Raw genomic sequence first — 57,420 nt, 5'->3', positions numbered from 1 at the left:
AGATGCCGACCGCAGCGATCAGGGCGATGATGAAAATGCCCGAGCCCTTGGCCAGGCCGGAGAAGATCCTGTCACCGGGACGGGTGACCGTCCCCGATGTTTTCGAGTCTGACAATTGTGGTTCTTCCGGTTCGTGGGCGGCACCTGTGGTAGGCACGGTAGCCGCTGAGGGGATGCCGGTGATCGAGTGGGTGTCGCTCATACCGCTCACTGTCTCGTGTCGATGCAGGGTGGTCCGCCTTCGGCCCGCGTCACCGCGAGCCGAAGGCGAAACCGGGTTTATCGAGGATCAGGCGATCGCTTCGATGGCGGTGACCAGGCGTTCCTTGAATGCGTCGGGCAGCGGCACGTAACCGGCTTCTTCGAGGCCCTGCTGGCCCTCGTTGGCTGCACTGAGCAGGAAGGACTTGACTGCTGCCGTGGTGTCGGCGTCGTAGCCCTTCGAGCAGACGATCTCGTAGGTCGCGAGGACCAGCGGGTAGGTGTCCGTTGCGTCGCTGGCGTAGAGGCCGTCGATGTCGATGACGAGGTCGTTGCCCTCGCCCTTGAACTTCGCGGCGTCGATTGCCTTGCCTGCGGTCTCGCTGCTCAGCTCGACCGGTCCGTTACCGAAGTCGACAGCGGCCTTGCCCAGCGACTCCTGGTCGGCGAAGCCCTTCTCGACGTAGGTGATGGCACCGGGGGTGGCGGCCACGGCCTGGGCGACGCCCGAGGATCCGTTGGCACCTTCGCCGACGCCGCCGGCCCAATCGGAGCTGTGGTTCAGCGTCCATGCCTCGGGAGCGGATGCGGCGAGGAAGCGCTGGAAGTTGTCGCTGGTGCCCGACGAGTCGGAGCGGTAGACCGGGGTGATCGCGGTCGACGGGAGCGTTGCGCCCTCGTTGAGTGCGGCGATGGCCGGGTCGTTCCAGGTGGTGATCTTGCCGGTGAAGATCTGCGCGATGACGTCGGGGTTCAGCACCAGGTTGTCGACACCGTCGACGTTGTAGGCCACTGCGACCGGGCCGAAGACCAACGGCAGGTTCCACGCCGGGTTGTTGGCGCAGCGCACGGCGGCCTGTGCGGCCTGGTCGTCCTTGATGGACGAGTCGGAGCCGGCGAAGTCGACGAGGCCCGCGACGAACTGCGTGCGGCCGTTACCCGAACCACTGGTGGTGTACTCGACGGCCTTGCCCGCGCAGACGCCGGAGTAGATCGAGGTGAAGTTGGACATGGCGTTCTGCTGTGCGGACGAGCCTTCACCGGTCAACGGGGACTTGCCTTCGCACGAAGCCGAGGACTGCGATGCACCGTCCGTGGTGGCGACGTTCGCGTCGCTACCGCATGCGGCCAGCAACATGGCACTGACTGCCACTGCACTCATGAGAGCACCGTTGCGCTTGAGGTTCACCTGTTTCCTCCGAGGAATCTTGGGCCGTGATCGCGGCGCGAACTCGAGGTTCGCGCTGCGACTGTGAAGGTGCCGGCTCAGAAGAACCCTCGCACCAGGCAGCGTAGGTTGCCGCCCAGAGAGAAAGGTAAAGGCAGGTGGTAGACGTTTACCCCCGCGTGGGTAAACGGAAGATGAACACCGTGCTGGAAATGTCCGATTACGCGGTCCGCGCGTACGCGGCGTCGACGTGGTAATTCGCGAACCCGAGCTTGGTGTACGTGTGCACCGCCGCGGTGTTGTCGGCCTCGACGTACAGCATGATCTGGTCCAGTTCGCGACCGCGCAGATAATGCAGCCCGGCCAAGGTCAGTACCCGTCCGAGACCGCGACCCTGCGACTGCGGATCGATACCGACCACGTACACCTCACCGATGGCCGGGTCGTTGCCCCCAGGGAGTGGAGCCTGCGGAACGACCCGATCCTCGGCCGCGTGAACTTTCGTCCAGTGGAATCCGAGCAGGTGGTCGCTGCCTTCCTCGAAGGCCAGGAAAAGACCCGCGGGATCGAACCACGGCTCGTCTCGCCGCGACGCGATGTCGCGGTCGGTCCAGCCGCCCTGCTCGGGATGCCAGGAGAATGCCGCGTTGTTCACCCTCAACAATTCGGCATCGTCCTGGTGCCCGCGATAGGTTCGCAGCGAAACACCTTGTGGTACAACCACATCGGGCAGTTCGGGCTCCGCCGCGGCCCGTCGCATCTGCAGCAGTTCCCGGGCCACCGTCAGCCCGAGCGCCCGCGCGACCGACTGTGCTGCGGGCAGGTTTCCGTGCGCCCAGATCCGCGTGCCGGAGCCGAGATCGAGTGCGCTGCTGACCAATCGCCGACCTATGCCGCGACCGCGATACTCCGGATCGACCACTGCCTCGGCCATACCGTCGGCGGCGCCGACGTACCCGACGACTCGATCTCCGTCGGTGGCAACGAATCGAACGACGCCCTCACCCGCGTCGACGGCCTTGACGGCCTGCTCCGAGAGCGGCGCAGTACCGTCGACTTCGGTTGCACGCGAAAGGATCCGGTGAATCTCGTCGCTGACGCGCGAGGACGGTGCGTCGCCGTCGAGGGGGTGGACGTCGAACGCAGTATCCGAATTCATCTACGAGAGCGTACTCTCTTGCTCGAACTCGAAATCCGCATCGTCGGAATCGCCGGCCATGGCGTCCGGAGCCGTACCGCCCTTGGAGTTACGCGACGGACGCACAGCCTTGTAGCCCACGTTCCGCACCGTTCCGATCAGCGACTCGTACTCGGTGCCGAGCTTGGCGCGGAGGCGTCGAACATGGACGTCGACGGTGCGAGTGCCACCGAAGAAGTCGTAGCCCCATACTTCCTGCAGCAACTGGGCGCGGGTGAAGACGCGGCCCGCATGTTGAGCCAGGTACTTCAGCAGCTCGAATTCCTTGTAGGTCAGATCGAGTGGGCGACCGCGCAACCGGGCGGTGTACGTGCCCTCGTCGATGACCAACTCACCGAGCGTGATCTTGCCCGACGTCTCAGGACTCGCAACCCCGCCGCTCCGCCCGACCAACAGACGTAGCCGAGCGTCCAGTTCCGCGGGACCCGTGCCGGGCAGCAGGATGTCGTCGAGCCCCCAGTCGGAATTGACTGCGACCAGGCCGCCTTCGGTCAGGACCGCGACCACGGGGATGGCCGAGCCGGTACTACCGAGCAGCCGACACAGACCGCGAGCAGCAGCCAGATCGGTACGTGCATCCACCAGCGCGATGTCGGCAGAACCTGCTTCGAGGAGAGAAGACACCTCGGTCGGTACCGGCCGGATGTGGTGAGCCAGCAACGCAAGAGACGGGAGTACGCCCTCCGGATTGGGATCGGAGGTCAGTAACAGGAGCTCCACTGCGTCTCCGTTCTTACCGCTGGCCGGTCCAGCCGACGCTGGAATCGAGTGATCGTCAAGGACACAGACTAGCTTGTCCGTACAACCGGTCGAAGCGGGCAGTACGCGATGCTTCGGTCACAATGGACCGGTGCGCACACTTCTCATCGGACTCGTCAGCCTGTTGGCCCTCGCGCTCGTCGTCGATTTCGGGGCCGCGGCCTACTCCGAATATCGCGTCTCGCGCGCCATCCGCGACGGCGGCGAACTCACCTCGGACCCCCAGGTGATCGTGCACGGTTTTCCGTTCCTCACCCAGGCCGCCGACGGCCGCTATCAGAACATCGAGATCCGGGCCCAGGACGTCCCGACCGAATACGTCGGCTCGACGACCATCGAAGCCAATCTGCGCGGCGTCCACATCGCCCTGTCCGACCTGATCGACAACAACGTCCGCGACATCCCGGTGGACGAGCTCGACGGCCGCGTCCGCATCGAGGCAACCGATCTCGGACGGTTCCTCGGCATCGTCGACCTGCAGGTTTCCGCACCTCCGGCCGACAAGTCCGACGGCACGGGCGGCTCCGGCGGGTCGGGCAAGACCACCGCCGGTGGCGTCGTACTGACGGGAACGGTTCCGGTGGGACCGCTGCAGACCACCGTCAGCGTGCAGGCCGACCTTCTGCTCGAAGGTGACAGTGTCGCCATCGTGGCATCGGACTTCTACTTCGGACCGGAGGGGCAGGCCGACTTCACGATTCCCGATTTCGCCAAGCCCACAGTTCTCGGCCTGTTCACCAAGACCATCGAACGCCAGAGCCTGCCGTTCGGGCTGCTGCCGACGGACGTCTACGCGGAGGGTTCACAGATCGTCGTCGAAGGGTCGGGAGAGAACGTGAACATCGACCTCAACGAGATCGAAAAGCCGTGACAGGGATCACAGTTCTGGTTGTCGTGGCGGTCCTTGCCGTTGCTGTCGGACTGATTCTGCGTCGTCGTTCCGGTGCCGTACGCACCATCGCGTCCACCGATTCCGACGACCTTCTTCCGCTGCTCGTCGATGCGGGCGTCACCTCGGGAACTCCGACGATTTTGCACTTCTCGGCGGACTGGTGTGGTCCGTGCGCTGCCGTGCGTCGTGTGGTGCATCAGGTTCTTGCCGACCGCACCGACGCACGCGAAGTCGAACTCGACATCGATGCTCATCCTGTTCTCGCCCGTGAACTCGGAGTGCTCTCGCTGCCGACGACCTTCGTCCTCGACGGAGAACTGCGTCGGCGTTCGAGAATTGCCGGCGTGCCGTCGGCCGCAGCCCTGCGCGAGGCTCTCGACGCGCTGTAAGGCAAGAGCTACTCAGGTGGGCGGTACGACGCGCCCCTGGTAACGGGTAGGATGCACTTCGTGTTCTCCCGCCGCGAGCTCATGCTCACCAGTCGACGCACGGTTGATCTGTGCCGACTGGGCGGTTGTTGCTGTCGCTGCTGCTGATTTCCGTCTGCCGCCACGCCCATGCGTGATGCCGGCCCGATGATCGAAATCCACATCCGAGCACCGGCGACAAGCCGTGCCCCGGCCTCGCACAGGAGTACCTCTCGATGTCGACATCCGACACCCACACCACCACGATCGACCAGGTCGACGTCCGTGGTCCGCGCTTCGCCGCGTGGATCACCACCGCAGTTCTGGTCGTCGTCCTCCTCGCGAGCACGGTCTCGGTTCCCGCAGCGGCAATCCTGCTGGGGCTCCAGGCGATCGTGTTCGGAATCGGAGCCGTCCGCGGACCCAAGCACAGTCCGTACGGCACGATCTACGCGACATTCGTCGCGCCGCGGCGCTCACCGACCACAGAACGTGAGCCGGTGGCCCCGTTGAAGTTCGCCCAACTGGTGGGCTTCGTGTTCGCCGCCGTCGGAGTCCTCGGATTCGCTCTCGGCGCTCCCGTCGTCGGCACCGTAGCGACAGGCTTCGCGCTCTTCGCGGCGTTTCTCAACGCAGCGTTCGCAGTGTGCCTGGGCTGCATGATCTACCCCCTCGCAGCTCGATTGCGCGGCAACTCGCGTACCGCAGCGTGACAATTACCCCCTGATCCGACAAGAAAGACCGAAAGGAACACCATGGCTCGCTCCGACGTCCTGGTCTCTGCCGACTGGGCCGAGCAGAACCTGAACGCACCGAAGATCGTCTTCGTCGAGGTCGACGAAGACGCCAGCGCCTACGACGGCGGACACATCGAAGGTGCGGTCAAGCTCGACTGGCGCAAGGACCTGCAGGACCCGGTTCGCCGCGACTTCCTCGATCAGGAGCAGTTCTCCGGCTTGCTCTCGGCCAAGGGCATCAGCAACGACGACACTGTTGTGCTCTACGGCGGAAACAACAACTGGTTCGCCGCCTACGCCTACTGGTACTTCAAGCTGTACGGCCACAAGGACGTCAAGCTGATCGACGGCGGCCGCAAGAAGTGGGAGCTCGACGGCCGCCCGCTGTCGAAGGACGTCGTCAGCCGGGAGAACACCCAGTACCGCGCCGAGGCACCGGATCTGTCGATCCGCGCGTTCCGCGACGAGGTCATCGACGCCATCGGCAACAAGAACCTGATCGACGTGCGCTCCCCCGACGAGTTCTCCGGCAAGATCCTCGCGCCGGCACACCTCCCGCAGGAGCAGGCTCAGCAGCGTGGCCACGTCCCGTCCGCGATCAACATCCCGTGGAGCACCACCGCCAACGAGGACGGCACGTTCAAGTCCGACGAGGCACTCGAAGAGCTGTACAAGACCAAGGGCTACGACGACAGCAAGGCCACCATCGCCTACTGCCGCATCGGTGAGCGCTCGAGCCACACCTGGTTCGTGCTCAAGGAGCTCCTCGGCAAGGAAGACGTCAAGAACTACGACGGCAGCTGGGTCGAATACGGCTCCCTCGTCGGAGCACCCATCGAATTGGAGGTTCACTGATATGTGTGGAGCACCCGTGCAGGGTCAGACCATCCCCGCAGGCGTCGACGTCGAGAAGGAAACGGTCATCACCGGCCGTGTCCTCGCCGGCGACGGCGAGCCGGTAGCGGGCGCATTCGTCCGTCTCCTCGACGGCACCGGCGAATTCACCGCCGAGGTCGTCGCGTCGGGAACCGGCGATTTCCGTTTCTTCGCTGCCCCCGGACAGTGGACGCTGCGGGCGTTGTCCGCATCGGGCAACGGCGACACCGTCATCACGCCCGAGGGCGCGGGCGTGCACTCGGCCGACGTCACCGTCGGAGTCTGAGTCACCGAACCGAACACATAGAAGAACCCCGCACCTGGCAACCAGGTGCGGGGTTCTTTTCGTTGCTCTAGCCGACCGCTCGCGCCGGCTCGGGGACCGTGGAGTACTGCGGCGGGAGCATGCCGGGAGGTACCGGGATGCCCTGGGATTCGAGGAAGGCACCGAGGTCGCTGACGCGAGTCTGCGTCCCCGGCTCCGGCAGCACCCGGGATTCCTGGGCGGGCGCGGGCGTCTCGGGTGCTTGGGTCTGGGGTGCCTGGGTCTCGGGTGCCTGGGTAACAGGAGTGGCCGGGTCGACCGCGGGAGGCGCGTTCTTCTTCTCGCGTTCGGTTCGGGCGAGATCGGTCACCCACGCGACCATCTTTTCGCTTTCCCACTCGACCCCGTCGTTGGGGTCGTTGTACCAGTAGGACAGGTGCTGCAGAAAGCCGATCGCCAAGTAGGGGCCGAGGACGACGTCGACGATGCCCTTGTTGTTCTCCACCAGGCCCTCGCCCTCGGCACGCAACTTCGCCTTCACCGTTTCGGCACCCGGACCGAGGGCCCAGTTGAGATCGGCAAGTAGTTGATCGGGCGACAGCGCTGCTGCAGCCTTCGCGTCGTCCACCTGATACTGCCGGTCGGAGACTTTGACGAGAACCTGCAGGAGCGTCTCGTCCGACTCGAGCCACGACTTGTTCGTGGCGATATCGATGATCGCGCGGGTGGCAATGGAGGCAACCGTCCGACCGAAGTCGGAGACGGTCTGCACCGGGTTGAGCAGCGTCAACCGCATCTGACCGAGTACACCGAGCGCCAGCTGCAGCAGTTCGATCTTGTCCGGCGAGTCGCAGGCGAGATCGTAGGGCCGACACGACCAGGTGACCTTGTCCGTCATCGACCCGTAGTCCCGCGGCGCCTGGTCCATGAAGCCGCCGAGCGACTGGCCCACCTCGTCACCGAAGTTCGGCACGCCGGCCGGGCGGTAGGGCGACCCCACCATGACGACACCGACGACGTCGTCGGACGTGACGAGAGCGTTGGGGTCACGGTGGCCGAGTTCCATCGTCACGCGATCGAGAATTTCGCCGCCGACGCTGTACCCGAGCAGCGCGAACTTGGTCTTCTCACCGCACTTGGTCTTGTACTCGTCCATCAACCGATTGGTCGACGCGATGCCGTCGGCGATCGACTCCTGGTAGGTCGGCACGTTGTCGAGTACGTCGAAGCCGTAGGTGGAGGAATACGGGACGTAGAGCCAGCCGACGGTGCCGGGGCTGTCCGCGTTCGCCTCACCGACCGGAACGGTGACGTTGCCGACCCAGTTCGACGCGATCGTCTGCGCTTCTTCGTTGAGCGGATTGCGATCGGAGTCCGAGTCGGTGGCTCCGGACACCGCCAACAGCAGTACGTCCGGGCAGTCCTGCGCGTAGTTGTTCGGATCGATATTCGGGCCCTGAGACGAACCGAAGTCGGCCGAACCCGACTCTGCCGAACCCGAATCGGACGATCCCGAGTCGGGCGCGGCCAGCGCAGCAGCGGGAGCTGCAAGGGCCAACGCCACTGTGACAACCGCCGATCGAACCAATACGGAACCGAACGACGATGTCAGAACACGCTTACGACGCAGCATTTCTGCAGAGACCTCCCCAGCCTTACAAGACAACAGCCTTTTCGACACACAAAGTGAATTCGTCGGCGCTCTCGAAGTCGAGAGCCCGACGCCCCCGGGAAGAAGGTACCTGCTCGAGTCGATTTCGCCATCACTACGAGTGATCCAGGGCACTGCGGGCCGCAAAAATGGTGGTGTGTCACCAATGCCACATCGCGGAAACGGACCGTTGTCATCGACCGGTCTCGCCGCGGGTTAAACTCGGTTCCGTGGTCATCTTCTTCGAGGTATTGCTGGCGCTTGCGGCAGTAGCCATCATCGCGTTCTCGCTCTATGTCGTCTACCGACTGGTCAACGACGAGTCGTGACGGAACCGGGCGCGGGCAACCCCGACAGCATCGACGACGGACTGGGCACCCCTATCACCAGCGGTGACCAAGCCATTTCGGCTGCCGAGCAGAAGTTCGCCGAGGCGTCGGCGCGCAACATCCCGGTGCTACCCGACATCCCCCATCCAGACGACACCGCAAACCTGCGGCTCGGCCCCGATCTGCACCCGTCGATGCTGGCGCTGCTGCCACTCGTCGGCGTGTGGCGCGGTCAGGGCGAGGGGCACGATCCCGAAACGGACACCGACTATCCCTTCGGTCAGCAGATCGTCGTCTCCCATGACGGCGGCAGCTACCTCAGCTGGGAATCGCGCTCCTGGAGACTCGATTCCGACGGTAATTACGCGCACCCCGACCTTCGGGAGACCGGGTTCTGGCGCATCAGCGGCGGCGACGGAGTCAAGGGGTCCAAGGACGAAGAAGTCGTCGAGCTGCTGCTGACGCACAGCACCGGCGTCGTCGAACTGTATTACGGTCACGCCCTGACCCAGTCGTCCTGGGAACTTGCCACCGACGTCGTCATCCGCAGCACCTCGGGTGCACTGGTGGGCGGAGCTCGCCGCCTGTACGGAATCGTCGAGGGCGGGGATCTGGCGTACGTCGAGGAACGTGTCGTCGCCGACGGCCCGCTCGCACCGCGTCTGTCGGCCCGCCTCACCCGCTACATCGGCTGACGCAGAATCTTTTTCGGATCTCGGGGGCCGTTCGCATGCGAACGGCCCCCGAGCCATACCTGTTGTCAGGTCCCGACCGGACAGGTCGGGGGCTCGGGGGCCGGGTAGCTGCCTGGGATTCGCCTGCCGCTCGCGCGGTCTTCGCAGTGAATCCGTCAGCGATTGCGGCTAGCTGACAGCCACCTCACGCGTCCTAGAGTTCATCAACTTCAGACCACCTCCTCTCTCGTGTACTCCCAACGTACGCCCGCGATCGGAAGTCGGCAAAGGGTTTTTTCGCAGTCCGGTCTCCGAGGTCGATCACCTGGTCGGCGTCGGTGTTCTCGGGCAATTGGTGAGTGACGACGACCACCGTTCGCTCGGCACCGAACAGCCCGTCGTCGGTGGTGAGCAGCTCGCGCAGAATCCGTTCGCCGGAGATTCTGTCGAGATGTTCGGTCGGCTCGTCCAACAGCACGACGGGCGCGGTGCTCAGCAGGGCGCGTGCGAGAAGGAGTCGACGACGCTCGCCACCCGAGACCGCCTGCGCCCCACCGATCAGTGTCGTGTGAACGCCCTGGGGCAACGCGTCGAGCCACGGTCCGAGACCCACTCGTCGCAATGCCTGCGTTGCCTGGTCTTCGTCCACGTCGCCCCGCACCACTCGCAGGTTCTCCAGAATCGAGGTGTCGAACAGGTGCGCGTCTTCGGCGAACAGCGCTGCATCCGAGCCGAATTCGACGGCGAGTGCCCGAAGCATCGTCGTCTTTCCCGATCCGCTGGGCCCGATGATTGCGCTCCGCGCATGTGCGCGAAAGTTCGTAGCAGGGGTCGGGCAGGAGTGGAGCCCGCGGAACGACCCGTCCAGGCAGGAGTGGAGCCCGCGGAACGACCCGTTCAGGCTGCCACTCACATGGGGAGCCGCATCGAGCATGGTCATGATTCGGGTGGCCGCGATTCGGCCGCGCATCAGTGCGATTGCCGCTGCGGGCAGCGCTGCGGTCGCCTCGAACGCGGCTAGTGGAACCAACACGATGATCGCGAGCGCCATCGGCGTCATGCCGCCCGCGGTGCCTCCGTCCGGGCCGTACAGCCCGATGCCGATCAGCAACGACCCGATCACCGACGCTCCGATCGCCAAGGGCTGTGCGGCATCGGCGAGTGCCGACGGACGCGCCGCGCGATCTCGCGCAACCACCGAGTCGTGTGCTGCGACCTCGGCTTCGGCGAGTGTCGCGTCCAGACGACGTGCGACTCGCAGTTCCGCCGCATGGTCGAGTGCGCGGACCGCTGTCTCGGCGAAGCGCACGTCGGCTTCGGCACCGGCTTCCTCGGCGATCCTCGCCGACCGGGCCGCGAGTATCGGTGCACCCACGCCGGCGATCAGCAATGCCACCGCCAGAATCGATGCGGCGGCAGGTGCGATTCCCGCGAGCAGGCCCACGGCCGCGAGCATCATCAGCACGCTCACACAGATGGGAACGACGGCCCGGATGACGACGTCACCGAGAACGTCCACGTCCGCACCGGTGCGCGCCAGAACGTCACCCCGTCGCAGTGCGACCGCGCCGTTCCCGTTCGCCAGTCTCTCGTAGATCCTCGTGCGGGCCGCCGTCGTTCCGCGCAGCGCCACATCATGGGTGGTCAAGCGTTCGAGATACCGAAACACCCCGCGCGAGATACCCAGTGCCCGAACGGCTACGACGGCAACCGACAGGTCCAGGACCGGTGGCATCTGCCACGCCCGGGTGATCAACCACGCCGACAGTGCCGCCAGGGCGAGTGCACTGCCCAGCGTCGCCACTCCGGCCAACACGGCCAGTACGACTCTGCGCGGAGACAGCTCCAACAGCGCCAGCGCTCGTCGCAGATCAGACATGCTCGAACTCCCGCTTCGTGGTCGAGTCGCTGCGCACCTCGACGATGCGGTCGGCGGCGTGCAGCACCGAACGCCGATGACCGACCATCACCACGGTGACGCCGCGGTCGGCGGCATCTCGAACCGCCTGCAGCACAGTCCCTTCACTCAGCGCATCCAGGTGTGCCGTCGGCTCGTCCAACAGCATCACCGGAGCATCGGACACGAAGGTACGCGTCAGTGCGAGGCGCTGTAGCTCGCCGAGCGACAGCCCCACCCCACCCTGCCCGACGCGGGTGTCCCAGCCCTCGGGGTGTTCTCGAAGCACCTCGTCGAATCCGGCTGAGCGGCAGGCGAGTTCCAGTGCAGCCGAGTCGGGGATTCCGTGCAGGGTCACGTTGTCGTAGAGCGTGCCCGGCACCAACACCGGCCGCTGCGGGAGCCAGGCCACCTGCGCCCACCACTGTTCGAGATCGAGTTCGGCGATCGGCACTCCCCCGACGCTCACCGCGCCGGTCGACGGCGGAGCCAGGCCCAGGATCGCGTGCAGCGCAGTCGTTTTACCTGCGCCGTTCGGTCCGGTCAGGACCGTGACGGTGCCTGCCCGGCACAGCGCACTCAGCTCCGCTGGTGCCGCTCCGTCCCGACTCGCAACGCCGAGCCCGTCCAGCTCGATGTCGACGGCTGTCGTGTCGACGGTGCGGCCACCGGTCGGCCGCGCTGTTCGCCGGTCCAACACCCGGAATGCACGATCGGCTGCCTCGACGCCGTCCTCGGCCGCATGAAACTGGGTGCCGACCGCGCGCAGTGGAAAGTACACCTCGGGCGCGAGGACGAGCGCGATGATGCCGGCTTCGAGTGTCATCTCGCCGAACACCAGCCGCAGCCCGATGCCGACGGCAACCAGCGCTACACACAGCGTCGCGAGCAACTCGAGCACCATCGACGACAGGAACGCAATCTTCAGTGCGCGCATGGTCGTTCGACGATGGGCGTCGCCCAATGCACGAACACGAGCGGCCGGTCCGTGCTCGCGCCCGAGCGCGCGCAGAGTCGGCAAGCCTGCCAACAGATCGAGCAGTTGCGCAGACAACCTGGTCATCGTGGTGAGCGTGGCGGCCGCCCGGCCCTTGGTCAGCAAGCCGATCAAGATCATGAAGACGGGGATGAGCGGCAGGGTCACGGCGATGATGGCGGCCGACGTCAGATCCTGTGTGAGGATGACGATCAGGACCAACGGGGTGACGATGACGGCCAGCACCAGCGCCGGCAGATAGCCGGTGAGGTACGCCCGTAGTCCGCCGATGGCGCGGGTCACGACGACGGCCAGTTCCTCGCGCTCGGCGTCGAGCTCGCGAGGCTCGAAACGCGTTGCTGTCGTGAGTACTTCGATCTCCAGCTCGGCGACGACCCGCGACGCCGACCGGTGTGCGTAACGAGACTGGGCTCCGGTCGCGAGCACCCGAACCACTGTTGCACCGGCCAGAACGACCAGTTCCGTCGTCCATGCGGACAACGATCTGGCCGACGGGTCGGTGATGACGCCGGCCAGCACGCGTCCGATCGCCAGTGCACTCACGATGATGCACAGGGTGACCACGGTCGACAGCGCGACCGTGACGAGCACGTAGCCACGGGCGGAGCGCGAGTACTTCCACAGTCGCGGATCGACCGGTCCCTTCGGCCGTGTCCGCGCGGTGGTGGGTGCGGTCACGACTTCACCGACAGCCCGATCGAGTCGGGGATCTGGGCGCTCGAAATACGTTGCCGGAAAACCCAGTACGTCCACGCCTGGTAGCCGAGGACGACGGGCGCAGCGAAGGCCGCAGCCCACGTCATCACCGTCAACGTGTACGGGCTGGACGACGCGTTGGCGATGGTGAGATCGAAGGCGGCGTCGGTGCTGGACGGCATCACGTTGGGGAAAAGGGACGCGAACAGCAGCACGACGACGGCGACGATGGCAATGCAGGTGAAGACGAAGGCCCAGCCTTCACGTACTTTCGCCGTCAGCGCGACGACGAGCAGCAGGGCCACTGCTGCCACCGCGACCAGTACCCACGTCCAGGTTTTCCCGTACGCGAGTTGGGTCCACAGCGCGAAGGCACCACCGACGAGCACTGCCGGAACCGACAGCCACGCTGCCATTTTCACCGAGTCCTCGTGGACGTCACCGGAGGTCTTGAGCGCGATGAACACGGCACCGTGCAGTGCGAACACCACGGCCATCGTTACTCCGCCGAGCAGTGCGTACGGGTTGAGGAGGTCGAAGAACCCTGCGGTGACCTTCTTGTTCTCGTCGATCGCGACTCCGCGGACGATGTTGGCGAACGCGACGCCCCACAGCACAGCCGGAACCCACGAGCCGATGCCGATGCCGATGTCGCAGCGTCGACGCCACACCGGGTCGTCGATCTTGCCGCGCCATTCGATGGCGCAGATGCGCAGGATGAGCGCCACGAGGATCAACAGCAACGGCAGGTAGAAGCCCGAGAACAACGTGGCGTACCACTCGGGAAACGCCGCGAACAGGGCACCGCCTGCAGTGATGAGCCAGACTTCGTTGCCGTCCCAGACCGGGCCGATGGTGTTGAGAACTGCGCGACGACGCTTCTCCCCCGTCACGAGGTCGTGGTGCCTACCCAGAATGGGCATGAGCATGCCGACGCCGAAGTCGAAGCCTTCGAGCACGAAGTAGCCGACGAAGAAGAATGCGATGATGAAAAACCAGAATTCGGGCAGTGACATTGCTATCCCCTAGTACGCGAACGAGAGCTGCTTGGGCTCATCGTCTTCCGATTCCGGTGGGTCGACGTGCGGGTGCGCGTCGTGGTCGAGAGGTCCTTCGATGACGTAGCGCCGGAGCAGGTAGAACCAGACGCCTCCGAGAGCGGCGTACAGCAGTGTGAACGTCACCAGGGAGGCGACGACGAGGCCGACGGGATGGTCGGAGACGCCTTGGTCGACGGTGAGCCGGATCTGATCGACTCCCGAGAGGTTGGGCGCGACAACCCATGGCTGACGCCCCATTTCGGTGAAGATCCAGCCGGCGCTGTTGGCCAGGAACGGCGTCGGAATGGCCAGCAGTGACAGCCAGGAGAACCACTTCTGGTCGGGAATCCGGCCACCTCGGGTGACCCACAGTCCGGCGACAGCGAGCAGCGCGGAGCCTGCGGCCAGACCGATCATCATCCGGAACGCCCAGTAGGTGACGAACAGGTTGGGCTTGTAGTTGCCCGGTCCGAACTGCTGCTCGTACTGATCCTGTAGTTGGTTGACGCCCTGCACGGTGGCACCGAAGTCGTTCTCCGCCAGGAACGACGTGAGGCCGGGGATCGCAATGAGGTGCACCACGGATTCGCAGTTGTTGTGGGTACCCACGGTCAGGAGCGAGAAGCTGGCTCCGGTTTCGGTGTCGCACAACGATTCTGCGGAGGCCATCTTCATCGGCTGCTGCTCGAACATGAGCTTGCCCTGAATGTCTCCGGTGATGGCAAGCGCCCCACCCGCAACGATCATGACGATGAACGACATGCGCGCTGCCGATCGGAACATCGAGCGCGAGTCGGTGGCCGGGAGTGTGCCGAGCTCGTTCTCGGTCTTCTTCTTTCGCGCCTCGCGCACCATCCACCATCCGGAGATGCCTGCGACGAAGGTTGCGGCGGTGAGGAATGCGCCTGCGACCGCGTGCGGAAATGCTGCCAGCGCAGTGTTGTTGGTGAGCAGCGCCCAGATATCGGTCAGCTCGGCGCGGCCGGTTTCTTCGTTGTAGATCGCGCCGACGGGATGCTGCATCCAGGAGTTGGCCGCGATGATGAAGAAGGCCGAGGCGTTGACGCCGATGGCGACGAGCCAAATGGTCGCCAGGTGAACGAGTTTGGGTAGTCTGCTCCATCCGAAGATCCACAGACCGAGGAACGTGGACTCGAGGAAGAACGCGACCAGCCCTTCGAGTGCGAGGGGCGCACCGAACACGTCACCGACGAATCGTGAGTATTCGCTCCAGTTCATTCCGAACTGGAACTCCTGCACGATTCCCGTTGCGACGCCGAGTGCGAAGTTGATGAGGAACAGCTTGCCGAAGAACTTGGTCAGTCGATACCAGGAATCCTTGCCGGTGATCACCCACATGGTCTGCATGGCCGCCACCATCGGCGCGAGGCCGATGGTGAGGGGTACGAGAATGAAGTGATAAACGGTGGTGATACCGAACTGCCACCGCGAGACATCCAACGCGTCCATCGATACTCCGAACTCTTCCACCCGAGCTGTGACGGGCAACACCGCAGGTCAGGGCATTGGCCCGCGACTGATTCGAATGTACTACTACGAGTAGTAGTAGGGAAGAGTCTTTCGACAGGGCCATTGGGCCCTCAGAGCATCCGGACGGTCTCCACCGCGAGATCGACCATCTCGGGCACCTCGTCCGCGCGGCTGGGCCGCCCCAGAACGACGCCGTTCATCGATGTCACCCGCGCCGCGAGCGTGACGCTCGAAACGAGCCAAACACCGTCCGCTGCAATGAGATCCGCTGGATACAGATGTCCGTGCTCGCACGTCCACCCGGCCGCCTCGGCCACCGAGAACAGGGCGGCAACAGTGGTGCCCGCCAGGATGCCCTGCTCGACCGACGGTGTGACGAGAGTCTTACCGCGCGCCACCACCACCGTCGACCGGGGTCCCTCGAGCACTCTGCCCTCGCTGCTGAGGTAGATCACGTCGTCCACGCCCTGGCGGGCAGCGTGGCGCAGCGCGGCCATGTTGGTCGCGTACGACAACGTCTTCGCGCCTGCCAGCTGCCACGGCGCACCGGCGGAGAAGTCGACCGAGTAGCCCCGATCGAGCGTCATCACCGACACCCCGTTCTCCCGGGCGTTGCGCACTCGACCCGGCAGTGGCCCCAGCGTCACGAACGCCGTCGGATCGCCGCCGCCCTCACGACCACGGCTCAGCACCAACCGCAGAACGCCCTCGTCGGTGGATTTCTCCGTCCACAGGCCGACCGACTGCTCGATCACTGCGCGCCAGGCATCCGAATCGGGGACGGGAAGATCCAGGGCCGCCGCCGACACGGCCAGACGCGCCAGGTGCAGCTCGACGCCGCAAGCCGAGCCGTGACGCACCAGCAGCGTCTCGAACGCGCCGTCACCACGCACGGCAGCCAGATCGTCGGCGAACAGCAACGGCCGATCCGCGTCGTGCACTCGGCCGTCCAACGTCACCACTACCGACTCCGACATGCCGCCACCCTAAAGGCTGTGGCCGGGTGCTCCTACTATGGAGTGGTGTCCGATCCTGTGACGATCACCCCGAGTCCTCTTCTCACTCTCCCCGGCGCAGTGCCCTCTCCCGACGACAGCGTCGATGCCGGCGTCGCCTGGCACTACGGCAATCCGTTCGGCGAACAACGCAGTGCCGTCAGCGCAGCCGCCGTCATCGATCGATCCCACCGATTCGTGCTTGCCATCAGCGGCGACGAGCGCTCGAGCTGGCTGAACACGATCTCGAGCCAACTCGTGTCGGATCTGCCCGACGGCAGCTCGGCCGAAAACCTCAGCCTGGACGTCAACGGCCGCATCGAGCATCACTTCGTTCAGACCGATCTGGGCGGGGTCACCTACATCGACACCGAACGCGCACAGGGACCGGATCTGCTGTCGTTCCTGAAGAAGATGGTCTTCTGGGCCAAGGCCGAACCCAGAGAGGCCGACGAACTCGTCGTTCTCTCCGTCCTCGGATCCGACGCAGCGTCGATCCTCGACAAGGCAGGCCTCCCGGTTCCGAGCGAGATCTACGGCGCGTCGGCAGTGGACGGCGGCGGCTTCGTCCGGCGAATGCCCTGGCCGGGCCCCAACTCGTACGACGTCGTCGTCCCCCGAGCAGGCCTGAGCGACTGGTTCCTTCGCCTCCGCGACGCCGGTGCTGCCCCGGCCGGAACCTGGGCGTACGAGGCGTTGCGGGTGGAATCGGTGCGACCGCGGGTGGGCGTGGACACCGACGAGAAGACCATTCCGCACGAGGTCCGATGGATCGGCAGCGCAGCCGAGTTCGGCGCGGTTCACCTGGAGAAGGGGTGCTATCGCGGGCAGGAGACCGTCTCGCGGGTGCACAATCTCGGTCGACCGCCGCGTCACCTGGTACTCCTGCATCTCGACGGTTCCGCAGATGGACGGCCCGTGACCGGCGACCCCGTCACCGCCGGTGGCCGCGCGGTGGGGCGTCTGGGAACCGTTGTCGACCACTTCGAGCTCGGGCCCGTTGCCCTCGCGCTGGTCAAGAGAACAATTCCGGTGGACACCGCCCTGGAGGCAGGTCCGTGTGCGGCGTCGATCGACCCCGATTCCATCCCCTCGTACGACGACGTGCAGGCCGGCCGCGCGGCCGTCGATCGCCTTCGCGGCCGGTGACCGGGACCGTCTCGGCGGTCTGCGTGGTGCATGCCGACGTCCCGTTCGGGCGGCGCGGCGTCGTCGACAGCGGCATCGACAAGCGCCCCGTGCTCGGCCCGGTGGATGTGCACGAGCTCGGCATCGGCGGGGACCACTGTTCCGACTCCAAATTCCACGGTGGTCTCGATCAAGCCGTGTACGCCTACGACGAAGCAGAAGCCCGGTACTGGGCCGATCAGCTGGGTGCGCCCGTCGAGCCAGGACGGTTCGGCGAGAATCTGCGAACCAGCGGCGTCCCGGTGACCGACGCGGTGATCGGGACGCGGTGGCGCATCGGCACGGTGACACTGGAGGCAACCATCGCACGCAAGCCCTGCGGCACGTTCGCGCGGTGGATGGGCGAGCCGGGGTGGGTTCGCCGGTTCACGGCCCAGGGAGATGTAGGCGCTTACTTCCGAGTGCTCGAGCCCGGGGTCTTCGCCGCCGGTGATTCGGTGACGGTCGAATCGGTTCCTGGGCACGCGGTGACGGTGCGGATGCTCTTCGAGGGGCGGGACGCCGCGGCGATGCAGACTCTTCTGGACGAGCCCGGATTGGCACCGAAGGTGTACCGCGACGCGGCGGCGGCGCTGAAATCGTCGCGGAGGCCATGACGCGCAGCACTACTGTTTTCGTGTCGTAGCGCGAATATAGTTCGCCTGAGCACGGATATGCCCAGGTACAGGCAGCGCGGACCCCTGCCCCGGGCGTGTCGCGCCGCGGGGCCCGGCATCGACACGTGGTGCCGTATGCGCATCGCGGCGATTCGCGCGCTAGAGTGTGTGCCAGGAAGAAATACCAACTCTAACGGGGCCGCCAAATTTCCCCAGGCCGCCCCGCAAGTCCGCGAGGGGGCACCGCCATGGGCCGAGGCAGGGCTAAGGCAAAGCAGACAAAGGTCGCTCGTGAGCTCAAGTACAGCTCGCCGACAACGGACTTGGAGAGTCTGCAAAGAGAGCTCTCCGGTGGTTCGTCCAACTCCCATCGTGGCGGCATCCACTCTGACTCGGATGTGCATTCCCGAGTCGAGGAAGACGAGTACGAGGACTGGCGACGCTAGAAACTGTGCATTGAACGACTGAGGGGGAGCCGCACCGCGGCTCCCCCTCACTTGTTCGTCGTGTGACCGGCCGGTCAGAACCTCGGGTGATTACCCAGCAGCAGCGCGCGCTCGTCGGCGACGTCCTTGCCCGCAGCCTTCTTGACCGTGCCGAGAGTCCAGCAGTCGATGTGCCGTGCAGTCAGTACTGCCAGAGCACGATCGACGTCCTCGGGGGCGACGATCGCGACCATGCCGACACCCATGTTGAACGTCTGCTCCATCTCGGCCCGCTCGACGCGTCCGCGCTGCGCGATGAGGGAGAAGATCGGGGCCGGGCTCCACGTGGTCCGATCGAGTTCGGCCACGAGACCCTCGGGCATGACGCGCGAGAGGTTGTTGGCGAGTCCGCCGCCCGTCACGTGGCAGAACGTACGCACGTCGGTCTCGGCCGCGAGTGCGAGGCAGTCCTTGGCGTAGATCTTCGTCGGCTCGAGCAGTTCTTCGCCGAGTGTGCGGCCGAACTCCTCGACGTGTCCGCCGAGATCCATGTGGTTGATCTCGAGCAGCACCTTGCGAGCGAGCGAGTAGCCGTTGGAATGCAGACCGGACGATCCCATGCCGATGACGACGTCGCCGGGACGAACGCGCTCGGGTCCGAGGATCGAGTCCGCCTCCACGACGCCGATGCCGGTGGCAGAAAGGTCGTAGTCACCGTCGGCCATCAGCCCCGGGTGTTCGGCCGTCTCGCCGCCGAGCAACGCACAACCGGCGATGATGCAGCCCTCGGCGATGCCCTTGACCAGTTCCGCGACCTGCTCGGGTACGACACGGCCGACGGCGATGTAGTCCTGCAGGAACAGCGGCTCGGCTCCGCACACGACCAGATCGTCGACGACCATGGCCACGAGGTCGAGACCCAGGGTGTCGTGCTTGCCGAGGGCCTGGGCGACGGCGACCTTCGTGCCGACTCCGTCGGTCGAGGCAGCCAGGACCGGCTCGCGGTAGTCGCCCTTGAGCGCGAACAGACCGGCGAAACCACCGAGACCGCCCATGACCTCGGGCCTGCTGGCCTTCTTGGCGAGTGGCGCGAACAGTTGAACTGCTCGGTCTCCTGCGGCGATATCGACCCCGGCCGCCGCGTAGGAGGCACCGCCCGAGTGAGTTGCGCTCGTGGGTTGGGATTCCTCGGTCATTCGGCTCCAGCCTGTGTACTCGTTCATGTCAGCGCCCGTAGCGGCGCAGATAGCGCCCTAACGGTACCGGAGTGCCCGCTGGCGGGAAGAATTCACGTGTGCAGCCGCTTGCCCGGGATGGCGGCCAACAGCTTCTTCGTGTACTCCTCCTCCGGCGAGCGCAGAATCTTCCACGGCGTGCCCTGCTCGACGACCTGGCCGCCCCGCAGCACCACTACTCGATGTGCGACGCGATCGACCACCGCCAGATCGTGGCTGATGAACAGGCAGGCGAAACCGAACTCCTGCTGCAGCGCCTCGAACAGGTCGAGCACGGCCGCCTGGACCGAGACGTCGAGCGCACTGGTCGGCTCGTCCGCGACCACCAGATCCGGTCCCAGCACCAGTGCCCGCGCCAGGCTGACGCGTTGCCGTTGCCCACCGGACAGCTCGTGCGGGTAACGCTTGTCGGTGCCGGACGGAAGTTGCACGGCGTCGAGCAGCTCGGTGGTCCTGGCCGCGATCGCATCCTTGGAGCCGTACTTGTGCACGATCATCGGCTCGGCGATGCACTGTCCGACGGTGAGCCGCGGATTCAGCGACGCCGACGGGTCCTGGAAGACGAAGCCGAATCGCTTGCGCAAGGGCTTGAGCTTGCGCTCGCTCACGCCGGCAATGTTCTGTCCCATCACCGTCACGCTGCCGCTGGTCGGCTTCTGGAGCGCTGCAACGCACCTGCCGATCGTCGACTTACCCGAGCCCGATTCGCCCACCAGACCGAGGGTTTCGCCGCGGTGGATGGTCAGCGAGACGTCGTCGACCGCTCGGAATGCCGAGGAGCCGACCCCACCGGAGAACTGCACCACCAGCTGCGAGACCTCGAGTACCGGCTCGCCCGACGTGTCGACGGTCTTGTCCGACTCCACTGCAGCAAGGGTCGGCACCGCGGCCAGCAGCTTTTTGGTGTACTCGTCTTCGGGGGCGTCGAACAGCTGTGCCACCGGCGCTTCCTCGACGACTCGGCCGTTCTGCATGACGACGACGCGGTCCGCCAGATCGGACACGACGCCCATGCTGTGGGTGATCAGCACGATGGCGCACCCGAGCCGGTCTTTGAGATCGCGCAGCAGCTCGAGGATCTCGGCCTGCACAGTGACGTCGAGGGCGGTGGTCGGCTCGTCGGCGATGATGACTTTCGCCTCACACGAGATGGCGATCGCGATCATGACGCGTTGCTTCTGCCCACCCGAGAGCTCGTGCGGATAATACGAGAAGCGCTGCTCGGGATTGGGCAGACCCACCATCGTCAGCAACTCGACGGCCCGGGCCTTGGCATCCTTTGCCGACATCCGTCTACCGTCGTCAGGAGTGTGGGCCCGGAGTGCTTCGACGATCTGATACCCGATGGTGAACAGCGGATCGAGAGCACTGCCCGGTTCCTGGAACACCATCGAGATCTTGTTGCCCCGCAGCCTCGCCCACGCCTTGTCGTTCAGCGTGGTGACGTCCTGCCCGCCGAGAACCACGTGCCCGTCGACCCGCGCGGTATCGGGCAGCAACCCGATGGCGGAGCGCACACTGACGGACTTACCCGACCCCGACTCCCCCACCACAGCGAGAACTTCACCGGGAAAGATCTCGAACGAGACCTCGGTGACGGCATCGACTTCGCCGGCATCGGTGACGAACGAAACGGACAACGACTGCACCGACAATGCGGACTCGCGTGGAGTCACGACACTCGATGTCATACCTTCACCGCCTTCTTGAACTTCTTGCGGGTCCGCAGCAGCGGATTGAGTGTCTCGCTTGCACTTTCACCGACCATGGTCAGACCGAGGACCACCAGCACGATGCCCAGGCCCGGGAACACCGACGTCCACCAGATGCCGTTGGAGATGTCCGGTAGGGCCTTGTTGATGTCGTATCCCCACTCCGAGGCGGAGGTCGGCTCGATCCCGAACCCGAGGAAGCCGAGCCCGGCGAGGGTGAGGATGGCCTCGGCTCCGTTGAGCGTGATGATGACCGGCAGTGTCTGCACCACGTTGGCGAGTATGTGCCGGAACAGAATTCGCGGCGTGCCGGCTCCGGTCACCCGCGCGGCGTCGACGTACGGTTCGGTCTTGACGGCCACCGTCGCGTTGCGGACCACCCGAAAGTACTGAGGCACGAAGATCGCCGTGATGGCAATGGCCGCGGAGGCGATACCGCCGAAACTCGACGACTGACCGCCTGCCACGACGATCGAGATGACCACGGCGAGAAGCAGAGACGGGAATGCGTACATCGCGTCCATGAACAGCACGAGCACCCGGTCGAACCAGCGGCCGATGTAACCCGAGGCCAGACCGAGGGGAACGCCGATGATCAGGGACAGCACCAGCGACGAGGCGATGACCATCAATGCGGTTCTGGCACCGTAGATCACCCGCGAGAACACGTCCTCACCGCGAACCGAGGTACCGAACCAGTGATCCGCGGACGGCGCGGCTTGGCGGGCGAAATCCGCACCGGCGTCACTGGTCTGCGAGAAACCGTACGGCGCGAGAATCGGCGCGAACAGCGCCGCGATCACGAACCCCACCATCAGCGCCAACCCGACGATGAGCGTGACCCGCTGCAATCCCGAGGTGGACTTCACGAACGCGACGCCGGGGAACCCTCTGCGGTGCGGACGGGTGGGAGGAACGTCGGACAGCACGACTTCGGTGCTCATCAGAACCTCACTCTCGGGTCGATGAGGGCGACGATCGCGTCGGTGACGAAGCTGACGACGGCGACCACCACGGCCAGGAACGTCACGATGCCTTGCACGGCAACGAAATCGCGGGCCTGCAGATAACGGGCGAGTTCGTAGCCCAGTCCTTGCCACTCGAAGGTCGTCTCGGTGAGTACGGCACCGCCGAGGAGGACGGCGATCTGCAGTCCGATGACGGTGACGATGGGAATCATGGCGTTGCGGAACGCATATCGCCTCGTCACCGTGCCCTCGCTTAACCCGCGCGCGCGGGCGGCGTCGACGAACGGCGCCTGCAACGTCTGAATCAGGTTGACTCGCACCAATCGCAGGAACACACCGGCCGTCAGCAGGCCGAGCGCAAGAGCGGGCAGAACCGCGTGCTCGAGCACGTCGACGGTGTAACCGGTGTCGCCGTACAGGAACGAGTCGATGATCAGAATGTTCGTCTTCGGGGAGACGTTCTGCAGTGCCAGTTCAACATTGGTACTGGCCCGCCCGGCGACCGGCAGCCAGCCGAGCTTGACGGCGAACAGCAGCTTGAGCAGCATGCCGACGAAGAATACCGGGGCCGCGTACGCCAGGATCGCGAAGATTCGCAGCGACGCATCACCGAACCGGTCGCGATGGGTGGCGGCGTAGAACCCGAGCGGGATGCCGACCGCGAACGCGACGAGCAGCGCCCAGAACGCCAATTCCAGTGTGGCAGCACCGTTGACGAGCAGGACGTCACTGATCGCGCGATTGTCGGTGGCGGAGCGGCCGAAGTCGCCGCGCAACAACCCGGTCAGGTACTCCCAGTACTGCGTCAGGATCGGCCGGTCGTATCCGGCCTCGGCCTTGCGCTGGGCGATCTGTTCGGCGGGTAGTCGACCGCCGAGGGCGGCGGTGATCGGGTCACCGATCACACGCATGAGAAAGAAGACGACGGTGACGAGAATCCAGGCAGTCGGGATGATCAACAGAAACCTGATCCCGAGATAGCGGGCGAGCGCGCCGTATCGTGACGGCGCGCTCGCCTGCTGCGCTTTCTTCTCCCCTACCGGCGTCTGTGCGGTAGCGGGCACCGGTCAGCTCTTGGCGAGAGTGACGAAGCGGAACTTGAACGAGGCGTCGAGGGTCTCGTCCACACCGCTGATCTCATCGGTGGCGACGGCGATCTGCTTGCCCTCCAACAGCGGAAGGGTCGGCAGGTAGTTGGTCGCGAGCTCGGTCTGAATCTGTCCGATGATCTGCATCCGTGCGTTCTCGTCGGCCGTCGTGCGCTCGAGGTCGAGCAGTGACGTGATCTCCGGGTTCTCGAAATGCGACTGGAGGAAGTTGTCCGGCCCGAAGAACGGCGTCAGGTAGTTGTCTGCATCGGGGTAGTCCGGGAACCAGCCGAGCTGGTAGACCGGGTACGCGTCGGCGACGCGTTCCTTGGTGTAGGTGCTCCACTCGGTGGACTGCAGGTTCACATTGAACAAGCCCGTCGCGTCGAGCTGACTCTTGATCGCGGCGTACTCCTCGCTCGAGCTCGAGCCGTAGTGATCCGGGTTGTACTGCAGGTTGAGCTGGATCGGAGTGGCCACGCCTGCGGCCGAGAGGAACCCGGCAGCCTCGTCTTTGTTGGGGGTCTCACCGTAGACGTCGGAGAAGGCCTTGTTCGAACCCTCCAGACCGGTCGGCACCACGGAGTACAGCGGGGTGTAGGTGCCCTTGTAGACGCCGTCGGAGAGCGCCTGGCGATCGACCGAGGCAGCAATCGCCTTGCGTACGGCCAACTTCTGCTCGGGGGTGTTGCCGGGCATCGTGTTCATGTTGAAGACCATGTAGCGGGACTCGCCGCCGGGGCCCTCGTGCACCGTCAGGCCGTCGACGGCTCCCAGCGATTCGACGTCGGTCGGGGTGAGGGAGCGCCATGCCACATCGATGGCCTTGTTCTGCACATCGAGCTTGAGGTTGTCGGAGCTGGTGTAGTACTTCACGTTGACCGACGACGTCTTCGGGGTGCCGAGAATGCCGTTGTAGTCCCCGTTGGCCACGAAGCTGACGAGTGAGTTCTTGCCATAGCTGGAGATGGAGTACGGGCCGGCGAACGGCTTGCCCGCAACCACTGCGTCGTCGTCGAGCACCTTGTCGGCCGGGAATACTGTCTGGTCGACGATCGGGCCCGCGGGTGTCGCGAGGATCTGCGGGAACGTCTGATCGTTGGCCGCTTTGAGGGTGAACTCGACGGTCTTCTCGTCCGGTGTCGCGATGCTGTCGAGATTGGTCAGCAGCGACGCAGGTCCGTTCGGATCGTTGATCGCGACGATGCGGTCGAACGAGAACTTGACGCTCTCGCTCGTCAGCGGATTGCCGTTGGCGAACTTCAGGTCGTCCTTGAGCGTGCACTTGTAGACGGTCGGCTCCGCGAAATCGCAGCTCTCGGCCGCATCGGGCTCGAGCTCGGAGCTGCCGGGAGCGAAGTTCATCAAGAAGGGATACGTCTGGTTCATCACCATGAACGATCCGTTGTCGTACGAGCCGGCCGGGTCGAGCGAGGTTACTTGGTCCGTGGTGCCGACCGTGATGGTCTCACCGCCGCCGCCGTCGCCGGATCCACCGGCGTCGGTGCGTCCCGAGCCGCACGCTGCGGCGGTCAGTGCGAGTACCGACAGTGCGGCCACTGCGGCGGTCTTCTTGCCGTGCTTACGCACAGCCGTTCGTGATGCGGCGCTGTAGCGCTGCATGCGTCCGTCGTCGGGCGACAGGGTCATCTGAGCCTCTATCCAATCGGTGTGTCCTATGTAACTCGGGACAGTACCGATGGACTGTTTCCAATATGTGGCATTGAGAAAACCCTGCTGTTCCCTAACGGAAAAGACCAGGTCAAGGACGGCTGAGAGCGCTCACATTCGCGTCGTTGTCCACCGGTTGCCCAGCGGCCGACGCCAGCAGACCCTCGAGCACGTGCTTGCCTAGTGCATTGTCCGCGGGCAGATCGATGGGGTACTTCCCGGTGAAACATGCTGCACACAAGCGCGATTCGGGCTGCTCCGACGCCGCGATCATGCCGTCGATGGAGATGTAGCCCAGCGAGTCGGCACCGATGGCCTGCCGGACGCCTTCGAGGATTCCGTCCTCGGAATCGACGCCGTTGGCGATCAGCTCTGCGGGAGAAGCGAAGTCGATGCCGTAGAAACAGGGCCACCGCACCGGCGGGGACGCGATACGTACGTGGATCTCGAGGGCGCCGGCCTCGCGCAGCATCCTGATCAGCGCCCGCTGCGTGTTGCCGCGAACGATCGAATCATCCACCACCACGAGCCTTTTGCCGCGAATGACCTCTTTGAGAGGGTTGAGCTTGAGCCGGATACCGAGCTGGCGAATGGTCTGCGACGGTTGAATGAACGTGCGGCCCACGTACGCGTTCTTCATGAGCCCCTGGCCGTACGGGATTCCCGAGCCCTGGGCGAAGCCCACGGCTGCCGGAGTTCCGCTCTCGGGCACCGGGATGACCAGATCACCCTCGGCCGGATGCTCCTTGGCGAGACGACGTCCGATTTCCACCCGAGTCGAGTGCACCGAGCGACCGCCGATGACGCTGTCGGGCCGTGCGAGATAGACGTACTCGAACACGCAGCCCTTGGGCTCGGGGGCAGCGAAACGCGAGGACCGAACGCCGTCGGCGTCGATCGCCAACAGTTCGCCGGGCTCGATGTCGCGGACGAACGCCGCACCGACGATGTCGAGTGCTGCGGTCTCGCTGGCGACGACCCAGCCGCGATCGAGGCGACCGAGGCACAGCGGCCGTACGCCGTGCGGATCACGCGCGGCGTAGAGGGTGTGCTCGTCCATGAAGGTCAGGCAGAACGCGCCTTTGAGCAGGGGCAGCAATTCCATGGCCGCCTGCTCGATGGTGCAGTCGGCGGCCTTGTGCGCCAGCAGTGCCGTCACGACATCGGAATCCGACGTCCCGTTGCCCTGCAATCGATCGCTGATCAGGCCCGCATCGCGAGCCTTGGTGGCGAGTTCGGCGAAGTTCACCAGATTGCCGTTGTGCCCGAGCGCGATACCGGTACCGGCAGTGGTGGTACGGAAGATCGGCTGCGCGTTCTCCCACGTCACCGAACCACTCGTGGAGTAACGGCAATGACCGATGGCGACGTGCCCGGGCATCGCGCCGAGCGTCTGCTCGTCGAACACCTGACTGACCAGGCCGAGATCCTTGAACACGAGCACCTGGGAGCCGTCGGACACCGCGATGCCTGCGGCTTCCTGACCACGGTGCTGCAGTGCGTAGAGGCCGTAGTACGAGAGCTTGGCCACGTCCTCGCCCGGTGCCCACACACCGAACACTCCACACTCTTCGCGCGGCTCGTTCTCCGGCTCGTCGATGGGTTTGCCTACCAGAAGATTCGGACTGTCGACCGACAAATCGGCGTTGGTCACGGGCATTGCTCCCTAGGGGGTCCGGGGCGGGGGGCCGTGCCCAGTCTACGGGCACACGGGCTGACACAACGCATCGTGTGTCCAGGAGATTCCCGACGGCCGAACGGCCGCTGAAATCCGGCGGTCAGGTGATGGTCAGCAACGGCAACCAACGACCCACCTCGACGGCCCGGCTGCCGGACGCGTCGATCGAGCCGTCGCCGAGCGCCTCGGCGAAATCCCGGGTCCCGGTAGCCACCTGAAGCCATGTCAGAGCATCGGTTTCGACGACGTTCGGCGGGGTTCCTCTGGTGTGCCGGGGCCCGACGATGCACTGCACCGCGACGAACGGCGGCACCCGCACCTCCACCGACGACCCCGGTGCGTTCTGACCGAGAGTCCTGGCCGTGGTGCGCACGGCGGCGGCGATCTGTGCGCGTGGCGGCTTGTCGGCCTCACCTCGGATCCAGCCCGCGACGGCCAGAACGGCCTCGCGCACCTCGGCGGGACCGACCTCCTTGTGCGGTGGCATCTCCGGTCAGCTCCTCTCACGTTCGGTCGCCGCGAGATGCGCCAACACGGCACCGCTCGCGTTGAGTGCGTAGTGCAGCGCAGCAGGGGCGAGCACACTGCCGCTGCGTGCCCGCAGCCACGAGAACACCACCCCGGCGACGGTCGTCGCGGCAACGGTCCCGGCTACCGAATCCCCGGCGGTGCGGGCGGGACGAATGTGCCACAGTCCGAAGAAGACCGGCGACAGGGCAGGCGATTCAGCGTCGAGCACACCGCGGAAGAGCAACTCCTCGGTCAGCACCGTCCCCACCGGAATTCGAAACAGCACCCATTCGGCGAGATCGTCCTCGGACGGTCGGACGCGCCGACGCAGTGCGGGTACGGCGGCCACCACCGCAGACCCCAGGACGGGTATCGCTGCCGCAGCCGCACCCCATTTGAGCCCGGATGCGGAATTACGCAGGCCCAGCCGTTCGGCATTCGATCCCGACACCGCAGCCACAGCGACGGCGAACGACGCGTTGGCCACTGCCCGCCCGCGGGCTCCGAGCCCGGCCGCAGGCAGCACGTAAGTGCTCCACGCCGTTGTCACGAGTCCGGTCAGAATGGGTCGTTCCGCAGGCTCCACTCCGGTTGCCAGAGCGGTTCTCACTTCTCGGGACCGTCACGTCCGGCGAATTGCTCCATGACGCCGCGCACTCGTTCGGTGTCGCGGTCGGTCCACCCCTCGGGGGCGGCGACGGCCACCCAGCCGTCGAGCACGAGGGTTCCGTAGTTGTGACCGTGGCCGTCGGGGACGCCCGCGGCGTTGGTCAGGTCCGCTGCCACCTGCCAGAAGGTCACCACCGGGAACCACCGCATGCTCGGCAGTCGGTCCGGCCCCGGCGGCTCGGACAGCCAGTCCGGACGCTCGAACAGCAGGTCGGGTGACCACCAGACCACCGGATCCGACGCATGCTGGACGTACAGGATGCGCGGGGCGTACCAGGGCTGATCCTCCGGCGGGATGCCCGACGAATTGTCGGCGAAGCGAACCGTCAGGCCCTCGGAGTACACCGGCCGAACCTCGGGGCTGCCCGGATCACGCCTGCTGACGAACTGACTCCAGATGCGGTTGTCGTTCGGCGGACCCACCCACAGGACGCCGTCGGTGGTGGCGCGGATGTCCGCCAACCCGTCGAACGCACCTTCACCGGACTTCGTCCCCAGACTTTCGCCGTAGACGTAGAACTTGGGACGGGTGGCCTCCGGCTCCTGCAGCCACCGGTCGTGCACCTTGTCGATCAGCGCCTTGCCTGCCTGGGCGGCTTTGTCGCCCTCGGCGATGAACGAGATCCAACTCGGCAGATACGAGTACTGGGAGGCGACGGTGGCGACATCGCCGTCGAACATCAGCTCCTCGGCCTCGACGGCGGTGGGGTTGACCCATCCGGTGCCGGTGGTCGGCACGACGATGAGCGCTTTGCGCCGGAACGCGCCGGTGCGTTCGAGTTCGGCGACAACAATGTCGAGTCGTTCGTCCTGAGTCTCAGCGGTTTCCAGTCCGGCGTAGGCCCGAATGGGTTCGAGGCTCGGACGTCCGGTAGCCCGTTCCATCTCGTCGGCTCGCAGGCCGCTGGAGACGAAGTTGCGGCCCTCGAATCCGAGTGTGTCCCACGGTGCCAACGAGTTCGGGCTACCCGACCTCTCATCGGCGACGGGTTGTTCTGTGCCCTCTCGCGTTTCGTTGTTCTGCAGACTGAACACCGAGTTGGTCACCTCGGAGACCGCACGCAGCAGCACACCCTGAACCAGGGCGACGACCAGCACCACCAGGACGATCACGCCGAGTGCGTTGGCCACCTCGCGTGGCATCTTCACGATGCGATTGATCTGACGGGCGAGCAATCGGACGACGTCGCGCAGCACCCGCGAGATCGAGATGAGCAGTGCGGCAATGGCAATGCTCAACGCTCCGGTGCGGAGGTACCCCGTCGTGGTGGTCCCCTCCGCGTCCATGAGCGCGGCGAGTTCACGCTGCCACTGCGCCGAGACCGCCAGCATGATCATCGACGCAGCGACAGCGAGGACGAGTACGACCACCTTGACTGCAAGTTCGACCTTGCGCGGCAATGGCCACCACGAACGCGACGACAGCCACCAACGCGTCACCGCCCATCCCACGGCCACCCCGAAGGCGTACCCGATAGCCGAGTTGATGCCGCCGATGATGCCTTGGAACAGCCATCCACGAGGCAGCAGCGACGGCGTCAGCGACCAGCAGAAGAACAACGCGCTGAACGCGATTCCGGTGAAGTCAAGACGCAGCAGGCCCCACGACCACATGACGAACGGATGCTTCTCCGGCGACGGAGCCGAGAACTCCACCGTCGGAAAGTGATACCGATGATGCTGATCCTGCTCGAGTGTGGGCTCGGTCCCCCTTCGACGCTCCGATACCTGTCCCCCCACCTCGGTCAGCCGAAGAGTCTGGGAAGAGTGCTCTCGAACGTCTCCCGCAGTTCCGTCATCGGCACGGAGAACTGCCCCTGGACCTCGATCGAATCCGAGCCCTCGTCGACGACGCCCACTCGCGCCAACGGAAGTCCGCGTGCGGTGCACATGCCGGTGAACCGGGTCTCCTCGGTGCGCGGCACGGCGACCAGCACCCGGCCGGAGGATTCGGAGAACAAGGTCACGAACGGGTCTGCGCCTTCGGGAACGATGATGCGGCAACCGGTTTCGCCGGCCAAGGCTGCCTCGACGACGGCCTGAGCGAGACCACCCTCGGACAGGTCGTGGGCAGCCGAGACCAGGCCGTCGCGGGAGGATGCGAGCAGGATGTCTGCCAACAACTGCTCCCGAGCGAGATCGACCTTCGGCGGAACGCCGCCGAGGTGATCGTGCTCGACCTGCGCCCAGATGGACCCGTCGAACTCGTCGTGGGTCTCCCCCAGCAGGATGAGTGTCTCGCCGGGCTCGAGGCCGAGTCCCGTCGGGATGCGGCGATGGACGTCGTCGATGACGCCCAGTACTCCGACCACGGGGGTCGGCAGGATCGGCTCGGCACCGGTCTGGTTGTAGAAGCTGACGTTGCCGCCGGTGACCGGGATCCCGAGGGTGACGCACCCGTCCGCCAAACCGCGTACGGCCTGCTGGAACTGCCACATGACACCCGGGTCCTCCGGAGAACCGAAGTTCAGGCAGTTGGTGACGGCCTTGGGAGTGGCACCGGTGACCGCGACGTTGCGGAACGCCTCGGCCAGAGCCAGCTGCGCGCCCTGGTACGGGTCGAGTGCGGTGTAGCGGCCCGACGCGTCGGTGGCCAAAGCGATTCCGCGACCGGTCTTCTCGTCGATGCGGATCACGCCTGCATCGGCGTTCTCGGCCAGCACGGTGTTGCCGCGGACGTAGCGGTCGTACTGCTCGGTGATGAATCGGCGGCTGCACAGCTGCGGCGAGCCGATCATCTTCAGCAGAGTGGCCTTCAGCTCGTCCGCGGTTTCCGGACGCTTCAGCGACGCCGTGCTGTTCGCGATCAACGCGTCCTGGGTGTCCGGGCGCTGCACCGGACGGTTGTACACCGGGCCTTCGTGCGCAACGGTTTTCGGCGGTACATCGACGACGGTATCGCCGTGCCAGGTGATCTGGAGGTGCTCGCCGTCGGTGACCTCACCGATGACCGTGGCCAGGACGTCCCACTTCTTGCAGACGGCCATGAATGCGTCGACGTTCTCGGGGGTCACCACGGCGCACATGCGCTCCTGGGATTCGCTCGAGAGCACCTCGGCCGGAGTCATGCCGGTGGCGCGCATCGGCACCTTGTCGAGCTCGATGTGCATGCCACCACTGCCGGCGGACGCGAGTTCCGATGTGGCGCAGGACAACCCGGCACCACCGAGGTCCTGGATGCCGACGACGAGCTTGTTCGAGTACAACTCGAGGCAGGCTTCGATGAGCACCTTCTCGGTGAACGGATCGCCCACCTGAACCGCGGGAAGCTTCTTGCGGCCCCCACCGGTCTCGTCACCGTCGAAGGTCTCCGACGCGAGCACGGACACGCCACCGATGCCGTCGAGACCCGTTCGTGCACCGAACAGAATGATCTTGTTACCCAGGCCCGACGCGAACGCGAGATGCATGTCCTCGACCCGCATGACGCCGGCACACAGGGCGTTGAGCAGAGGGTTACCGGCGTAGGAGGCGTCGAACACCGTCTCGCCGCCGATGTTCGGTAGGCCGAGGGAGTTTCCGTACCCACCGACGCCTGCGACGATGCCGCTCAGGACACGGCGCGTATCGGGTGCATCGGCAGCGCCGAATCGCAGCTGGTCCATGACGGCGATCGGGCGAGCGCCCATGGCCATGATGTCGCGGACGATGCCGCCGACGCCCGTCGCCGCACCCTGGTAGGGCTCGACGTACGACGGGTGATTGTGGCTCTCGACCTTGAACGTGACGGCCCAGCCGTCGCCGACGTCGACGACGCCCGCGTTCTCGCCGATACCGGCGAGCATCGGCTTGCGCATCTCGTCGGTGGTGGTCTCGCCGAAGTACTTCAGATGCACCTTCGAGGACTTGTACGAGCAGTGCTCGCTCCACATGACGGAGTACATCGCCAATTCGGCGTCCGTGGGCCGACGACCGAGGATTTCCTTGATGCGGACGTATTCGTCGTCCTTGAGTCCGAGTTCCTTGTACGGCTGCGCAACGTCGGGGGTGGCGACGGCGTTCGAGACAGTATCTGTGGGTACAGAGCTAGCGGACACGAGGAATAGGTCCCTTCGATGGAGCGAAATGCCAGGGAGAGTCTATAAGGTGCCGCCGACATGTACGGCATCGGACGTATCGGCCTCGTGCGAACATCACCTGATGGACATTGCACTGACCGAGGACGATCTGGACGAAACGGGCGTCATCGACCCGTCGATGGTGGCCAAGGGAGTCGACGTACCGCCGAAAGCCGTCGTCTGTTTCTTCGCCGAAGTGATCGAGAGCATCTGCGCGAAAGGCGACGCCCGCGTGGTGTCGATCATGCGCTCCGAGCACGGCGAACACCCCGTCTACGAGATCGAACGAGGCGGACAGAAACTTGCCGTCTTCCATCCCGGCGTCGGCGCGCCACTGGCCGCACTGTTCCTCGAAGAAGCCATCGCCATGGGCTGCACACAGTTCGTCGCCGTCGGCGGTGCCGGGGCGCTGTCCGACGACCTGGGCATGGGACACGTCATGGTCGTCGACAGCGCCCTGCGCGACGAAGGCACCTCGTTCCACTACCTGCCACCCGGTCGAGTGGTCGACGCCGATCCCGCAGGCGTCGCCGTACTCCAATCGGTACTCACCGACGCCGGCATCGACTTCGTCACCGGCCGCTCCTGGACCACCGATGCGCTCTACCGCGAGACCCGCGGCCGAGTCTCGCGCCGCGTCGAGGAAGGCTGCCGAACGGTCGACATGGAGGCGTCGGCCTTCTGCGCAGTCGCCCGATTCCGTGGAGTCCGATTCGCGCAACTGCTGTACGCGGGAGACTCCCTGGCCGCCGACTGGGATCACCGCGGCTGGACCAAGGCAACCACGGTGCGCGAACAATTGTTCTGGCTCGCTGCCGACGCCTGCCTGCAACTCGATCCGGTCTAGGTCTTCGGCCCACCCCCCTGATCTCGCAAACGCGCTCGCGTTTGCCAGACGCGAGCCGAATTGCCCCGGAATCGGGCACGAAACTCCGCGCACCTGACGAATGCGCGCGCGTTTGCGATTGCCGAACGATGATCACGAGCTTCGCGGTCCAAGGCTCACCAACATTCGACGTCCGCCCCCGGATCTCGCAAACGCGCGCGCGTTTGCCGAACGCGAGCGAAACAGCCCCGGAATCGGGCACGAATCCGCGCGCACCTGACAATTGCGCGCGCGTTTGCGACGCCGATCTGGCTCAGGCAGGGGCGAGGAAAGCCGCCAACGCGTCGGCGTATGCCTTCACGTCGCCGGCTCCCATCAACTCTCGGGACGAGTGCATGGCGAGTTGCGCTGCGCCGACGTCGACCGTCGACAACCCGGTGCGCGACGCGGTGATCGGTCCGATGGTCGATCCGCACGGTAGATCCGCGCGATGGACGTAGCGCTGCAACGGTACGTCGGCTTGCTCGCAGGCCAGTGCGAATGCACCGGCACCGGCGGAATCGGTTGCGTAGCGCAGGTTTTGGTTGACCTTGAGTACCGGTCCGCCGCCGAGTTCGATGCGATGGGCGGGCTCGTGGCGATCCGGGTAGTTCGGGTGTGTCGCGTGCGCCATATCGCCCGAAGCACAGATGGATCCGGCCATCGTGCGCAGGAATTCCTCACGGCCGCCGCCGCGTCCGAGCACGATGCGTTCGAGCACGGTGTTGAGCAGGTCCGAGAACGCGCCGCGGTCGGACATACTACCGACTTCCTCGTGGTCGAACAGCGCCAGCACCGGAGTGACGTCGGTCGGATTCTCCACTGCCGCAAGCAAAGCCTGCGTTCCGGCGTAACAGGTGCCCTGGTTGTCCAGACGCGGCGCACTGATGAACTCGGATTCGACGCCTACCACCGCGCTGGGTGCCAGGTCGTGTGTCATCAGTTCCCAGCCCAGCACCGAACCGGGATCGACGCCTTCTCGCTCGGCGACGTAGGAGACGAAGGACCGTGGCGAATTACCCACTCCCCAAATGGCATTGACGTGCCGCTGCGGATCGAGCGTCACGCCTTTGCGGTCCTCGGACAGGTGGATCGCCAGCTGCGGAACGCGAAGGATCGGCTCGTCCACCTTGACGAGTACCTCGCGGGCGGTGTTGCCGTCACGCACGCTGAGCCGGCCGGAGATGCCCAGATCGCGGTCGAGCCAGGAGTTCAGCCAGGCACCACCGTACGGCTCCAGGCCGACCATCTGCCAACCCGCCGATTCGAGATCGGGATGCTGCTTCACCCGGAGATTGGGACTGTCGGTGTGTCCGCCGACGATGCGGAAGGGGCCCTCACGCTCGGTGCTCCAGGCAACGAGTGAGCCGCCGCGGATCAGGTAGTAGCGGCCCGCTTCCGTCGGCCAGGCATCGGTCTCGTCCAGACGCACGAATCCGGCGTCCTCGAGCTGCACCGACACCGTCCGACACACATGAAACGGGGACGGCGAGACGTCGACGAAGTTGCAGAGACCGGCAGCAGAGGCAGAGGACGACATGGGAACCATTGTGTCAGCCGCCGCGTCGAACACCCCGAGAGCACACACCGACCGGGGGAGAAACATGAAGATCGAGCCGACACCGAACCAACACGTCGCTCACGCAACCACACTCGCCATCGTACGAATGAAAACGATCGAAGCATTTCGTACCCGCGGAATGGTGGTGCACCGTGAGGATGCGACCACGCTCGGTGCGGAGTCGGGTGCACGCTTCCCGCTCGACAACGTGTTCGCCCGCTGCTCGGGTGCGCCCCGGTCGGCGTGGGACAGCATCATCGGTGGCCATGTCCAGGTCATGATCGAGGCGATGCGCGAGTCCGCTCCGGCGTTCATCGCAGGCCTGTCCGACGATGAGTTCCATTCGAAACTCCGTGAACGCGTCGTCGCGCCGTGCGTGTTGGAATCGATGGGTTCGTACAGTTATTCGGTTCCCCTGCTCGCGGCACCCGATGCGCCGAGGCGGGTGTTGAATCTGTCGTCTCCGAATCGAGCTCTGACGTTGTCCGACAGTCACTTCGAGGGGCGCGACATCGACGCTGCGTGGGCTGCGGGTCGCAAGAACACTGCGGCGATCGAGTTCGAGGGAGCGCAGTTGCTCGAACGCGAGGGGGTCTGCATCGAGGTGCTCGACGGCGATTCGATCTATCTTGCGTCGAAGATCGCCGATATGACCACGTTGATTTCGTCGCATCTGGGCGAATGCCTGTACGGCGTACTCTTCGCCGTCCCCAACGCGTACGAATTCGCCTTTCATCGGCCCCGCGACGCCGACGACGCAGTCGCGGCAGCCACCGCACTCGCCGAGCTGGCCGACGTGTTCTCTCGCGATACACCGAGCCCACTGTCGCGCTCGGTGTTCTTCTGGCGAGACGGCGAGTATTGCGACGTGACGCACGGGCCTACGGGTATCTTCACCTCAGCGTTGACCGAACTACGCGCACGCGCGGCCTGACTGCGATCACATGCCGACAGACCCGCTATTCGGGCGGCGGAGTGGTCGGTCGTCCCGCTGCAGCGTCGCGAATCCAGTCGGGTACGGGTTGATGATCGCGTTCGGCCATGGTGATGTACGCGCGGGCAGCGGCAGCGGCGACCGTTGGCCGTGGTGCTTTGATGTTGCGTTCGTCGGTGGTGGTCATCGCAGGTCCTCCTGCTCGCTCTCGCCGTCAGTGTCCTCGGTTTCGCGCGGTTGCGCCAGTGCGCGACGTGCAGACCGGTCCGCAACGGCCAGCAGCACCTTGCGTTCGGTGCTGGTGATGAGAGCGACCCCGACGACGGCCAGAACGCCGACGACGAGGGTGACCCACGATTGGGCGGGCATCCCCTGCTCAGTGCGCCCCGGATACGCAGAACACGTTGCCGTCGGGATCGCTCAGCGTCACCCAGCGAAAGTCACCCATGGTGTGCTGCTGGATCTCGGTCGCACCCGACTCGACCAGCCGAGAGACCTCGTCGTCGAGGTTCTCGGCGGTCATGTCGAGGTGGACGCGATTCTTACCCGGCGTCGGGTCGCCGACCTTCTGGAAGGCCAGTCGATACGGGGCCGAAGCGAGTGCAACGACGTAGAACCAGCCGTCGTTCTCCTCGACGATCGATCCGTCGACCTGTGAGGCCCACCAGCGAGCGAGCGGGCCCGGGTCGGTGGAATCGGACGTGATCATGCCCAGGGTCAGTGTCATGGCGGAAGATTAGACCCACCCACCGACACGAAGATCAGGCGTTGACGATCGCGTCCAGTGCCGAGTAGAAGATGCCGAGCCCGTCGTCGCTCGGGCCGGTCAACGGCTCGGTGGCGTGCTCGGGGTGGGGCATCAGGCCGACGATCCGACCGTTTGCCGACGAGATTCCGGCGATACCGCGCTGCGACCCGTTGGGGTTGCTCCCGCTGTAGCGGAACACGACGCGGCCTTCACCTTCGAGCTCGTCGAGCACGCTCTGCGATGCCTGGAATCGGCCCTCGGCGTTCTTGACCGGAATCAGGATCTCGGCATCCTGCTCGTATCGCGACGACCATGCCGTGCCGGCATTCTCGACCTTCAACCACTGGTCGCGGCACACGAAATGCAGGCCCTCGTTGCGCGTCAACGCTCCGGGAAGCAGTCCGACCTCGCACAACACCTGAAAACCGTTGCAGATACCCAGGATCGGCATCCCGCCCTCTGCCGCCTTGACGACGGACTCCATCACGGGAGCGAAGCGGGCGATCGCACCGGCCCGCAGATAGTCGCCGTACGAGAATCCGCCGGGGACGACGATGGCGTCGACGTTCTTCAGATCGGCGTCGGCGTGCCACAGGCTGACGGCCTCGCCGCCGGCGAGAGTCACGGCGCGGGATGCGTCGACGTCGTCGAGAGTTCCGGGGAACGTGATGACTCCTACGCGGGCGCTCATGAGATGCGGGTCACTTTCCAGTCCTCGATCACCGTGTTGGCGAGCAGCGATTCGGCAATCTTCTCGAGTTCGGCGTCGTCGACGGAATCGTCGATCTCCAGCTCGAAGCGCTTGCCCTGACGCACATCGGACACACCGGAGATTCCCAGCCGGCCCAGCGCACCTGCGATGGCCTGACCCTGCGGATCGAGAATCTCGGCCTTGGGCATGACATCGACTACGACTCGGGCCACGAAAGCGCTCCTTGAAATACGTACAGCAAGACAGTTACCGGCAGCTGGGAGTCTACGCAGCCCTGGCCAGCGGAGCGAAACCGCGCTTACTGTGGAGTGCATGCGGCTGACACACTTCGGACATTCCTGCGTTCTGGTCGAACTCAACGGCACCACGGTGCTGTTCGATCCCGGCACGTTCTCTCACGGATTCGAGGGCATCACCGGACTCGACGCCATCCTGGTCACTCACCAGCACCCGGATCATGTTGATCTGCAGCGACTTCCCGCGCTTCTCGACGCCAATCCCCGCGCCGAGCTGCATGCCGATCCCATGACGGCAGGCCAGCTCGGAGGGAAATGGATCGCGGCCCCGGCGGGCAAGGACTTCTCCGTGGGCGGCATCACCGTCACCGGAGTCGGCGGCACGCATGCCGTCATCCATCCGGAACTGCCGGAGATCGACAACACCGGTTACCTTCTCGGCACTCCCGAGAACCCGGGGCAACTGTTCCATCCCGGTGACTCGTTGTTCGTTCCCGAGCAACAGGTCGAGGTACTGGCACTGCCCGCGGCAGCACCGTGGTCGAAGCTGTCCGAGACGGTCGAGTTCCTGCGTGCGGTGGCTCCGAGGATGGCGTTCCCCATTCACCAGGCCGTCGTCGCGGAACAGGCGAGGGGCATCTACTACGGACGCTTCAAGGAGATGTCCGACGCCGAAATCCGCGAACTCCCCGAGGAATCGTCCGTCTCGATCTAGCCGGTGACCTCGGGCGGGAGGGTGCCGATCATGGTCACTTGCGTTCCGTCCCACTGGTAGTCGATCGTCGCCGGTCCGCCGGTCGGGTTCGCATTGGCGTCATCGGCGAGTGGCCAGCGGTAGTTCACTGTGATCGTGTCGGCGGACTGTGCCGCCACCGACGTGAACCCGTACGGCTCCAGCGTCGCGGTGCCGAGGTACTCGGCGTCGTGGAAGAAGAGCAGATGCGTCGGCGAGCTGACCGTCGCGCCGTACGGGAGGGCTTCGACCCAGGTGAACGACGCACAGGGATCGCCCATGTCGGTGGCGACCCACGGTGAATCTGCGAACACGAGCGGCAGCGAGTCCACCGCCTGCGGTACCGGCCCCCACGTCAGATCCAGGCACAGCGGCTCGGCTTCCGACGGACCCATGGGAACCAGGTCGCTGGCCTCCTCGGGTGGCGTTCGCTGCGGCTGCGCTCCCTCGGTCACGGTGGCCGGGGCGGGTGTCAGCGGTGCCAAGCTCGTCGCTGTGGTCGTCGGAACGGCCGAGGACGGTGCTGCCGACGGCGTTCCTTGCTCCGATCCGCCGCACGCGACGAGAGCTGTTGCACCGACTGCGAGGAGCAGAAGTCGTTTCATGAAGACCACCTGGTTCGATTTGCCCGACGTCAGGTATGTCCACTCGCAAACGCGTTCCGTTACATCACATTTCGATCAAGGGGCCTGAACCCTGCCGGCGCAGGCAACTTCTGCTCCACTGTTCGCTCGCTCCGCGGTATTTCAGCGGAAGCCGCCACAGAGTGGAGCGCCAGTTGCACTCGTCAGTCGAGCCGAACCAATTCCTGCAGTGCCGACTCGTCCACCGCGTCGAGTCCGTCCAAGAATGCAGCAGCGAAGGTACCCGGACGCGACGTCGAGCGAGCCGCAATCTCCGACGCGACCGCCACGTGCGCGTGCGCGGCGACGGCACCGATCAACGCAGACGGAGAAACGGAACAGTACGCAGCCGTCAGCGCACCCAACGCGCATCCGGTGGCCGTAACTCGTTGCAGCAGTGCGCTTCCGCCGCCGATCTTCACCGTCGAGCCTTGCGCGAAGATGTGGTCGACCTCGCCCGAGGCCGCTACGACCTCGGCGCGGTCGAGGAGAGAACGCGCCGCGTCGACGGAATCCGCCACGTGCGCAGACGAATCCACGCCCCGCGATCCACCCTCAGCGCCCGCGAGTCCCATCACCTCGGAAGCATTCGCGCGAATCACGCTGGGCCGATTGGCAAGTAGCTCGACGGCCACCTGAGTCCGCCAGGGAAGACCGCCCGCGCCCACCGGATCGAGTACCCACGGCTTCCCCGCTGCTCGCGCGGCAGCGGACGCCAGACGAGAACTTTCCACCTGCGCGGCCGTCGGAGTTCCGAGATTGACCAGCACCGCGTCGGCGATCTCGGCGAAGCCGGCCGCTTCCTCCGGATTGTCGACCATCGCCGGAGCCGCACCTGCCGCGAGCAGGGCGTTGGCGACGAATTGCACCGACACCGTATTGGTCAGACACTGCACCAGCGGATTGCGATCACGCAGCAGTCGATGCGCGGCAACGATGTCGTCCAGGGTCACACTCGAGGCATTCATCGCTGTCGAGTCTACGACCGCTCCCACCCCGTTCGCGTCAATGGACCACCCCACCCCCTTCGGATCAATGCGCCTTTCTTGCAATCTGAGTGACTGAAAGCCACATTGATCCCAATTGGAGGTACAGAGCAAGCCGGGGGCGGGGCGGGGGTTGGGGCGGGGCGGGGTGAGGCAGCGAGGAGTCAGGCCACGCGAGTTTTGGTGCGCGGGATCCATTCGTAGACTCCGGCTGCGGCGTTGTGGTGCAGGGAGAGGTCGATGGCATCGAGGATTGCCTGTCGCGGCGCGGGGCGTCCGAGTTGCTTGGCGCTGATGGCCAGGCGCACCACTCCCCCGCGTCGGGCGGTGCGACCGGCCCCGAGTACGAGTGCTTTGAACCACCAGGGTTCGGCCTTGAAGCCTTCGCCGATTCCCCAGACCCGGGCGCGGATGGTGCCGTCGCGGTCGAGGTCGTGAATACCGTTGAGTGAGGCGATCATTCGGAATCCTGCATCCGGGAGCGCCTCGATGGCTCCGGGTGAGGCGATCCAGCGCGGAGCGGCGAACACTCGGGTACGCAGGCCGGTCTGTTCCATGACGCGGTCGGCGGCCATCAAGCGCAGTCGAGCTTCGTGACGCGGCAGTGCGGAGAATTCGGAGCGTCGACGCTTCGTCGCGGCCTGGTCGTAGCCGTGCAGAACGATGGCGTCGCCTCCGTCGCGTCGCGTCCGCAGCCATTCCTGGGTGGGCACGTCGGCTGCGAGACGGTATCTGTCTTTCAGCCGCGGTGCGACGAGGAGGGACAACGGGACACCCCGTCCGTCGAGTTCTCGCGCGAACTCGGCGGCATGCTCGTAGGTGTCGTTCTTGATTCCGCTCACCGACACGATCAGGCGTCCAGACATGACTCGAGCCTCGCACACCAGCGTGAACGAGGCTCGACGTCGATGCAGACAGAAGCTAAACGGCGATCGTTTCCTTCGGCAGGATCTTGTCGATCGCGGCGAGCACCTCGGGTGCGTCCGGCTCGGTGCGCGGGCGGAACCGGTTGGTGACTACGCCATCCGGGGAGATCAGGAACTTCTCGAAGTTCCACTGAACGTCTCCGGCGGTGCCGTCGGCGTCCTCGGTCTTGGTCAGTTCGGCGTAGAGCGGGTGCCGGTTGTCACCGTTGACGTCGACCTTCTCGGTCATCGCGAACGTGACGCCGTACGTGGTGGAGCAGAAAGTTTCGATTTCTTCGGCGGTGCCGGGCTCTTGGCCACCGAACTGGTTACACGGCACCCCGACGACCGACAGGCCACTGGCGGAGTACTCGTTGGCGAGCTTCTCCAGCTTTTCGTACTGCGGGGTCAGTCCGCACTTGGATGCGACATTGACCACGAGGACGGCCCGTCCGGCGTACTCGTCGAGCGAGGTGGGCGCACCACCCAGCGTGTTGATGCCGATGTTCTGAACTTCAGTCATCACCCGAACTTACCTGTGAGTACCGACAGAATGGAACCGACGCACAAAAGCAAGTACGACCCCGCTGGTGGCAGGGCCGTACTTGCGTTCTTCCGAACCGGGCGACGGGGGGATGCGCGTCGCCCGGCAGGTTCTTATGCCTTGGCGGCGTTCTTTTCGATGATGACCTGCTTGTCGGCGGGTCGCTCGTCCTCGGGGAGGTGGTCGTCGACCATGGTCTCCTCGTCGAACGGCAGGTTGCCGTCGAGCACCGTGTTGACCCGATCCTTATCGATCGTCTTGGTCCAGGTGCCGACCAGCAAGGTGGCAACGGCGTTACCCGAGAAGTTGGTGACGGCGCGGGCTTCGGACATGAAGCGGTCGATTCCGACGATGAGCTGAACACCGTCGAGCAGTTCCGGGCGGTGGCTCGACAGGCCGCCGGCGAGAGTCGCCAGGCCTGCTCCGGACACTCCGGCTGCGCCCTTGGAGGCGATGATCATGAACAGCAGCAGCGAGAACTGCTCCCCGATGGAGAGCGGCATGTTCATGGCGTCGGCAATGAAGATCGAGGCCATGGTCAGGTAGATCGCGGTGCCGTCGAGGTTGAACGAGTAACCGGTGGGGACGACGATGCCGACGGTGGTGCGCTCGACTCCGACGTGCTCCATCTTGGCGATCAGACGCGGCAGGGCCGATTCGGAGGACGACGTGGCAACGATGAGCAGGTACTCCCGGGCCAGGTACTTGACCAGCTTGAAGATCGAGAAGCCGGAGACGAACTTGAGAATCAGGCCGAGGAAGAAGAAGACGAAGATGAAGCAGGTGATGTAGAAGGCCAGCATCAGAGTGCCGAGCTGAATCACTGCGTCGAAGCCGGTCTTGCCGACGACACCGGCGATGGCACCGAAGGCACCGATCGGGGCGAGCCACAGGATCATCGTCAGGATGCGGAAGACGAGCTTCTGTACTGCGCCGATGCCCTTGAGGATGCCTTCACCCTGCTTGCCCATGGCCTGCAGTGCGAAACCGACGAGGATGGCGACGAACAGCGTCTGCAGAACAGAACCGGCCGTCAGCGACGAAAGCAGCGATGTCGGAATGATCCCGGCGATGAAGTCCATCGTCCCGCCGGCCTCGTGGGCGGTGTCGGCGAGCTTGAGTCCGGCGTCGTTCGGCGTGATGTTCAGTCCGTCACCGGGCTTGATGAGGTTGCCGACAACCATGCCGATACCGAGGGCGATGGTCGACATGCCGATGAAGTAAGCGAGCGCCAGGCCGCCGACTCGGCCGACGCTGGCTGCGGCGCGTACCGATCCGATGCCGAGGACGATGGTGCAGAAGATGACCGGGCTGATCATCATCTTGATCAGGCTGACGAAGAGCGTGCCGAGGATCGACAGGTCGGACGCGAAATCCTTGGCCACCAGCCCGACGATGATGCCGGCGATGACGGCGATGATCACCGCGATGTAGAGCCAGTGCGTTCTGTCGCGCTTCTTCTTCGGCTCGGACGACGGATTGTCGTTCCGCTCAGCGTCGGTGCTGATAGTCATGGACGTTCCTTAGTGTTCCGGTGGTGCGTGAATGTGGCTGGTGGCTTCGTGATCGCCGGAGTGGAGTGAGGTGGGTCACCCCTGCTGAGAGATGATGTTGCTGCACGCAGTGACTGGAGTCACCTATACGTTCATTCTGTTCACATCGATGTTTCTTGTCCGAAAGGAATGTGTTGTCCTCGAAGCGGCCGCTGAGCGTGGCGGGCCAGGTATTGGTCCTGCAACTGGTCGTCATGGCCGTCGTCGTTCTCGCCGGCGGGATCCTGACGATCCTCAACGAGAGGTCCAACAGCGACGACGCCACCCGACGTGAGGTGACGGCGATCGCGGTGAGTATCGCCAACGAACCGTCGACGCCGCTGGCCATCGAATCCGAAGACCCGACGTCTCGTCTGCAGCCGGAAACGGAGAAGATCAGGCAGGTCACCGGGGTCGATTTCATCGTCGTCATGGCTCCCGATCGCACCCGCTTCACGCACACCACCGTCGACCTGATCGGTAAACCGTTCAGCGGCAACATCGATCGCGCACTGCTCGGCGAGACGTTCACCGAGACGTACGTGGGCTCTCTCGGCCCGTCGATCAGGGCGGTCACACCCGTCACCGATACCGACGGCGAGATCGTCGGTCTCGTGTCTGCCGGAGTCACCCGCCAGAAGATCAGCGATCAGTTCCTGCAAGGCCTGCCGTTGATCCTCGCCGTCGTGCTCGCGGCCTTCGTCGTCGCTGCGGCCGGTTCGACGCTGCTCAGCCGCCGGCTACGGCGTCAGACTTTGGGGATGGCTCCGGCCGAATTGCGGACGATGTACGAGCATCACGACGCCGTTCTGCATTCCATCGGCGAGGGTCTGTTGGTGTTCGGACGCAGCGACGAGGCGGAGTTGGTCAACGACGAGGCCCGACGCCTTCTCGACCTACCGGACGGGCCGGTATCGCTGACGTCGTTGCCGGAGTCGATGCAACAGATGGACACCGGGATCGTCCGCGGTGAGCTGCATCTGACGAAAGATCGTGTACTCGTCGTCAACCAGGATCCGGTCATGTGGGAGGGCAAACGCCTGGGTAACGTCCTGACGATTCGCGATCAGACCGAGTTGCGTTCGTTGATGGGCGAATTGGATTCGGTGCGCAGTTTCGCGGAGTCACTGCGCTCGCAGGCGCACGAGGCGGCGAATCGGTTGCACACGGTCATCACGATGGTCGAACTCGGTCGGCCCGAAGAAGCCGTCGAATTCGCGACGGCCGACCTCGAACTCTCGCAGACGCTCATCGACCGGTTGATGAACGCGGTCGGCGAGCCTGCGCTCGCGGCGCTGTTGCTCGGCAAGGTCAGCCAGGCTGCCGAACAGGGCGTCGAGCTGACGATCACCGACGACACGGCGATGGAACACGAAGGGGTTCTGACTGCTCGCGAATTGGTGACGCTGGTAGGCAATCTGATAGACAATGCGATCGATGCCTCGAAAGAATCCGACCAGCCGTGGGTCGAAGTGACGGTCCGCGACGCCGACGGTGAACTTGTCGTCCGGGTGGCCGACAGTGGTCCCGGCATGCCACCGGAAACCTTGAAAGCTGCTCTCCGGCGGGGATACTCGACCAAATCCGGATCTCGCGGACTCGGCCTCGCGTTGGTGACGCAGGTGATCACGCGGCACGGTGGCACGTTGACCTCGGAAGTGACGTACGGGTCGGTGTTGGTTGCGACCATTCCGGGGGCGACGTCGTGATCCGCGTACTGATCGTCGACGACGAACCGCTCATCGCCGAGGCCCACAAGACGTACGTCGAGCGGACGCCCGGTTTCGACGTGGCCGGCGTCGCGCACACCGGCGCTGCGGCCATGCGATTCGCCAGCACCGAACCCGTCGATCTGGTGTTGCTGGACATCGGCCTGCCCGACGCCAGTGGCATCGACGTCGCTGCGGCGCTCGGCGGTCTGCGTCCGAGCCCCGACGTCATTGCCATCACCTCCGAACGTGATCTGTCGGTGGTGCGTTCGGCAGTGGCGCACGGCATCGTGCTGTATCTGCTCAAACCGTTCACGTTCGCTGCGTTCCGCGACAAGCTCGAGCGCTATCGCGAATTCCACGATGCATTACCCGCCGGCGAGAACGCGTCGAGTCAACGAGACATCGACCGTGCGATGGCGCATCTGCGCACGGCCGACGAACGCGTCTCCACCCCCAAAGGCATTGCCCCACAGACGATGGACGGCATCACCGCCAGCGTCAAGCAATCCGTCGACGGCCTCAACGCCTCCGAGGCGGCCAAGGTTGTCGGCGTATCCCGGGTGACGGCCTGGCGCTACCTCGAACGACTGGCCGACGACGGCCTGGTCACCCGGCACACCGAATACGGTAAGGCCGGGCGACCGCAGGTCCGCTATGTGTGGCGTTAGAGCGGCTGGCGCCGCATGTGAGTGGAAATTCGGAGCAGGCTACGAGGCAGGAGTGGAGCCTGCGGAACGACCCGAAAGTCAGCCACTCACATGGGCACCGGTCTTCTCGACGATCCAGGCGTACTCGAAGGCCGCTTCTTTCCATTTCTCGTAGCGGCCGCTGACTCCGCCGTGTCCGGCGCTCATTTCGGTCTTGAGGAGCAGGTCCGAGTCACCGGTCTTCGTGGCACGCAGGGCCGCAACCCATTTGGCCGGTTCGACGTACAGGACGCGGGTGTCGTTGATGGACGTGATCGCGAGGATCGACGGGTAGTCCTTGGCCTCGACGTTCTCGTAGGGGCTGTACGACTTCATGTACTCGTACACTTCCTTGTCCGCCAACGGGTTACCCCACTCGTCCCATTCGATGACCGTCAGCGGCAGCGACGGGTCGAGGATGGAGGTGAGTGGGTCGACGAACGGCACGTTGGCCAGGATGCCGTTGAACAGCTCGGGTGCGAGGTTGGCCACCGCACCCATCAGCAGACCACCTGCGCTACCGCCGTCGGCGACCAGATGCTTCGGTGAGGTACGGCCGGTGTCGATCAGATGCTGTGCCGCAGCGATGAAGTCGGTGAACGTGTTCTTCTTCTGCAGCGTCTTGCCCTGGTCGTACCAGTGCCTACCCATCTCACCGCCGCCGCGCACGTGTGCGACGACGAAGACGATGCCGCGGTCGAGCAGGGACAGACGTGCTACCGAGAACGACGGGTCCATCGATGCCTCGTACGATCCGTAGCCGTACAGCAGCGTAGGAGCAGGCCCCTCGGGGACGTCCTTGCGAGCGATGACCGACAGCGGAATCTGTGTTCCGTCCGGCGCGGTCGCCCACTCTCGGTGCTGCACATAGTCACCGGCATCGAACTGACCCAACACCGGCTGCGATTTACGAAGCAGCAGTTCACTGCTCGCGATATCCAGGTCGTAGACCTGACCGGGCGTAATGAACGAGGTGTAGACCATCCGCAGCAACGGCTGATCCCATTCCGGGTTCGAGCCCGCACCGACGGAGTAGAGCTCCTCGTCGAACTCGAGCTCGCGGTACTCGCCGTATCCCTCGTCGGTCAGCGGCCAGATCGCCATGCGGGTCAACGCTTCTCGGCGGTAGGTGAAGATCAGGTGGCCGGCGAAGGCGTCGATGTCCTCGACTCGGACGTCGCCCTGATGCGGAACCAGAATGCGCTGATCGAGTGGATCGCTCACCGGGGCCTCAGCGAGCAGGAAGTTCTCGGCCTTCTCCCCCTCGGTGCCCCAGCCGTTGACCGAGCCGTTGTGGGTGATCAGGAAACGATCCTCACCGGCTACGACGGCGTGTTCGATGCTGTACTCGATGCCGTCCGTGCGCGGCAGCACGACGCGGAATTCGCCCTCGGGATCGGTGGATTCGAGGACGAGGCACTCGGAGGTGATCTTGGAGCCGACCCAGATCATCAGGTACTTCTCGCTACGGGTGGAACCGAATCCGACCCAGTAGCTCTCGTCGGGCTCGTGGAAGACCTTGACGTCCTCGGCCTTACCGAGCGTGTGCCGCCAGACGGTGTCGGGACGCCAGGACTCGTCGACCGTCAGGTAGAAGACATGCGTGGCGTCGGCGGTCCAGGTGGCTCCCGGCGCGACGTTCTCGATGGTGTCGGCGAGCAGTTCACCGGTCTCGAGGTTCTTGAAACGCAGCGTGTACCGCTCGTCGCCCTCGGTGTCGGTGGAGTACGCCAGCAACGTGCCGTCGAGGCTGATGGAGAAGGCCCCGAGCGAGAAGAAGTCGTGACCCTCCGCCTCGACGTTGGCGTCGAGCAGGATCTGCTCCCCCGGCACATCCACGTCGGACGACAGTGTCGGCGGTGTCCAGTCGTCGGGAGAGTCGACGGGGCAACGGCATTGGAGGCCGTACGACTTTCCCTCGACGGTGCGTGAGTAGTACCACCACTGGCCCATGCGCGTCGGCACGGACAGGTCGGTCTCCTGGGTGCGCGATTTGATCTCGTCGAAGATCTTGCCGCGGAGTGCTTCCAGTCCGGCCGTCTGCTGCTCGGTGTACGAGTTCTCGGCTTCGAGGTAGGCGATCACCTCGGGGTCTTCCTTGGCGCGCAACCACTCGTAGTTGTCGATGAACGTGTCGCCGTGATGGGTGCGCTCCTGCGGCACCTTCTTGGCAATGGGAGGGGTGATCGTCATGGCGTGACCCAATCGTCGAAGTTCAGGCCCGAGATGCGCTCGTAGGCCTCGATGTAGCGGCTGCGCGTTGCGGCGACGACGTCGTCGGGCAACGGTGGCGGTGGGGTGTCGGACGCTCGGTCCCAGCCGGATTCGCCGGTCAGCCAGTCGCGAACGAACTGCTTGTCGAAACTGGGCTGAACGCGACCTTCTTCGTACGAATCGGCAGGCCAGTAGCGCGAGGAATCGGGGGTGAGCACCTCGTCGGCGAGAACGAGGTTGCCGTCGGCATCGGTCCCGAACTCGAACTTGGTGTCCGCGAGGATGATTCCGCGTTCCAGAGCGAAGTTGGCTGCACGCGAATAGATCTCGATGGTGTCTTCGCGGAGCTTGAAGGCCAGCTCGGCACCGACCAGTTCGACGGCCTGGTCGAAGGTGATGTTCTCGTCGTGCTCGCCCAGTTCGGCCTTGGCGGCAGGAGTGAAGATGACCTCGTCGAGTTTGCTCGATTCGATCAGGCCGGGCGGCAGTTCGACGCCGCACACGGCGCCGGTCGCGTTGTAGTCCGCCAACCCGGATCCGGTGAGATAACCGCGAGCAACGCACTCGATCGGCACCATGTTCAGCTTCTTCACCACCAGGGCGCGGCCGAGCAGTTCGGCGGGGATGCGTTCGTCGAGCGGATCACCGGCCAGGTGGTTGACGCCGCCGAGCTCCTCGAAGAAGAACACGCTCATCGCCGTCAACACCCGTCCCTTGTCCGGGATCGGGGTGTCGAGGATGTGGTCGTAGGCCGAGATTCGATCGCTCGCGACGAGCAGCAGATGCGCGTCGTCGATCGTGTACAGATCGCGGACCTTGCCGCCGGCCAGATGCTCGTAGCTACTCAGTGATGGTCGCACGAGGCTCAACACTATCTGGGCCGGTGCCGCCACGTCGGCGGGCAGGGATCACAATGAGTAGCAATGGCAACGACCGAATCGACCCCGGACATCGGATTCCGCTCCGAACGCGGTCCCATCCTGATCGCGCTGATGCTCAGCTCGTCGCTGGTTGCGCTGGACGCGACGATCATCGCCACTGCGGTGCTCACCATCGTCGGCGACCTCGGCGGGTTCGCGCAGTTCCCGTGGTTGTTCTCGATCTACCTGCTGGCACAGGCTGTCTCGGTGCCGCTCTACGGCAAATTGTCCGATCTGTTCGGGCGCAAGAAGATCATGGTGTTCGGCATCGCGGTGTTCTGCCTGGGCTCGATTCTGTGCGGCCTGGCGTGGAGCATGCCTGCTCTGATTGCTTTCCGCGCGATTCAGGGACTCGGTGCGGGTGCCGTCCAGCCGATGTCCATCACGATCGCAGGCGACATCTACACGCTGCCCGAGCGCGCCAAGGTGCAGGGCTACCTGGCCAGCGTGTGGGCGATTTCCTCGGTGCTCGGCCCCGCCCTCGGTGGCGTCTTCTCCGAGTACCTGTCGTGGCGGTGGATCTTTTTCATCAACATTCCGCTGTGCGCGGTGGCGGCGTTCATGTTGCTGCGCAAGTTCGAGGAAGGCGCAGTCGAACGCGCCAAGCCGAAGATCGATTACCTCGGTGCCGCTCTGCTCACCGTCGGCGCGACGATGGTGCTCCTCGGCCTGCTCGAAGGCGGCCAGTCCTGGGCCTGGGGTTCGCCGATCAGCATCGCGATCTTCGTCGTGGGCTTCCTACTGCTGGCGGTGTTCGCATGGGTCGAGTCCCGCGCCGAGGAGCCGATCCTGCCGCTGTGGGTGTTCACCCGGCGGGTGCTGGTGGTCAGCAGCTTCATCTCGTTGCTCGTCGGCGCATTGATCCTGGGACTGACGTCCTACGTCCCGACCTTCGTACAGGGCGTGTTCGGCACAGGAGCCATCATCGCCGGCTTCTCGCTGTCCACGCTGACCCTCGGCTGGCCGATCGCGGCATCCCAGTCCGGGCGGGTGTATCTGCGCTTCGGCTTCCGCACGACGGCAGTGGTCGGCGGTTCGATCGGGATCGTGGGCACGGCACTGACGACTCTGCTCGACGCCGATTCGCAGATCTGGCACGTCGCGGCGATGTGCTTCGTCATCGGCCTCGGCATGGGGTTGATCGCGAGCCCCACATTGATCGCCGCACAGTCGAGCGTCGAGTGGGCCGAACGCGGCGTCGTCACCTCCACCAACATGTTCGCCCGTTCACTCGGTAGCGCCGTCGGCGTCGCGGTGTTCGGTGCCATCGTCAACGCCCGTGTGTCCGGAGATCCAGAACCCGAACAACTGTCCGACGCCATCCATCTGGTCTTCATCGGAGTGCTGGTCGCCGCCGTCCTGATGACTGTCGCTGCGGTGTTCATGCCCAAGCGCACGGCCCGATAACTCGCCCACTGCGCAGGGTTCCGCCGCGTACCGCGACCGGAACCCTGCGTCACGGGATCAACGCACCGAACGCGGAAACCAGTGCACCGGCGAGGTCACCGAGACGTTCACGGCTGTACCGGGAGCGAATCGGTCGCAGGCCCGAGCGACGACACGCAGCCGGAGCCCGGTATCGCGGTGTCGCACAGTGACCGAGCATTCGGGGCCGGTGAAAACTTCGTGTTCGACGAGAAATTCGCCGTCCTCGCGCTCCGACACCACCAACTGCTCGGGCCGGAGCAAGACCTGCCCCATACCCGTTGCCCTGGTGGTGGATTCGAGACGACCGAGAACGGTGTCGACCCAACCGTCGCGCGCGGCAGCATCGACGTAATAGGCGTCGCCGACGAAGCTCGCCACAGCCGGCGTGGTGGGCCGCTCGTACAGTGCACGCGGCGTATCGACCTGCGCACAGCGCCCGCCCAGCAGGACCGCAACCCGATCCGCGGTGCCCAGAGCCTCGGCCCGATCGTGGGTGACGAGAATCGACGCGGTCTTGCTGGTGAGCAACAACTCTCGCACGTCCTGCCGAATCGAGGTCCGCAGACCTGCATCGAGAGCAGCGAACGGCTCGTCCATCAACACCACCGAGGGAGCCGGGGCCAATGCGCGCGCCAACGCGATCCGCTGTTGCTGCCCGCCCGAGAGTTCGCTGGGTCGAACCGCACCGGCGTCGGGCAGTCCGACGAGCTCGAGCATCTCGTCGACGCGTCGGGCACGCTCGGCTCGGCCGGACAGGTACGGCCGCACGAACCCTGTGCGCAAACCGAATTCGATGTTCCGGCGCACCGTCAGATGTGGAAACAGTCCACCTTCCTGCGGCATCAGGCCCACCCCCCGCTTCTCCGGTGGCACCTGAACACGCCCGGCGACGGAGAGGTCGCGCCCGTCCGCGGTGATGCGGCCCGCATCGATACGGTGCAGGCCTGCGATCGATCGCAGCAGAGTCGTCTTGCCGCAGCCGGAGGGTCCGAGAACGGCGAGCATCTCACCGTCGCCGAGGTCGAGATCGATTCCGTGCAGCACCGTCGTACTGCCGTACGAGGCAACGAGATCGGACATCACCATGCTCATGACAGTGTCACTCGCTTTCGCGTCGTACGCCGCAGCGCCCGGGTCAGGACGATCGTCGGGACCACAGAGATCAGGATCAACGCGAGGGCGTAAGGGGCTGCCTCGCCGTAGCGGAATGCCTCGGTGGTGGACCACAGCGTGGTCGCGAGCGTGTCCACACCGCGGGGGCGCAGCATCAACGTCGCCGGTAGTTCCTTGGCGACGGTCAGGAACACCAGGGCGGCTCCGGCCGCGATGCCGGGCGCGGCGACAGGAATCGTCACCCGCAGGTCGGTGCGCACTCGCCCGGCCCCGAGGGTCCGTGAAACATCCTCGAGCACAACCGGAGTGGCGTCGACGACCGATCGGGTGCTGCCGACGGCCAACGGCAGGAACAGCACCACGTACGCCACCACCAGCAGCACCGCGGTCTGATAGAACGACGGCAGAAATCTGATTCCGAGAAACACCGTCGCCAGTCCCACGGTGATACCCGGGAGACCGTGCGCAATGTACGTGGACAACTCGGCGGTGCGCGCACTGCGGGACGTGGACCGGGCCGCGAACAACGCCACCGGCAACGCAAGCACGGCCACCACCAGAGCAGCAGTCGCCGAGTACTGGACCGTCTTGGCGCTGACAGCCAGCACGTCCGACCAGTCGACGGTGAAGCGCAGCGATCGAGTGAGCCATCGCGCCAGGGCCAGAATCGGTACCAGCACCGAAACACCGAGGGCTGCAACGATAACGGCCAGAGCAGGCACGCGCCACCGGCCAAGAACCACAGGCTCGGCCATCCGGTCGGTACCCGATCCCACGCGCGCCGTGGCCCCGCGTCGAGCACGCCGTTCGAGGAGGGTCAACACCAACGCGCCCACCACGAGGACCAACCCGAGAACAGCGGCCGCGGTGCGATCGAGCCCGCCGCGGTAGGCGCTGTAGATGCCAAGAGTGAAGGCGTCGTACCGCATCAGTGCCACCGCCCCGAAGTCACTGATGGTGTACAGCGCCACCAGCAGCGCGCCTGCTGCCGCAGCCGGAACGACGCGACGGCACTCGACGGTCAGTGCGGTGCGTACCGCCCCGCGGCCGAGGGTGCGGGACACTTCGGCCAACGACGGGTCCGCGGTGGCGAACGCCGCGGACACCGGCAACATCACCAGCGGGAAGCACGACAACGTGAGCACCAGCGCAGCACCGGAAAATCCTGCAAGGGAGGGAAATTCAGCGATCCACAGATAACCGGACACGTACGACGGGACGGCCAGCGGTGCCGCGAGGATCATCGAGAAGATGCGTCGACCCGGTAGATCGGTTCGGACGGTCAACCAGGCGAGCAGCGTGCCCACCACGACGGAGGCGACCACCACGGTGAGCGCGAGCGTGGCCGTCCGGACAACGAGGTCGAGGGTGCGTTGCCGCAGGAGCAGCCGCAGTACCTTCTCGGTTCCGCCGTCGAACGCTCGAACGAACAGGTACACCAAGGGTGTCAGCGTCAGCGCTCCCACGCACAACGCGGTCGTCCCGAGAACGGGACGACCGCCGAAGTGGCGCCGCAGAAGCGGCTGGAGTGCAGACTCGAACACCGACTAGATGATTCCGACGTCGGTGAGCAGGGTCTGGGTCTCCTCGAGGGACGAGAGTCGGCCCAGGTCGAGGTCGGTCGAACCCAGGTCCGACAGCGGCGGCAGGTCGTAGTCGGACGTGACGCCGTCGATGACGGGGTATTCGGCGGTCTCGTTGGCGAAGTACGTCTGCGATTCGGTCGAGAGCAGCTCGCGCACGAAATCGAATGCCGCTTCCTGGTTGTCCGACGCCGCCAGCACACCGGCACCGGCGACGTTGATCAATGCGCCGGGGTCGCCGGGCTCGAAGTAGTGCAGCTCGACGGGAGCGTCGGCACCGTTCTCGTCCTTGAACGGGTACCAGTAGTAGTGGTTGAGCAGACCCGTGGCGACCTGCCCGTCGTTGACGGCGGTCAGCAGCGGACCGTTGCCCTCGAACGCGACCGGCTCGTTGGCGACGAATCTTTCGAGCCAGGTGCGAGCACCCTCCTCGCCGCGCTGCACGCGCAGCGCGGTGACGAACGCCTGGAACGACGCGTTGGTCGGTGCGTAGCCGATCTGTCCGCGCCAGCGTGGGTTGAGCAGTCCGTCGATACCGGTGGGCAGGTCTGCTGCCTGCACCGAATCGGAGTTGTAGGCCAGCACGCGGGCCCGTGCGGACGTGGCGACCCAGGTGCCGTCGGTGCCGCGGTACTGCTCGGGGACGAGCGCGAGGATGTCCTCGGGCAGCGGTGCGAGCGCCCCTGCTTCGTCGAGGGCCCCCAGTGCACCTGCATCCTGGCCGTAGAAGACGTCGGCCGGCGTCGCGTCGCCCTCTTCGAGGATCTTCGCGGCCTGGGCGTTGGTGTTGCCCGAGTAGTCGACCTCGATGCCGCCGCCGATGCGTTCGATCAGGGGGTCGACGAGTTCTTCGCCGCGGCCGGAGTACACCACCAGGGCGGACTCTGCGGTGGCGGACTCGGAGGTGGAGGTGGTGTCACCGGAGTCCGAAGAGCTGCAGGCGACCAAACCGAGGGCAAGGGTTGCACTGCACGAGAGCAGCGCCAGACGGCGAACGGTGAACACGGTTCTCCTGACGAAAACGGGTCAAACGGACAATTCGAGAAAGTACACCACCAAGGTGAGGCTCAGCTACTTTCCCCCCCGGATTGAACGACCGGCAGCCCGGGCATTCCCGCCCGATGACCGAACGCGTGCTCGTCACCGGTGCCAGCATCGCCGGCCCCACCGTCGCCTACTGGCTCGACAGAGCGGGATACGACGTCGTCGTCGTCGAGCGCAGTCCGCAGCTGCGTCTGGGCGGCCAGAACATCGACGTCCGCGGTAGTGGACGCGAGGTGCTGCGGCGCATGGGCCTGGAGCAGACCCTGCTGGCCAACGGCACCACCGAGAAGGGCACCAGATTCGTCGACGATTCCGACGCCACCATCGCGGCCTTTCCGGCCGGAGACGGATCACACGACGGGCCGACGGCGGAGATGGAGATTCTGCGCGGCGAGTTCGCGCGGATTCTCGTCGAATCAGCCGGTCCGCGAACCGAGTACCGGTACGGCGATCGCGTCGTCGGCGTGGCTCAGGATTCCGACGGAGTGGATGTCATGTTCGCGTCGAACGCATCGGAGAGGTTCGATCTCGTCCTGTTCGCCGACGGAGTCCGTTCCAGCAGTAGGGAACTGGTTTTTCCTGCCGAGGCGGAGACCACGCCGGTCGGCCTGTACACCGCGTACGGGGTGTTGCCGAAGGGACCGAGCGACGACGGCTGGTGGCGTTGGTGCAACGCCACCGGATCCAGAGTCGCCAATCTCCGCCCGGACAACCTCGGCACGACGCGTTTCAGCCTGTCCTGGGTGTCCGACGACGGCGGGTACGAAACCGCGTCCACCGAAGAAGTCGTTGCCGCCCTGCGAGCGACGTTCGCCGACGTCGGCTGGGAAGTGCCCAGAATCTTGAATTCGCTCGGACCGGGTTCGGAGCTCTACGTCGACTATCTGGCCCAGGTGCAGGCCCCACGCTGGTCGAACGGCAGAATCGGCATGCTGGGCGACGCTGCTTGGTGCGCAACACCATTGAGCGGGATGGGCACCACGTTGTCGGTCACCGGGGCCTACGTGCTCGCCGGGGAACTCGCCCGAGCGCGCGATCATCGCACCGGGTTCGAGGCCTTCGAGGCGCGCATGCGTCCGTTCGTGAATCAGGCTCAGAAGCTTCCGCCCGGCGTGCCTCGCGTCGCGCATCCGAAAACGACTGTGGGAGTAGCTGCTTTTCGCACCGTGCTGCGCCTGGCCGGATCGAAGCCGGTCCAGGCGGTCACGAGCAGATTCCTCGGTCCCGACGCGGCGACGCTGGAATTGCCCGACTACGAATTTCGGCGTTAGAGCCCGACCCGCTCGAGCAGCGCGTCGAACGCCTCGCTGGCTTCCTGCTCGGTGCGGCCGGATTCGATGACGCCGTTGTACACCGCGAGCGCCTCCTCCTGGTACTGCTTGTACTTTTCGAGCCACTTCTCCGAGTCAGCGCGCCAGTAGCCGATGATGTCGAAATACTTGTTGTCGTAACCCAAGTCCTTGCGGAAGTACTTGCGTACCCGACGCGAGGACGACGCCTCTGCGGCGAACCACACGTAGCCGCGCCCCTCGGGTAGCGGGTAGGCGAGCACCGCGTCGTCGAGCACGCTGGCGCTGTCTCCGTTTCCGGATCCGATACGCCAATCGAATGTCACGTCGGCGGCTGTCTCGAACGTCTGGATGTCACCGCGTTCGAGTACCTCGACAATCGCGTGTGCGCGGGTGCCTGCGGGCAACTGTTCGACCAGTCGACCCAGTGCTGGAACTCCGGTCATATCGGCCACCAGCAGCAGCCAATCGACGTCGGCGGGCGGTGAGTACCACGACCGCGGACGGGTGAAGAGCACCGTCTGACCGGGGGCGGCCTGCTGGGCCCAGGTGGCCGCGACGCCACCCTCGTGTGCGAAGAAGTCGATGGTCAACTGGCCGCGGTCGGGATCGACGCGTCGGATCGTGTAGTTCCGGCCCTCCGGCGCGTTCTCGAGGCCGTGGAACCACCACAGGCCGTCGACCTCGGTCATCGGCGGCGGTGCCGACTCGCCTTCACGCGGAAAGTAGACCCCGACGCACTCGTCGGGTGCCCCGAGCGTGCGGTAACCGGCGACGTGCTCGCCGCCGAAGGTGACGCGCACCATGTGCACGGTGAGCTGCTCCACCGCAACGACGTCGGCGTAGTGGAAACCACGCTGCTGATCGGTCATCTTCGTCCTCGATACATCTCTCGTCCGACTGTGCGAGAACCCTCAGGCTAACTCGGCGGCAATTCTGTTCGATTCTAAACTAAGCCTTGCCTAGCCTGCCAGCGGCCACCTTGGGTATCACCAACGGAGTGTGCGATTCGGGATCGTCGATGATGCGGCACTGCAGTCCGAACACCGCCTCCACCAAGTCGGCGGTGACGATCTCCGCCGGTGGGCCCTCGGTGACCACCGCGCCGTCCTTCATCGCGATGATGTGGTCGGCGTATCGACATGCGTGGTTGAGATCGTGCAACACCGCGACGAGGGTGTTGCCGTTGTCCCGATTCAACGTGGCCAGCAGGTCGAGAAGTTCGATCTGGTGCGCGATGTCGAGAAAGGTCGTCGGCTCGTCCAAGAGCAACAGCGGTGTCTGTTGCGCGAGAACCATTGCCACCCAAACTCTTTGCCGCTGTCCACCGGACAGCTCGTCGACCGGACGGGCCGACAGCGACGTCACTCCGGTCGCAGTCATGGCCTCCACCACCGCGGCCTCGTCCGCGACGGACCATTGCCGAATCAACTTCTGATGCGGATAGCGGCCTCGCGCAACCAGATCGGCCACCGAGATGCCGTCCGGCGCGATGGAGGTTTGCGGCAGGAGCCCGAGTCGGCGGGCGACCTCCTTCGCCGGGTACGACGAGATGGACTTGCCGTCGAGCAATACCGTGCCGCCGGTCGGCTTCAGCAGCCGCGACAACGCGCGCAACAGTGTCGATTTACCGCAGGCGTTCGGCCCGACGATCACGGTGAACTTGCCGTCGGGAATGTCGACGGTCAACTTCTCGCTGATGATTCGTTTGTCGTATCCGACGGTGATGCCGTCCGCGTACAGGCGTGGCCTCGTCGTCATTGCTTCCGCCCTTCTCGTGCCAACAACCAGACGAAGTACGCGCCGCCCACACAGACCGTCACCACGCCGACCGGAAGCTGAGTGGGCGCGAACACTCGTTGCGCTGCAACGTCACTGACGATCAGGAGCAGAGCACCCATGCATGCTGCCGGCACCATCGCCACCGACGAGGTACCGGTGAGCCGCCGAGCCAACTGCGGCGCGGCGAGCGCAACGAACGAAATGGGCCCCGCTGCGGCCGTGACCAGTGCCGTGAGGGCGACCCCGAGAATCACCAGCATCAGACGCGTCGGCTCGACGCGGATTCCGAGCGCTCTCGCCGCGTCGTCACCCATCTCGAGTACCGGTAGCCGTGTCGACAGCGCCGCCGCCACGGGGGTGACGACAGCCAGGGCCACGAGAACGGGAACCACCTGCGGCCACCCCAACCCGTTGAGTGTGCCCGCGCCCCAGACGGCGGCTGCGATTGCCTCGGAGACATCGGCTTTCACCACGAGCCAGGTATTGACGGACGCCAGGACGGCACTGACCGCGATACCGACGATGATCAATCGAAAGCCCTGCACGCCGCGCTTGTAGGCGAGCACGTACACCACGGCGGCGGCCACCAGTCCGCCGACGAGCGCGCCCGCTCCGGTCCGGTAGTAACCGCCGCCGAGCGTCAGGATGACGACGAGAGCGCCGGTGTACGCGCCGGTCGAGAAGCCGATGATGTCCGGGCTGCCCAACGGATTTCGCGTCAACGACTGAAAGATCGCACCCGACACCCCCAGGGCAGCTCCGAACAGGAATGCCAGCGCAACCCGGGGGAACCGCGACTGCATCACGACGATCTCGGTGATGCGCGGGGCGTCGCCGAACACCGCTGCGAGCACCTGGCCCGGTGGAACGTGGTAATCGCCGGTGCCGATCGCGAGGACGGCGACAACCGCTGTCAGCAACAGCAGGGCCGCGCAGACGAGGACCGTACGAACGTCGATTCGTGCGCCCAGCACTGTGCGAACGATCCACACCCTTCTGCCGAAGTCGATGTTCCCGGCGCGCGGTGCCCGGATCACAGCCCGCTCGCCTTCTTTCGGCGGACCAACAGGATCAGAACGGGAGCCCCGACGAAGGCGGTGACGATACCGACCTGCAACTCCCCCGGCTCGATGACGATTCGGCCGACGACGTCGGCGAACAACAGCAGTGCCGGTGCCGCGAACACGGTGTGGATCAGA

The 57,420-nt window shown here is 65.2% G+C and carries 56 protein-coding genes (2 of these 56 running past the window's edge); 16 read left to right on the top strand and 40 right to left on the bottom strand.

The annotated features are described in order from the left end of the window. The 4 genes from pstC to RFA01S_RS09880 form a co-directional block, all read right to left on the bottom strand. A protein-coding gene (pstC, locus tag RFA01S_RS09895; RefSeq protein ID WP_027495869.1) for a phosphate ABC transporter permease subunit PstC crosses the window boundary here: on the bottom strand, positions 1-202 show its start. 836 nt of this gene lie to the left of the window's left edge; the window shows 202 of its 1,038 coding nt (coding positions 1-202); its start codon is at positions 200-202; the stop codon falls past the left edge of the window. An 87-nt stretch (positions 203-289) separates the two neighbouring features. Then, positions 290-1,390: a phosphate ABC transporter substrate-binding protein PstS gene (gene pstS, locus RFA01S_RS09890; protein WP_032407649.1), complete on the bottom strand. Its 1,101-nt coding sequence runs from the start codon at positions 1,388-1,390 to the stop codon at positions 290-292. Between the two features lie 199 nt (positions 1,391-1,589). Further along, on the bottom strand, positions 1,590-2,528 hold the full coding sequence (gene mshD / locus RFA01S_RS09885) for a mycothiol synthase (protein WP_032407650.1): 939 nt from the start codon (positions 2,526-2,528) through the stop codon (positions 1,590-1,592). After that, positions 2,529-3,287, bottom strand: coding sequence for a winged helix-turn-helix transcriptional regulator (locus RFA01S_RS09880; RefSeq protein WP_027495866.1), 759 nt, complete (start codon positions 3,285-3,287; stop codon positions 2,529-2,531). It abuts the gene before it with no gap. Positions 3,288-3,417: 130 nt separating this feature from the next. Here RFA01S_RS09880 and RFA01S_RS09875 point away from each other — a divergent pair, with 130 nt between their 5' ends. The 5 genes from RFA01S_RS09875 to RFA01S_RS09855 all read left to right on the top strand — a co-directional run bounded on the left by RFA01S_RS09875 (position 3,418) and on the right by RFA01S_RS09855 (position 6,524). After that, entirely contained in the window at positions 3,418-4,197 is a 780-nt protein-coding gene (locus tag RFA01S_RS09875) for an LmeA family phospholipid-binding protein (RefSeq protein WP_027495865.1), read from the top strand. Next, complete coding sequence (locus tag RFA01S_RS09870) at positions 4,194-4,607, top strand: thioredoxin family protein (protein ID WP_032388884.1); 414 nt, start codon at positions 4,194-4,196, stop codon at positions 4,605-4,607. The genes RFA01S_RS09875 and RFA01S_RS09870 overlap by 4 nt, the downstream gene beginning before the upstream one ends. Positions 4,608-4,861: 254 nt before the next feature. Continuing rightward, positions 4,862-5,338: a DUF4395 domain-containing protein gene (locus tag RFA01S_RS09865; RefSeq protein WP_027495863.1), complete on the top strand. Its 477-nt coding sequence runs from the start codon at positions 4,862-4,864 to the stop codon at positions 5,336-5,338. Positions 5,339-5,380: 42 nt separating this feature from the next. Then, entirely contained in the window at positions 5,381-6,217 is an 837-nt protein-coding gene (locus RFA01S_RS09860; RefSeq protein WP_027495862.1) for a sulfurtransferase, read from the top strand. 1 nt (position 6,218) lies between these two features. Further along, the gene (locus RFA01S_RS09855; protein ID WP_008719402.1) at positions 6,219-6,524 is read left to right on the top strand and encodes a DUF1416 domain-containing protein; all 306 of its coding nucleotides are present in this window, start codon (positions 6,219-6,221) and stop codon (positions 6,522-6,524) included. A 67-nt stretch (positions 6,525-6,591) separates the two neighbouring features. Here RFA01S_RS09855 and RFA01S_RS09850 read toward each other — a convergent pair whose 3' ends face one another. Then, complete coding sequence (locus RFA01S_RS09850; protein ID WP_032407651.1) at positions 6,592-8,136, bottom strand: cutinase family protein; 1,545 nt, start codon at positions 8,134-8,136, stop codon at positions 6,592-6,594. A gap of 376 nt (positions 8,137-8,512) precedes the next feature. Between RFA01S_RS09850 and RFA01S_RS09845 the strand changes: the two genes are divergently transcribed. Then, positions 8,513-9,178 (top strand): heme-binding beta-barrel domain-containing protein, encoded by a 666-nt coding sequence (locus RFA01S_RS09845; protein WP_027495859.1) that lies wholly within the window; start codon positions 8,513-8,515, stop codon positions 9,176-9,178. Positions 9,179-9,371: 193 nt separating this feature from the next. On the opposite strand, the gene cydC is transcribed toward RFA01S_RS09845, so the two are convergent. The 5 genes from cydC to RFA01S_RS09820 form a co-directional block, all read right to left on the bottom strand. Then, complete coding sequence (cydC, locus tag RFA01S_RS09840; protein WP_032407652.1) at positions 9,372-11,036, bottom strand: thiol reductant ABC exporter subunit CydC; 1,665 nt, start codon at positions 11,034-11,036, stop codon at positions 9,372-9,374. Further along, complete coding sequence (gene cydD / locus RFA01S_RS09835) at positions 11,029-12,729, bottom strand: thiol reductant ABC exporter subunit CydD (protein WP_032407653.1); 1,701 nt, start codon at positions 12,727-12,729, stop codon at positions 11,029-11,031. Before cydD ends, cydC begins: the two co-directional genes overlap by 8 nt. Next, positions 12,726-13,763, bottom strand: coding sequence for a cytochrome d ubiquinol oxidase subunit II (cydB, locus tag RFA01S_RS09830; RefSeq protein WP_032407654.1), 1,038 nt, complete (start codon positions 13,761-13,763; stop codon positions 12,726-12,728). The genes cydD and cydB overlap by 4 nt, the downstream gene beginning before the upstream one ends. Before the next feature lie 9 nt (positions 13,764-13,772). Continuing rightward, positions 13,773-15,257, bottom strand: a complete 1,485-nt coding sequence (locus tag RFA01S_RS09825) for a cytochrome ubiquinol oxidase subunit I (protein ID WP_032407725.1) — start codon at positions 15,255-15,257, stop codon at positions 13,773-13,775. 131 nt (positions 15,258-15,388) lie between these two features. Continuing rightward, on the bottom strand, positions 15,389-16,255 hold the full coding sequence (locus tag RFA01S_RS09820; protein WP_032407655.1) for an aminodeoxychorismate lyase: 867 nt from the start codon (positions 16,253-16,255) through the stop codon (positions 15,389-15,391). Positions 16,256-16,300: 45 nt separating this feature from the next. Between RFA01S_RS09820 and ygfZ the strand changes: the two genes are divergently transcribed. From ygfZ to RFA01S_RS09805, 3 genes are all read left to right on the top strand, one after another. Then, the gene (gene ygfZ / locus RFA01S_RS09815; protein ID WP_032400972.1) at positions 16,301-17,422 is read left to right on the top strand and encodes a CAF17-like 4Fe-4S cluster assembly/insertion protein YgfZ; all 1,122 of its coding nucleotides are present in this window, start codon (positions 16,301-16,303) and stop codon (positions 17,420-17,422) included. After that, the gene (locus tag RFA01S_RS09810; RefSeq protein ID WP_032407656.1) at positions 17,419-18,057 is read left to right on the top strand and encodes an MOSC domain-containing protein; all 639 of its coding nucleotides are present in this window, start codon (positions 17,419-17,421) and stop codon (positions 18,055-18,057) included. Before ygfZ ends, RFA01S_RS09810 begins: the two co-directional genes overlap by 4 nt. 248 nt (positions 18,058-18,305) lie before the next feature. Continuing rightward, positions 18,306-18,503: a DUF3073 domain-containing protein gene (locus tag RFA01S_RS09805; protein ID WP_072692062.1), complete on the top strand. Its 198-nt coding sequence runs from the start codon at positions 18,306-18,308 to the stop codon at positions 18,501-18,503. A gap of 74 nt (positions 18,504-18,577) precedes the next feature. Here the strand turns inward: RFA01S_RS09805 and purM are convergent, their stop codons facing one another. The 10 genes from purM to purL form a co-directional block, all read right to left on the bottom strand. After that, positions 18,578-19,678 (bottom strand): phosphoribosylformylglycinamidine cyclo-ligase, encoded by a 1,101-nt coding sequence (gene purM, locus RFA01S_RS09800; protein WP_027495851.1) that lies wholly within the window; start codon positions 19,676-19,678, stop codon positions 18,578-18,580. A gap of 92 nt (positions 19,679-19,770) precedes the next feature. After that, positions 19,771-21,408, bottom strand: coding sequence for an ABC transporter ATP-binding protein (locus RFA01S_RS28400; RefSeq protein ID WP_032407657.1), 1,638 nt, complete (start codon positions 21,406-21,408; stop codon positions 19,771-19,773). Then, positions 21,405-22,373 carry an ABC transporter permease gene (locus RFA01S_RS09790; RefSeq protein WP_032367489.1) on the bottom strand — a complete coding sequence of 323 codons (969 nt, stop codon included), beginning with the start codon at positions 22,371-22,373 and terminating at the stop codon, positions 21,405-21,407. The genes RFA01S_RS28400 and RFA01S_RS09790 overlap by 4 nt, the downstream gene beginning before the upstream one ends. Further along, complete coding sequence (locus RFA01S_RS09785; protein WP_032407726.1) at positions 22,373-23,368, bottom strand: ABC transporter permease; 996 nt, start codon at positions 23,366-23,368, stop codon at positions 22,373-22,375. Before RFA01S_RS09785 ends, RFA01S_RS09790 begins: the two co-directional genes overlap by 1 nt. Positions 23,369-23,464: 96 nt before the next feature. Then, positions 23,465-25,108: an ABC transporter substrate-binding protein gene (locus RFA01S_RS09780; RefSeq protein WP_045842145.1), complete on the bottom strand. Its 1,644-nt coding sequence runs from the start codon at positions 25,106-25,108 to the stop codon at positions 23,465-23,467. 139 nt (positions 25,109-25,247) lie between these two features. Then, the gene (purF, locus tag RFA01S_RS09775; RefSeq protein ID WP_032367510.1) at positions 25,248-26,810 is read right to left on the bottom strand and encodes an amidophosphoribosyltransferase; all 1,563 of its coding nucleotides are present in this window, start codon (positions 26,808-26,810) and stop codon (positions 25,248-25,250) included. A 124-nt stretch (positions 26,811-26,934) separates the two neighbouring features. Then, positions 26,935-27,321 (bottom strand): sterol carrier family protein, encoded by a 387-nt coding sequence (locus tag RFA01S_RS09770; protein WP_032373762.1) that lies wholly within the window; start codon positions 27,319-27,321, stop codon positions 26,935-26,937. Positions 27,322-27,327: 6 nt separating this feature from the next. Continuing rightward, positions 27,328-27,909: a CPBP family intramembrane glutamic endopeptidase gene (locus RFA01S_RS09765; RefSeq protein WP_032407727.1), complete on the bottom strand. Its 582-nt coding sequence runs from the start codon at positions 27,907-27,909 to the stop codon at positions 27,328-27,330. Between the two features lie 41 nt (positions 27,910-27,950). Beyond that, a complete protein-coding gene (locus RFA01S_RS09760) occupies positions 27,951-29,627 on the bottom strand; it encodes an alpha/beta hydrolase (protein ID WP_238325137.1) in 1,677 nt (558 codons plus the stop codon). A gap of 131 nt (positions 29,628-29,758) precedes the next feature. Further along, positions 29,759-32,050, bottom strand: coding sequence for a phosphoribosylformylglycinamidine synthase subunit PurL (gene purL / locus RFA01S_RS09755; protein WP_032407659.1), 2,292 nt, complete (start codon positions 32,048-32,050; stop codon positions 29,759-29,761). A gap of 103 nt (positions 32,051-32,153) precedes the next feature. On the opposite strand from purL, the gene RFA01S_RS09750 reads away from it, so the two are divergent. Continuing rightward, positions 32,154-32,918: a nucleoside phosphorylase gene (locus tag RFA01S_RS09750; protein ID WP_230597351.1), complete on the top strand. Its 765-nt coding sequence runs from the start codon at positions 32,154-32,156 to the stop codon at positions 32,916-32,918. Positions 32,919-33,210: 292 nt separating this feature from the next. Here the strand turns inward: RFA01S_RS09750 and RFA01S_RS09745 are convergent, their stop codons facing one another. Further along, on the bottom strand, positions 33,211-34,485 hold the full coding sequence (locus tag RFA01S_RS09745; protein WP_032407728.1) for a M18 family aminopeptidase: 1,275 nt from the start codon (positions 34,483-34,485) through the stop codon (positions 33,211-33,213). Positions 34,486-34,603: 118 nt separating this feature from the next. On the opposite strand from RFA01S_RS09745, the gene RFA01S_RS09740 reads away from it, so the two are divergent. After that, positions 34,604-35,431 (top strand): hypothetical protein, encoded by an 828-nt coding sequence (locus tag RFA01S_RS09740; protein ID WP_174557233.1) that lies wholly within the window; start codon positions 34,604-34,606, stop codon positions 35,429-35,431. A gap of 25 nt (positions 35,432-35,456) precedes the next feature. On the opposite strand, the gene RFA01S_RS27715 is transcribed toward RFA01S_RS09740, so the two are convergent. From RFA01S_RS27715 to purS, 5 genes are read right to left on the bottom strand one after another with little or no spacing between them, the layout of a single operon-like run. Continuing rightward, entirely contained in the window at positions 35,457-35,618 is a 162-nt protein-coding gene (locus RFA01S_RS27715) for a hypothetical protein (protein WP_155288495.1), read from the bottom strand. Next, entirely contained in the window at positions 35,615-35,800 is a 186-nt protein-coding gene (locus RFA01S_RS09735; RefSeq protein ID WP_032407660.1) for a hypothetical protein, read from the bottom strand. The genes RFA01S_RS27715 and RFA01S_RS09735 overlap by 4 nt, the downstream gene beginning before the upstream one ends. 7 nt (positions 35,801-35,807) lie before the next feature. Then, complete coding sequence (locus tag RFA01S_RS09730; protein WP_032407661.1) at positions 35,808-36,158, bottom strand: VOC family protein; 351 nt, start codon at positions 36,156-36,158, stop codon at positions 35,808-35,810. A gap of 34 nt (positions 36,159-36,192) precedes the next feature. Then, positions 36,193-36,870 (bottom strand): phosphoribosylformylglycinamidine synthase subunit PurQ, encoded by a 678-nt coding sequence (purQ, locus tag RFA01S_RS09725; RefSeq protein ID WP_027495839.1) that lies wholly within the window; start codon positions 36,868-36,870, stop codon positions 36,193-36,195. Beyond that, positions 36,867-37,103, bottom strand: coding sequence for a phosphoribosylformylglycinamidine synthase subunit PurS (purS, locus tag RFA01S_RS09720; RefSeq protein ID WP_032371340.1), 237 nt, complete (start codon positions 37,101-37,103; stop codon positions 36,867-36,869). The genes purQ and purS overlap by 4 nt, the downstream gene beginning before the upstream one ends. 100 nt (positions 37,104-37,203) lie before the next feature. On the opposite strand from purS, the gene RFA01S_RS09715 reads away from it, so the two are divergent. Then, a complete protein-coding gene (locus tag RFA01S_RS09715) occupies positions 37,204-37,842 on the top strand; it encodes an MBL fold metallo-hydrolase (RefSeq protein ID WP_032367483.1) in 639 nt (212 codons plus the stop codon). Here the strand turns inward: RFA01S_RS09715 and RFA01S_RS09710 are convergent. From RFA01S_RS09710 to RFA01S_RS09690, 5 genes are all read right to left on the bottom strand, one after another. Next, positions 37,839-38,465 carry an LppP/LprE family lipoprotein gene (locus tag RFA01S_RS09710; RefSeq protein WP_032367505.1) on the bottom strand — a complete coding sequence of 209 codons (627 nt, stop codon included), beginning with the start codon at positions 38,463-38,465 and terminating at the stop codon, positions 37,839-37,841. The two genes, RFA01S_RS09715 and RFA01S_RS09710, sit on opposite strands and share 4 nt — an antisense overlap. Positions 38,466-38,647: 182 nt before the next feature. Continuing rightward, entirely contained in the window at positions 38,648-39,451 is an 804-nt protein-coding gene (thiM, locus tag RFA01S_RS09705) for a hydroxyethylthiazole kinase (RefSeq protein WP_032381803.1), read from the bottom strand. 182 nt (positions 39,452-39,633) lie between these two features. Next, positions 39,634-40,335: a DUF2334 domain-containing protein gene (locus RFA01S_RS09700; protein ID WP_032407376.1), complete on the bottom strand. Its 702-nt coding sequence runs from the start codon at positions 40,333-40,335 to the stop codon at positions 39,634-39,636. A 55-nt stretch (positions 40,336-40,390) separates the two neighbouring features. Beyond that, positions 40,391-40,900: a glutathione peroxidase gene (locus RFA01S_RS09695; protein ID WP_027495833.1), complete on the bottom strand. Its 510-nt coding sequence runs from the start codon at positions 40,898-40,900 to the stop codon at positions 40,391-40,393. Between the two features lie 131 nt (positions 40,901-41,031). Next, positions 41,032-42,432: a cation:dicarboxylate symporter family transporter gene (locus RFA01S_RS09690; RefSeq protein WP_032367551.1), complete on the bottom strand. Its 1,401-nt coding sequence runs from the start codon at positions 42,430-42,432 to the stop codon at positions 41,032-41,034. A 233-nt stretch (positions 42,433-42,665) separates the two neighbouring features. Between RFA01S_RS09690 and RFA01S_RS09685 the strand changes: the two genes are divergently transcribed. Together RFA01S_RS09685 and RFA01S_RS09680 are read left to right on the top strand one after the other, a co-directional pair. Continuing rightward, positions 42,666-44,159: a sensor histidine kinase gene (locus RFA01S_RS09685; RefSeq protein WP_230073743.1), complete on the top strand. Its 1,494-nt coding sequence runs from the start codon at positions 42,666-42,668 to the stop codon at positions 44,157-44,159. Next, positions 44,156-44,830, top strand: a complete 675-nt coding sequence (locus RFA01S_RS09680; protein ID WP_027495830.1) for a response regulator — start codon at positions 44,156-44,158, stop codon at positions 44,828-44,830. The genes RFA01S_RS09685 and RFA01S_RS09680 overlap by 4 nt, the downstream gene beginning before the upstream one ends. A 78-nt stretch (positions 44,831-44,908) precedes the next feature. On the opposite strand, the gene RFA01S_RS09675 is transcribed toward RFA01S_RS09680, so the two are convergent. Both RFA01S_RS09675 and RFA01S_RS09670 read right to left on the bottom strand, forming a co-directional pair. Beyond that, positions 44,909-47,041 carry a S9 family peptidase gene (locus RFA01S_RS09675; protein WP_032407153.1) on the bottom strand — a complete coding sequence of 711 codons (2,133 nt, stop codon included), beginning with the start codon at positions 47,039-47,041 and terminating at the stop codon, positions 44,909-44,911. Beyond that, on the bottom strand, positions 47,038-47,922 hold the full coding sequence (locus RFA01S_RS09670) for a phosphoribosylaminoimidazolesuccinocarboxamide synthase (RefSeq protein ID WP_032374034.1): 885 nt from the start codon (positions 47,920-47,922) through the stop codon (positions 47,038-47,040). The genes RFA01S_RS09675 and RFA01S_RS09670 overlap by 4 nt, the downstream gene beginning before the upstream one ends. Positions 47,923-47,985: 63 nt before the next feature. Here RFA01S_RS09670 and RFA01S_RS09665 point away from each other — a divergent pair, with 63 nt between their 5' ends. Continuing rightward, on the top strand, positions 47,986-49,389 hold the full coding sequence (locus RFA01S_RS09665; RefSeq protein ID WP_032371345.1) for an MDR family MFS transporter: 1,404 nt from the start codon (positions 47,986-47,988) through the stop codon (positions 49,387-49,389). Positions 49,390-49,446: 57 nt separating this feature from the next. Here the strand turns inward: RFA01S_RS09665 and RFA01S_RS09660 are convergent, their stop codons facing one another. Genes RFA01S_RS09660 through RFA01S_RS09650 form a run of 3 tightly spaced genes read right to left on the bottom strand, consistent with a single transcriptional unit; the run spans position 49,447 to position 53,111 of the window. Next, on the bottom strand, positions 49,447-50,496 hold the full coding sequence (locus tag RFA01S_RS09660; protein ID WP_228139151.1) for an ABC transporter ATP-binding protein: 1,050 nt from the start codon (positions 50,494-50,496) through the stop codon (positions 49,447-49,449). Positions 50,497-50,498: 2 nt separating this feature from the next. Then, a complete protein-coding gene (locus RFA01S_RS09655) occupies positions 50,499-52,067 on the bottom strand; it encodes an ABC transporter permease (protein WP_238325096.1) in 1,569 nt (522 codons plus the stop codon). A gap of 3 nt (positions 52,068-52,070) precedes the next feature. Further along, complete coding sequence (locus tag RFA01S_RS09650) at positions 52,071-53,111, bottom strand: iron ABC transporter substrate-binding protein (protein ID WP_052060663.1); 1,041 nt, start codon at positions 53,109-53,111, stop codon at positions 52,071-52,073. 116 nt (positions 53,112-53,227) lie between these two features. Between RFA01S_RS09650 and RFA01S_RS09645 the strand changes: the two genes are divergently transcribed. Further along, complete coding sequence (locus RFA01S_RS09645) at positions 53,228-54,421, top strand: FAD-dependent monooxygenase (RefSeq protein ID WP_032407154.1); 1,194 nt, start codon at positions 53,228-53,230, stop codon at positions 54,419-54,421. Here the strand turns inward: RFA01S_RS09645 and RFA01S_RS09640 are convergent. From RFA01S_RS09640 to RFA01S_RS09625, 4 genes are all read right to left on the bottom strand, one after another. Beyond that, on the bottom strand, positions 54,418-55,311 hold the full coding sequence (locus RFA01S_RS09640; protein ID WP_032367547.1) for a siderophore-interacting protein: 894 nt from the start codon (positions 55,309-55,311) through the stop codon (positions 54,418-54,420). The genes RFA01S_RS09645 and RFA01S_RS09640 overlap by 4 nt on opposite strands. Positions 55,312-55,390: 79 nt before the next feature. Then, positions 55,391-56,200 (bottom strand): ABC transporter ATP-binding protein, encoded by an 810-nt coding sequence (locus RFA01S_RS09635; RefSeq protein ID WP_027495821.1) that lies wholly within the window; start codon positions 56,198-56,200, stop codon positions 55,391-55,393. Further along, positions 56,197-57,258 carry a FecCD family ABC transporter permease gene (locus tag RFA01S_RS09630; RefSeq protein ID WP_371829095.1) on the bottom strand — a complete coding sequence of 354 codons (1,062 nt, stop codon included), beginning with the start codon at positions 57,256-57,258 and terminating at the stop codon, positions 56,197-56,199. Before RFA01S_RS09630 ends, RFA01S_RS09635 begins: the two co-directional genes overlap by 4 nt. Next, positions 57,255-57,420, bottom strand: partial view of a FecCD family ABC transporter permease gene (locus tag RFA01S_RS09625; protein WP_032367936.1) — the 3' portion only. It continues 893 nt past the right edge of the window; the window shows 166 of its 1,059 coding nt (coding positions 894-1,059); the start codon falls outside the window, past its right edge — the gene reads right to left on this strand; it ends in the stop codon at positions 57,255-57,257. The genes RFA01S_RS09630 and RFA01S_RS09625 overlap by 4 nt, the downstream gene beginning before the upstream one ends.

Source organism: Rhodococcoides fascians NBRC 12155 = LMG 3623 (assembly GCF_001894785.1).
GTDB classification, from domain to species: Bacteria; Actinomycetota; Actinomycetes; order Mycobacteriales; family Mycobacteriaceae; genus Rhodococcoides; species Rhodococcoides fascians.
This window is presented reverse-complemented; position numbering and strand designations above follow the sequence as displayed.

Coding starts and splice junctions, on each gene's coding strand:
- mshD (WP_032407650.1), bottom strand. CDS start 2,528: ATGAATTCGGATACTGCGTTCGACGTCCACCCCCTCGACGGCGACGCA.
- RFA01S_RS09865 (WP_027495863.1), top strand. CDS start 4,862: ATGTCGACATCCGACACCCACACCACCACGATCGACCAGGTCGACGTC.
- RFA01S_RS09860 (WP_027495862.1), top strand. CDS start 5,381: ATGGCTCGCTCCGACGTCCTGGTCTCTGCCGACTGGGCCGAGCAGAAC.
- RFA01S_RS09855 (WP_008719402.1), top strand. CDS start 6,219: ATGTGTGGAGCACCCGTGCAGGGTCAGACCATCCCCGCAGGCGTCGAC.
- RFA01S_RS09850 (WP_032407651.1), bottom strand. CDS start 8,136: ATGCTGCGTCGTAAGCGTGTTCTGACATCGTCGTTCGGTTCCGTATTG.
- cydC (WP_032407652.1), bottom strand. CDS start 11,036: ATGTCTGATCTGCGACGAGCGCTGGCGCTGTTGGAGCTGTCTCCGCGC.
- cydB (WP_032407654.1), bottom strand. CDS start 13,763: ATGTCACTGCCCGAATTCTGGTTTTTCATCATCGCATTCTTCTTCGTC.
- RFA01S_RS09825 (WP_032407725.1), bottom strand. CDS start 15,257: ATGGACGCGTTGGATGTCTCGCGGTGGCAGTTCGGTATCACCACCGTT.
- RFA01S_RS09820 (WP_032407655.1), bottom strand. CDS start 16,255: ATGTCGGAGTCGGTAGTGGTGACGTTGGACGGCCGAGTGCACGACGCG.
- RFA01S_RS09805 (WP_072692062.1), top strand. CDS start 18,306: ATGGGCCGAGGCAGGGCTAAGGCAAAGCAGACAAAGGTCGCTCGTGAG.
- purM (WP_027495851.1), bottom strand. CDS start 19,678: ATGACCGAGGAATCCCAACCCACGAGCGCAACTCACTCGGGCGGTGCC.
- RFA01S_RS28400 (WP_032407657.1), bottom strand. CDS start 21,408: ATGACATCGAGTGTCGTGACTCCACGCGAGTCCGCATTGTCGGTGCAG.
- RFA01S_RS09790 (WP_032367489.1), bottom strand. CDS start 22,373: ATGAGCACCGAAGTCGTGCTGTCCGACGTTCCTCCCACCCGTCCGCAC.
- RFA01S_RS09780 (WP_045842145.1), bottom strand. CDS start 25,108: ATGCAGCGCTACAGCGCCGCATCACGAACGGCTGTGCGTAAGCACGGC.
- RFA01S_RS09770 (WP_032373762.1), bottom strand. CDS start 27,321: ATGCCACCGCACAAGGAGGTCGGTCCCGCCGAGGTGCGCGAGGCCGTT.
- RFA01S_RS09760 (WP_238325137.1), bottom strand. CDS start 29,627: ATGTGGTCGTGGGGCCTGCTGCGTCTTGACTTCACCGGAATCGCGTTC.
- RFA01S_RS09750 (WP_230597351.1), top strand. CDS start 32,154: ATGGACATTGCACTGACCGAGGACGATCTGGACGAAACGGGCGTCATC.
- RFA01S_RS09745 (WP_032407728.1), bottom strand. CDS start 34,485: ATGGTTCCCATGTCGTCCTCTGCCTCTGCTGCCGGTCTCTGCAACTTC.
- RFA01S_RS09740 (WP_174557233.1), top strand. CDS start 34,604: ATGAAAACGATCGAAGCATTTCGTACCCGCGGAATGGTGGTGCACCGT.
- RFA01S_RS27715 (WP_155288495.1), bottom strand. CDS start 35,618: ATGACCACCACCGACGAACGCAACATCAAAGCACCACGGCCAACGGTC.
- RFA01S_RS09735 (WP_032407660.1), bottom strand. CDS start 35,800: ATGCCCGCCCAATCGTGGGTCACCCTCGTCGTCGGCGTTCTGGCCGTC.
- RFA01S_RS09730 (WP_032407661.1), bottom strand. CDS start 36,158: ATGACACTGACCCTGGGCATGATCACGTCCGATTCCACCGACCCGGGC.
- purQ (WP_027495839.1), bottom strand. CDS start 36,870: ATGAGCGCCCGCGTAGGAGTCATCACGTTCCCCGGAACTCTCGACGAC.
- RFA01S_RS09715 (WP_032367483.1), top strand. CDS start 37,204: ATGCGGCTGACACACTTCGGACATTCCTGCGTTCTGGTCGAACTCAAC.
- RFA01S_RS09710 (WP_032367505.1), bottom strand. CDS start 38,465: ATGAAACGACTTCTGCTCCTCGCAGTCGGTGCAACAGCTCTCGTCGCG.
- thiM (WP_032381803.1), bottom strand. CDS start 39,451: ATGAATGCCTCGAGTGTGACCCTGGACGACATCGTTGCCGCGCATCGA.
- RFA01S_RS09700 (WP_032407376.1), bottom strand. CDS start 40,335: ATGTCTGGACGCCTGATCGTGTCGGTGAGCGGAATCAAGAACGACACC.
- RFA01S_RS09690 (WP_032367551.1), bottom strand. CDS start 42,432: ATGACTATCAGCACCGACGCTGAGCGGAACGACAATCCGTCGTCCGAG.
- RFA01S_RS09685 (WP_230073743.1), top strand. CDS start 42,666: ATGGCCGTCGTCGTTCTCGCCGGCGGGATCCTGACGATCCTCAACGAG.
- RFA01S_RS09675 (WP_032407153.1), bottom strand. CDS start 47,041: ATGACGATCACCCCTCCCATTGCCAAGAAGGTGCCGCAGGAGCGCACC.
- RFA01S_RS09665 (WP_032371345.1), top strand. CDS start 47,986: ATGGCAACGACCGAATCGACCCCGGACATCGGATTCCGCTCCGAACGC.
- RFA01S_RS09660 (WP_228139151.1), bottom strand. CDS start 50,496: ATGGTGATGTCCGATCTCGTTGCCTCGTACGGCAGTACGACGGTGCTG.
- RFA01S_RS09645 (WP_032407154.1), top strand. CDS start 53,228: ATGACCGAACGCGTGCTCGTCACCGGTGCCAGCATCGCCGGCCCCACC.
- RFA01S_RS09640 (WP_032367547.1), bottom strand. CDS start 55,311: ATGACCGATCAGCAGCGTGGTTTCCACTACGCCGACGTCGTTGCGGTG.
- RFA01S_RS09635 (WP_027495821.1), bottom strand. CDS start 56,200: ATGACGACGAGGCCACGCCTGTACGCGGACGGCATCACCGTCGGATAC.